We start from the raw sequence: 54,697 nt of genomic DNA on the forward strand, positions 1-54,697 counted from the left end.
ACGGGGTTCCACAGCTATGAGTGAACCGAGAGTCTCGCGCCGGCCGGCGCTTCTCGTGCTGTTGGCGTTGCTGCTGGCGCTCGAATGTGCGGCCCTGGTCGCGGTCGCCTGCTACCTCGTCATCGAGCTGCTCGTGGCCCGGCCGGACTCGATCGCGACGGCGATCGCCCTGCTCCTGTTAGACGTGTTGGCGGCGATCTGGGGGGGCACGATGGCTGTGCACACTCTGCGCGGCCGGTCCTGGATACGCAGTGGGGCGATGACCTGGCAGATCCTCCAGATCGCCGTGGGGATCGGCAGCTTCCAGGCGCCGTTCTCCCGCCCGGACATCGGATGGTTGCTCATCCTTCCGGCAGTCGGCGTGATCATTCTGCTCTTCACCCCGTCCGTTATCGCCGCGACCCGGCGCCAGGACGAGGCGCCGGTCGAGTAGCCCCGGTCGAATAGGGGAGGCCGGTTCTCAGGCGTCGATGCCCAGCTTCTTGCGTAGCGACGCGACGTGCCCGGTGGCCTTCACGTTGTACAGCGGAAGGGTGATGGCGCCGGCCTCGTCCACAGCGAAGGTGGACCGGATGGTGCCGGTGACGGTCTTGCCGTAGAGGGACTTCTCGCCGTATGCGCCATACGCGTTGTGCACGGTGAGGTCGGGGTCACTCAGCAGCGGGAAATTGAGCCCCTGCTCGGTCTGGAATTTCTTGAGGGCCGGTGCGGCATCCTTCGAGATACCGAGCACCGTGTAGCCGGCGGACTTGAGCGAGTTGATGTTGTCTCGGAAGTCGCAGGCCTCGGTGGTGCAGCCGGGGGTGGATGCGGCGGGGTAGAAGTAGACGATGACCTTGTCGCCCGCGTAGTCGCCCAGCGAGACGGGTGATCCATCCTGGTCGGTGAGGGTGAACTCGGGGGCGGGCTGGCCGGCCTCGAGCCTGGTTGATGTGGTCACGCTGTGCTCCTTCGACTGCACCGATTTCTGTGCTCAATCCTACGGAACCGCCGTGCGCCGAGCACGGTTCGCGAGACCTCCCTGGCGATGCTAATGTTGTCCCTTGGTTCTCCCGTTTGTCGCGAGTACCGAACGCACCTCTAGCTCAATTGGCAGAGCAACTGACTCTTAATCAGTGGGTTCCCGGTTCAAGTCCGGGGGGGTGCACCACAACACTCGACTCGCCCATCCCGGATGATGTACTCATGGCCTCCTCGATACGTCGCGCCGAAGCCCTTCGCGTTGCGGCCGACCGGCTGTCGGCGAGCCCGATCCTCATCGATGGCGACGCCCAGGAGTTGCTCGCGAGCATCCGTTCGGGCAGTGAACGGTTGGACATCACCATCACCGATCGAGCCACGCTCACCGCGAGCGGTCAGAGAGCGGCGATCGTGATCCTCGCCGTCGATGGCGATGGCCGCAGATCTTCGTTTGCGCGTGCGGCCACGATGCTGCGGGGGATGGATGCGATGCTCATGCCCGACGCCGTGCAGATCGGCGTGATTCAGAGCGGCCGCTCGCGCATGACTCCACCCCGCCTGCTCCGGCTTCTCGCATCCGAGATCCTCTTTCAGGTGACTCTGGCCGTGCCGGAGCTCGTGCCGCTGCAGTTGCGGCGATCGATTCGACAACGCTTCGGCCTGGCCGCCCTGGATGCGGCCGGTCTGCGGGTGATCCGCTTCGGTTGATCCCCCTCGACGATCGTGTCGGTGGCAAATCCAGGCTCGATGAGCCTCGCATAGACTGACGTCTATGGAAGGCGAGTCGCGGGTCTCCGGAGAGCTGAAGCTGCTCGCGGATCCGACCCGAGCGCGCATTCTCGGGCTCATCATGGAGAGTCCGGAGGGCAGGCGCTCGGTGGGCGAGCTCGCGCTCACGCTGGGGCTGCGCCAGCCGACGGTGAGCCATCACCTGAAGGCGCTGGTGGATGAAGACCTGGTGATCCGCACCCCAGAGGGCCGCGTCGCCTGGTATTCGATGCATCCGGATCGGGTCGATCGTGTCGCGGAGGTGCTCGACCCGCCTCGCTCCACGGAACGGGCCGAGGCCGTGCTCGAGAGGATCTCGACCGATCTCGCCGCACGATTCGCGGGGGTGTTCGGGCCAGAGACCGTCGAACGGTACGTGCGAGAGAGCCACGCTCTCCTCTACGAAGGCGAACGGAACACGAAGTACCTCCCCTCGCTCACCTCTCGCTTCGCCGCGGACCGGCTGTCGGCGTTGGCGCGCACCGAATCACCCTCCGTCGACCGGGTTCCCGAGGTGCTGTTCGTCTGCGTGCAGAACGCGGGCCGATCTCAGATCGCGGCGGCGATCCTGCGCCATCTGGCCGGCGACGCCGTGCGGGTGCGCACGGCCGGATCTGCGCCAGCCGATGCCGTGAGGTCGGTCGTCATCGCGTCCCTCGACGAGATCGGAGTGCCGATCGGCGGTGAGTTCCCCAAGCCGTTGACGGACGAGGTCGTGCGAGCCGCGGACGTCGTCGTCACGATGGGCTGCGGCGACGCCTGCCCCATCTACCCGGGCAGGCGTTACCTCGATTGGGACCTCGACGACCCGGTGGGCCTGCCGATCGGTCGGGTGCGGGGCATCCGGGACGATATCGAATCGCGGGTGCGGGAACTCCTCGTGTCGCTCGCGGTGAATTCCGACTGAATTGTCTAACAACTGCGTCATCAACTGATAGATGACGGTCTATGCTTTCGGTGTCGCCGAAAGTAGGGAATTCCATGGCCGAGAAGCCGACAGTCCTGTTCGTCTGCATCCATAACGCAGGTCGATCGCAAATGGCCGCCGGGTACATGCGCGAGCTCTCCGGGGGTGCCGTCGAGGTGCGCTCCGGCGGGTCGGAACCGGGAGACCAGATCAACCCGATGGCGATCAAGGCGATGGCAGAGGAGGGCATCGACATCTCCCAGGCTGTGCCCCAGCTCATGACCACCGAACAGGTCAAGGAGTCCGACGTGGTCATAACGATGGGTTGCGGCGACGTCTGTCCGATCTTCCCCGGCAAGCGCTACGCGGACTGGGAGCTGACTGACCCGAAGGGCAAGCCCATCGACGAGGTGCGCCCGATCCGCGACGACATCAAAGCCCGCGTTCAGGCGCTGCTCGCCGAGCTGCTGCCCGCCTCGGGCTGACCGAGAAGCTCGCTCTTCGTGCCGGATCGGCCCGGGGCGCTTGGCGGCCGCGGGAGTGCGGGCATAGGATGCCGCCACGTACGCACCTCGCCAGGGAGCTCGCTGTGGACACCATCGTGATCGTCGGCACGGTCGTCGTCGCCGTGGCCTCTGCCAGCGTCGGCGGGGTATTCCTGACTTTCTCGGCCTTCGTGATGGCGGGGCTCGGTCGACTGGCCGTGCCGAACGGCATCCGAGCGATGCAGTCGATCAACATCACCGCAGTGACACCCGTCTTCATGGCCGTGCTGTTCGGCACCGCCGGGCTCGGCATCATCCTCGCCGCCGTCGGCCTGGTGGATCCCTCTTCCGCCACTCCGTGGAGGCTGGGAGCAGCTACCCTCTACCTCGGCGGCGTCGTCGCGCTCACCACAGCGTTCCACGTGCCGCGCAACAACGCCCTTGCGCGCGTGTCAGCGGAGGCGGCCGAGGCTGCCGCCCAGTGGCGCACCTATCGGGTGGCGTGGCTGCGAGGCAACCATGTGCGGATGCTGACTGCCCTGGCCAGCTCAGCACGCTGGGTCGTGAGTCTGCTGCCGGAAGTCACCGGATGAGCGGGGTCAGTCCTCATCGGCGGTCGGGTCGTCGGTGACCGGATCTGCGGCGCGTTCGACCGCGACTACCGACTGAGCGGGTTCGGCCGTTCGTGACGCGGTCGCCGAAGCGCCGGCTGCTGCTCCGGCGGCAGCGCCGCCGGCGAAGCTGCCGAGCAGGCCGCGGAGATCGATTCCGGTGGTGGACTTGAGCACGGCGTCGATCTCGGTGAAGCCGCCGGCGACGTTCTTAGTCAGCTGGCTCGCGCCATCCGTCGACACGACCGTCAGTTGGTCGATGTTGCCCATCGGGGCCGCGAGCTCATGGGCGATCTGCGGCAGCATCTCGACGAGTCGCAGCTGGATGAGCGCCTCGGACTTCTGGGCGACCGCCTCGGCCGCGAGCTTGGTCGCCTCGGCCTCGGCCTGCCCCTTGGCGAGGATCGCATCGGCCGTAGCCTGACCCTCCGCGCGGATCGCCTCGGCATTCGCGACCCGGCTGTCGCGCTCGGCGGTGGCAGCGATGACGCGGGCCTCGGCGGCGGCGTTCGCCGCGACCTTCACGCGGTAGGCATCCGCATCCGCGACCGCGTTCACCTCAGAGGCCAGCTGCGCGGTGCGGAGCTTCGCGGCGGCCTGCGCGGTCACCTCCTGCTCGTGCACGATGTTCTGCTGGGTCTTCGCCTCGGCGAGAGGTTTGGCGCCTGCTGCTTCAGCGGTGGCCTTGTCGGTATCGAGTTGCAGGGCAGCGCGCTTGAGCGCCAGGGTGTTCTGGGCGATGGCCACGGCCTGTTCCGCCGCGATGGAGGCCTCCTGCGAGGCCTGGCCGGCCTGGGCTTCGGCGACCTCTGCCGCTTTTAACACGGATGCCTGCTCGGCGCGCCCCATGTTGCGGATGTAGTCGTTGTCGTCGGAGATGCCCTTGATCTCGAACGAGTCGACGTCGAGTCCCTGGCTGAGCAGCGATTCGCGCGCTGTGGAGAGCACCGCGGCTCCCAGCTCGTCTCGCTTCTGGATGATGGTCTGAACATCAGTGCCGCCGATGGAGGAACGCAGGGAGCCCGACAGCACCTCGAGGGCGAATCCGTCGATGTTCTTGTCGTTGCCGATGAAGCGTTGGCCGGCGGCGAGGATGGCGGAGTGGGTGTCGCCCACCTTTACGATGGCGACAGCCTCGACCGTGAGGGTGATGCCGCGCGCATCCTGCGCCACCGCGGCGAGTTCGATCGCGCGCGAGCGCAGGCTGATCTTGAAGGCCTTCTGGAAGAACGGGGTGATGAAGACTCCGGACCCGACGACGATACGGATCCCCGACTCCTCGGTTGCGACGCCGTCGACGGTCTTCACCCTGGCTCGTTTGCCCGTGATGAGGATCGCCTCGTCGGGGCCGGCATTCTTGTAAATCGACTTGGCGTAGATCAACACGATGAGGAAGACCACGATCACGGCGGCGATGATCGCCGCGAGGGGAGTGAGGTTGAAGGGCACGACGACGTCCTTTGTTCGGTGCCCGAACGCTAACATCCCTCGACAACTTGCACGAGCCGCCCCGGCCCGCGGAACGCTATTTGCGGGGGGAGGGTCCCCGGAGTCCAACCGCAGCGTCGACGACCGCGAACGACGTGCTGGGTCCGACCAGCAGCAGCTCGACACCGTCGCGATGCAGAAGCGGCACGAGTTCGGTATCCAGGCGGGCGATCACATCCTCCGCCCGCGCCACGAAGATCGCGGCCATGGTGGTGGTGGCCAGGAAGCTCCGGCCCCCGTGGCGCACGATCTTGTCGAAGGATCGCCCGTCTGCATCGGAACTGCCGATGCCGCGTGGGGCTGTCGAATGGATGGTCATGGTTTGTCCTGCTCCGATGTTCCCGTGCTCCGTTGCTCCGGGCATGTTTCGAGCCTAAGTTGGAGGCGATTTTCAGGGCAGCCATTGACAGGAGGCGATTTCGAGGAATGCCCAGCCGAGGATCTGCTGCGAGGGGATTGACCATCCGCCCGGATGAGGGCACCGTATGGGCGGTAACCAAGGGAGAGAAACTATGAGAATCAAGTACGTGCTGATCGTGCTCGTCGCCTTCGCCGCCTACGTTCTGGGGGCAAAAGCGGGCGAAGACCGGTACAAAGAGATCACCCATGCCGCAACCAAGTACTGGAATGACCCGAAGGTCAAGAAGGCCCGCGCCAAGGCGAAGAAGGCACGGAACAAGGCCGCGAAGGCCGCTCGCAAGAAATTCAGCTAGCGAGCGTTAACCACCCGTTCTGGGGTATTCCGCACTAGAGACAAGCTCGGCACTGCGGAGGTACAGTTGAGCCAGATGCAGGGGGCAACACAAACTCTGGGTCTCCTGAATATCGTGTGTCGAGCGCGGGGGCGCTTTTGGCACGATGACTCAGGTTTGCCTCGGTTCGGGAATCGAGTCTAAACCCCGATCGCCGCCGCTCTTCGGAGCGGCGGCGATCAGTGTTTAACGGGCCACTGTTTAGCGGGCCACTGTTTGACTGGCAACGAACCGGCAACGCCGGTGATTAGTGACCCGCGGATGCCTCGGCTCAACGACGTCAAGATACTGCCACGGGCATGCAGGAGTCATCGACTTTAGAGCGGGTGACGCTTCCGGCGTCGAACGCGCGTCAACGCTCGCCGAGCGGACCGCTCAGGCGGCCTTGCGCGGCTTGAACATGCGGTGTTCGTCGTGCTGGTCGTCGACGACGACGACGTCAGCCTCGGCCGGCGCGGGAGCGGTGGACCAGTCGACGGATTCGACGGTGATCTCTTCCTCGACTGCCATCTCTTTGAGCACAGGGGTCTGGGCGTCTTCGACGCTCTCGGGGCCGACCTCGGCGAGCTCGACGGCGGCGCGAGGCGCGGCGATCTGGTCGGCGATGTCACGGGCGATGTATTCGGAGATCGTCTCGCCGAAGAGCGAGTCGGTGTCGGTGCTGGCGCGGAACTGCAGTGTCCACATGCCACCCGCCCCGACGGCCTTGAGCAATCGCTCGCGCACCAGGTCGAAGACGAGTTCTTCGAGCTCTGCCGACTCCTCGGGCGAGATCGTACGACTGTGCGTGCGTGATTCCATCACGACTCACCCTTCAAGTTCAGGTTGATAGTTTGCCCAGTATGCGCCCGACCCCTCGAACAGGGCCGATGACACGCCGACACGGAAAAGGCTCCGGATGCAGCATCCGGAGCCTTCTTCGTGTGGTTGCGGGCTACTTGGTGAAGACCTCGTCCTCCATCGCGTCATACCCCTCGGCCTGGGGGTCGCCGTGGAGGCCGCCGCTGAGGGCGTATTCCTCCTCCGGCGAGAGCACGAGCCGATTGCGCCCGACGAGGGCGAAGATGGCGAGCCCGACGACGAAGATGATGACGAAGGTGATCACCGCGAGGTTGAACGTGGGGTTCGCCACGATGCCGACGAACGCCGCGATGGCGATGATGCCGGCGACGACGGCGCCGACGATGCCAGTCGGGCTCTTGTAGGGGCGCTTGGCGGCGGGATACCTGCGGCGCAGCACGATGAAAGAGATCATCTGCATCACGTAGGAGATGACCGCGCCGAAGACCGCGATGAACAGGATGATGCCGGTGGCGGCACCCGCGGCATCCGGGTTGACCGCCGGGATGACCAGCGCGACGACGACGAGGATCACGAAGCCGATCGCTCCTCCGACGAGGAGTGCCACCCAGGGTGTCTGGTGCTTCTTGCCGGTGAGGGAGAGGAACTTCGGGTAGTAGCCGGCGCGGGAGAGCGAGTACATGTTGCGTCCGTAGGCGAACATGATGCCCTGCAGCGACGCGAGCAGCCCGATGAGGGCGAAGAGCGCGAGCAGCGCGGCCACGCTGTCGGGCAGGAATGCGCGGAAGCCGGCGAGCAGAGGTTCGTCACCGTCACCCGGCGAAACCGTGAGGGCCTTCGAGCCCGTCACAGCGGGGTTCAGGAAGAGGATGAGAAGCCCGAAGAAGGCAAGGGTGATGATGCCCCACACTCCCGCGCGCGGGATGTCCTTCGCCGGGTTCTTGGCCTCCTCCGCCGCCAGTGGCAACTCCTCGATGCCGAGGAAGAACCAGATGGCGAACGGCAGCGAGAACAGGATGCCGATGCCTCCGAAGGGCAGGAAGCTGGAGTTGCCGGTCGTCGGGGCGATGTCGAACAGCCGGGAGAAGTCGACTGCGCCATTGGCGATGGACAGCACCGCGAAGAGCAGGATCACTGCCATCGAGATGATCGCGACGATCAGGGCGAATCGGAATCCGACCGATGCCCCCAGCGAGTTGAGGCCGATGAAGACCGCATAGAGGATGATCCACAGCAGCCAGGCCGGCACCTCGGCGCCGGTGAGGTCTGTGATGATCTGCCCGGCGTAGGCGGCCGAGAACAGCACGACCACTGCTGTGGTGACCACGTATTCGATGGACTCGGAGATGCCGGTGACGAATCCTCCCCACGGTCCCATCGCCGCTCTGGCGAAGGAATACGCTCCGCCGGTGTGCGGCATCGCGGCGGACATCTCTCCGATGGAGAAGATCATGGTGAAGTACATGATCACGATGACGATGGTGGCGATGAGCAGGCCGCCCCACCCCGTGGTCGCGAGGCCGACGTTCCATCCGGAGAAGTCGCCGGAGATGACGGCGGCGATCCCGATGCCCCAGAGGCCCCAGAATCCGGCTGTGCGTTTGAGGCTTCGTTTCTCGAAATAGCCGTCTTCGGCTTTCGTATAGGTGACGCCGGAGACCGTGTTCTTTGACATGCATTCCTCCAGGAGGGGATCGTCGGGAGCCGGGCGCGATGAGCCACCGCGTCACGCTTACCGGAGAGCATGGCGTTTATTGGTACTTCGTGTCTACCTTTGGATGTAAACAGTGCATTACACGCCCTAGGATCGGGATCGTGCCGCCGTGATGCAATGGTCGGCAAAAGCTCGAGAAGACGAGGAACCCCCATGGCCGCTCGCACGGGAATGCTCACTACCGACCAGCTCAACGCCCTCATCGACGAGGGCGCGATCGACACCGTGATCGTGGCGTTCACCGATATGCAGGGGCGACTCGTGGGTAAACGGGCATCCGCCCGCCTGTTCAAGGAGGAGATCAGCAGCCACGGCGCGGAGTGCTGCAACTACCTGCTCGCGGTCGACGTCGAGATGAACACCGTCGACGGGTACCGCATCTCCTCGTGGGAGAAGGGCTACGGCGACATGGCGATGATCCCCGACCTGTCGACGCTCCGACTCGTGCCGTGGATCCCGGGCACCGCCCTCGTGATGGCCGACCTCACCTGGCTCGACGAGCGACCGGTCGACCCGGCTCCCCGTGAAATCCTGAAGAAGCAGATCGCGCGCCTCACCGAGAAGGGCCTCGTGCCCTACGTCGGCACGGAACTCGAGTTCATCGTCTTCGACAACAGCTACCGGGATGCCTGGAGCAGGGGCTACGTCGGACTCACCCCGGCGAGCGATTACAACATCGACTACGCGTTGCTCGCCTCGACGCGTATGGAGCCGTTGTTGCGGGACATCCGCGTCTCGATGGAGGGTGCCGGGCTCTACTGCGAGGGCGTGAAGGGAGAGTGCAACCTGGGGCAGCAGGAGATCGCCTTCCGCTATGAGGACGCGCTCACCACCTGCGACAACCATTCGATCTACAAGAACGGCGCGAAAGAGATCGCCGACAAGCACGGCAAGGCGCTCACCTTCATGGCCAAGTTCAACGAGAAGGAGGGCAACTCCTGCCACATCCACATCTCGTTCCGTGGCGCGGACGGATCCGCCGTTTTCGCCGATGACACCGACACTCTCGGCATGTCGAAGATGTTCCGCCACTTTCTCGCGGGGCAGTTGAAGACCATGCGCGAGCTGACTCTGTTCTTCGCGCCGAACATCAACTCCTACAAGCGCTATGTCGATGGCAGCTTCGCCCCGACCGCCGTCGCCTGGGGGCTCGACAACCGCACCTGCTCACTTCGCGTGGTCGGGCACGGCCTCGGGATGCGGGTGGAGAACCGGGTGCCCGGCGGAGACGTCAACCAGTACCTCGCCACAGCGGCGCTGATCGCCGGCGGGTTGTACGGCATCGAGCACGAGCTGGAGCTCGAGCCGATGTTCGAGGGCAATGCCTACGGCAGCGATGCCCCGCGAGTGCCGACGACACTTCGGGAGGCGGCTGAGCTGTTCGGCCAGTCCGAGATCGCCCGTGAGGCCTTCGGGGCGGATGTCGTGGAGCACTACCTCAACAACGCGCGCATCGAGGTTCAGGCCTTCGATGCCGCCATCACGGACTGGGAGCGGGTGCGCGGCTTTGAGCGTTTCTGAAAACACGGCTGATGCAAACCCGACGTCGCAGGCTCCGTCGGCGCTGGCGTCGCGTGATCGCTGGCGCGATCACCAGAGCTCCAGCGCGCCCGTGATCGGGCTCACCACCTACCTCGAGCAGGCACAGACCGGCGTGTGGGACGTGCAGGCCGCCTTCCTGCCGAAGGTCTACTTCGAGGCGATCACCCGTGCGGGCGGCATCGCCGTGCTCCTCCCGCCGCAGCCCGTCTCCGCGGAGATCGCTGAGCGGGTGCTCGACGGGCTCGACGGCCTGCTGATCACCGGCGGTAAAGACGTCGACCCCGCCCGGTACGGCCAGGAACCGCATCCCACCACGGACACGCCGCGCACCGACCGGGACGCGTGGGAGGATGCGCTGCTCACCGCCGCGATCTCGCGCGAACTGCCATTCCTCGGCATCTGCCGCGGCGCCCAGGTGCTCAACATTGCGCGCGGCGGCACCCTGCACCAGCACCTGCCCGAGATCATCGGCACCGACAAGTACCAGCTCGGCGGCGGCACCTTCGGTCAGGTGGACGTGGAGGCGGAGGCCGACAGCGCGGTCGGACGACTCGTGGGCACCGATCCCCTCGAGGTAGCGGTCTACCACCACCAGGCGATCGACCGCGTGGGGGACGGGCTCCGCGTGACCGCGCGCACGGAAGACGGCGTGATCCAGGCGGTGGAACTCGAGGGAGTGCCGTTCGGGGTGGCCGTGCAGTGGCATCCGGAACAGACCGGCGATGATCTCCGGCTCTTCGCCGGCCTCGTGCAGGCTGCCCGGGACTACCATCGCGCGGAGGCCACCCGATGACCGGGATCACCCTGATCAACCCGGCGACCGAGGTAGCGCTGCAGACGGTGGAGCACAGCAGCCTCGAGCAGGTGGATGACGCGGTCGCGGCTGCGATGTCCGCCCAGCGCGCCTGGGCGGCACTACCGCCCGCCGAACGAGCCGCGGCGCTTCGACGATTCGCCCGGGCCGTCGACGGCGACCTGGAGAATCTCGCGGGGCTGGAAGTGGCGAACTCCGGGCATCCGATCTCGCAGGCGCGCTGGGAGGCCGGGCATGTTCGCGACGTGCTCGACTACTACGCCGCCGCCCCCGAGCGGATGATCGGCAAGACCATCCCGGTGGCCGGCGGCATCGACGTGACCTTCCTCGAGCCGCTCGGCGTCGTGGGCGTGATCGTGCCGTGGAATTTCCCCATGACGATCGCGGCCTGGGGCTTCGCTCCCGCGCTCGCCGCCGGCAACGCGGTGCTGCTGAAGCCCGCGGAGTGGACCCCGCTCACCGCGATCCGCCTCGGCGCCCTGGCCCTCGAGGCCGGCCTTCCACCGGGACTCTTCCAGGTGCTGCCGGGCAAGGGCTCCGTGATCGGGGAGCGGTTCGTGACCCATCCGGATGTGCGCAAAGTGGTGTTCACCGGCTCGACCGCAGTCGGCAAGGGTGTAATGGCCGGCTGCGCCGACCAGGTGAAAGCGGTGACCCTCGAGCTCGGCGGCAAGTCGGCGAACGTGGTCTTCGCCGACTCCGACCTGGAGAAGGCCGCCGCCACCGCCCCCTCTGCGGTGTTCGAGAACGCCGGCCAGGACTGCTGCGCGCGCAGCCGCATCCTGGTGCAACGCAGTGTCTACGACCGCTTTCTCGAGTTGCTCGAGCCCGCCGTGAAGGGCGTGCGGGTGGGATCCCCGCTCGCGGAAGACACCGAGATGGGGCCCCTGGTCTCCGCCGCGCACCTGGCCAAGGTCAGGTCGTACGTACCCGACGACTCGCAGGTCGCCTTCCGCGGAAGCGCTCCGGATGGGGCGGGCTACTGGTTCGCTCCGACGGTGCTGTTGCCCAGCTCACGCACCGACCGGGTGGTGGTGGACGAGATTTTCGGTCCGGTCGTCAGCGTGCTGCCATTCGACGATGAGGCTGACGCCATCGCCCTCGCCAACGACAGCATCTACGGCCTGAGCGGCTCGATCTGGACGAGGGACGTCGGCCGCGCCATCCGCGTCTCGCGTGCGATCGACAGCGGCAACCTCTCGGTCAACTCGCACTCCTCCGTGCGGTACTCGACGCCCTTCGGCGGGTTCAAGCAGAGCGGCCTCGGGCGCGAGCTCGGACCGGATGCCGCGGCCGCCTTCACCGAGACCAAGAACGTCTTCATCAGCACCGATTGACCGATCCGCGGGTCTTGATGCGGCCGCGCGCGGCCGACTCGACCGGCACCAGTAAGGAGAACGACCACATGGCAGTAGCGAAGATCGACCTCACGCAGCGGCTCGCGGGAAAGGTCGCGGTCGTCACCGGGGGAGCGAGCGGCATCGGTCTCGCCACGGCTCGGCGGTTCGCGGCGGAAGGCGCGACCGTCGTGATCGCCGACTTCAACCCGGTGGCGGGTGCGGCGGCGGCCGCAGAGGTGGAGGGACTCTTCGTGCAGGTCGACGTGACCGACGAGGCCCAGGTGAATGCCCTGTTCGCGACCGCCAACGAGACCTACGGATCGGTGGACATCGCCTTCAACAACGCCGGCATCTCCCCGCCCGACGACGACTCGATCGAGACCACCGAACTGCCCGCCTGGCAGAACGTGCAGGATGTCAACCTCAAGTCGGTCTACCTGTGCTGCCGCGCAGCGCTCAAGTACATGGTGGCCCAGCAGTCCGGCTCGATCATCAACACGGCCTCGTTCGTGGCGGTGCTCGGATCGGCGACCAGCCAGATCTCCTACACGGCCTCCAAGGGCGGCGTGCTCGCGATGAGCCGCGAACTCGGGGTGCAGTTCGCGCGCCAGGGCATCCGGGTGAACGCCCTGTGCCCGGGACCGGTCAACACGCCTCTGCTTCAGGAGCTGTTCGCCAAGGACGAGGAACGCGCCCAGCGTCGTCTCGTGCACATTCCCAAGGGACGCTTCGCGGAGCCGGAAGAGCTCGCCGCGGCGGTCGCGTTCCTGGCGAGCGACGACTCGTCCTTCATCACCGGTTCGACGTTCCTCGTCGATGGTGGCATCAGCGCCGCCTACGTGACGCCCCTGTAACCATGAGCGACGGGGGAGGGATGTTGCGGGCAGATGTCGCCGGCGATGCCCTCTTTCGACCCGTTCGCGCGGGCAACGCCTTCGAGGAGACGGTGAGTCGCCTCCTGCAGGCCATCCGGCTCGGGATCGTGCCGCCGGGTGAGGCGCTGCCTGCCGAACGCGACCTCGCCACCCGGTTCTCGGTGAGCCGCGACACCGTCCGCGATGCCATCCGCTCACTGTCCGATGCGGGATTCCTCGTCTCGCGTCGCGGTCGTTACGGCGGCACCTTCGTCGTGGACGCTCCGCCGTCACGCGTCGCTGCCTCCGGCATCGACGGGCTCGCGGCATCCGCCCCTCCCACCGTCGAGGAGATCGAGGATGTGCTCGCACTGCGCGAGATCCTCGAGGTCGGAGCCGCGCGCTCCACGGCGACCCGCAGCCTCACGGCCGGTGATCGCGAACTGCTCTGGACCCGCCTGGGAGAGACCGCGGCCGCGACGATCGCCGACTACCGGCGGCTCGACTCGCGGCTTCACCTCACCATCGGGGAGCTCGTGGGAGCGCCATCCCTGGTTCCTCTGCTGGCGGAGAACCGGATGCGGGTGAACGGACTTCTCGACGAAATCCCGCTGCTGCAGCCCAATATCGAACACTCGAACCGTCAGCACGAGGCGATCGTGATCGCCATCCTCACCGGGGATGCCGAGCGGGCGGCATCCGCGATGCAGGAGCACCTCGAGGGCTCCGCCGCACTGCTGCGGGCGTTCCTCGCCTGAAGCCGGGTGCGTGAGCTGCCGCGCCGCTAGAGAGTCGGCGGTGCCTTCGGGGTGCGCGGCTTGGTCGGCGCTTTGGTGACCGGAGTCTTTTCGACTGGCGACTTTTCTGGCGCTGACTTCACGACCGGCGTCTTCGCCGACGCGACCTTCGCTTCCGGAGTGGCCCGTGCGGGGGAAGCAGCGGATGCCGGGGGAGTCGCCGGGGTGATGGTGCGGGTGGGGGTCGGGGCCGCTGCCTTCGGCAGTACGGGCGCGACCTTTGTGGTGGCCGTCGTATCAGGGGATGTCGTCGCCGGGGCCGTCGGTGCCGCGGAGGGGGCAGCAGTGGCCGGGGCAGCAGTGGCCGGGGCACTGGGTGCCGCGGGGGGCGGACCCGGCGCGGCCGGAGGCTTCGGCGGCTCGTTCTTCGCGACATACAACTGCGCTGCACGGGTCGCAACGAGGAGGAACCGCACCAGGAGGAAGACGAGTCCGATGATGATCGCGAGAGCGAGCAGCGAGAAGAATCCCCAGACCACCAGTCCGAGGAACCCGAGGGCCCCCGCGCCCATGTCGTACATTTCCGGAATGAGTGGATTGTGCATGGTTACTCCTCTAGCTCGTCGACCTTGCGCGACTGCTCCAACACCGTGTCCACCGCGACTACGACGGTGATGACCCAGCTGATCCACATGAGGGCGAGCCGCCAGTCGCGCGGACCTTTTCTTGTCGTCTGGAGGGTACCCCACCCGCCGAGGACGGCGCTGATGAGGGTGCCACTGAAGATGTATTTGCGCAACGGATGCCTTTCAAGTCGATATTTCCACGCTACTCCGCTGTGGGAAGGCCGCACAGCCCGGGATAGTGTGGAACGCCGGAACGGCGCCGAGCAGTAAAGGAACGACGTGCGAACTGCGATTCTCGGGGCCGCCCTGCTCCTCGTCGGGTTCATTGCTATCGCCACCGGCATCCTCCCCGCCGCCGATGCGTTGGCCATCGGGGAGCGTGTCTGGCCGATCCTGCTGTTCGTGGTCGCGATCACCGTCGTCACCGAGCTCGCTGCCGAGGCCGGCCTGTTCCGTCTCGTCGCAGAGCAGACCGCGCGTTGGGGGCGCGGCAGGGCGTGGCTGCTCTGGCTCCTGGTGCTTGCGCTCGCGGTGGTCGGCACGATCTTCCTCTCACTCGACACGACCGCCGTGCTCCTGACGCCCGTCGTCGTGATCCTGGCTCGCCACGCCGGGCTGTCACCGCTGCCCTTCGCCCTCACGACGGTGTGGATGGCGAACACGGCCTCGCTGCTGCTCCCGGTCTCGAATCTCACCAACCTGCTCGCCGAACACGAGCTGGCGGGCGTCGGTCCTCTGCAATTCGCCGCTCTCACCGCTGTGCCGGCACTCATCTCCGTGGTGGTGCCCGCGCTCATCCTTTTCCTCGTCTTCCGCCGGGACCTCCTGGTGCGCTATCGCACCGAGCCTGCCGAGAGGCAGGACGATCGCGTGCTGCTCGTCGCGAGCGGAGTGGTCGTTGCGCTGCTCATCCCCTCCCTCGTCTCTGGACTCGAGGTGTGGATCCCCACGGTGATCGCGGCCTCGGTTCTCGGAGCGTTCTTTCTCGTGAGGCGCCGTTCGGTGTTGCGGTTCGGCCTTCTCCCGTGGCAACTCGTGCTGCTGGCCTCCGGGCTGTTTCTTGTCGTTGAAGCCGCTCATTCGCTGGGCCTCGGTATGCTGCTCGCCACCATTTCGGGCACCGGACACGATCCTCTGAGCCTGTTGCGGCTGGCGGGAGTCGCCACCCTCGGCGCCAACGCCATCGACAACCTGCCCGCGTATCTGGCTCTCGAGCCGGTGGCCGGAGACCCGGTCCGGCTCATCGCGCTGCTGATCGGCGTGAACGTCGGTTCGCTGATCACCCCCTGGGCATCGCTTGCGACGCTCCTCTGGCACGAACGCCTGAAGGCACTGGACGTCGAGATCTCGTGGGGTCGATACGCGCTGCTCGGGCTCATCGCGGCGCCGATCACGGTGACCCTCGCGACGCTCGGCCTCGCTCTTTCGCAGGGCTGATTTCCCGGGTGTTACCCCAACCTCAAAGGGTTCGGCACATGCGGCGACTTTGCGTGTGAAAGCTCACACATAGGCCGAAATGTCAGGGAGCGCCTCCTAGCGTCGGAGATGCGTATCTCATCCGTATCGACTTTCCCAGGGGGAACCAATGTCCACCACGCTCGAAGAACCCACAACCGAGACCGTCACCGCCCACCGTCGCGTGGTCGCGTCGAGCCGCCGCGTCGCCGTGGGGCTCGGACTCGCTTCGGTCGCCGCGATCCACATCCTCGACCTGCCCGGCAAATTCGCCGAGACCCCCTACCTCGCCGCGTTCTACATCGCCCTGATCATCGCCGCCTTCGTGCTCACCGAGCGCCTCTTCATCGCGGGCACGCGCGTCGACTTCATGGCCGCCGCCGTCCTGTCGACCGCCGTGATCGCCGGTTACGCCATCAACCGCACGGTCGGCATGCCCGGGGCCACCGGAGACATCGGCAACTGGCTCGAACCGCTCGGACTCCTCTCCCTCGTGGTCGAGGCCTTCGTGCTCTGGCAGTCGATCGCCGCGGTCATCGGACTCTCGGGTGCGTCGCGCAGCGTCAGAGCCAGTCGCGCTTCCTGAACTGCAGGTAGAGCGCGAGGGATGCCGCGACGATTAGCCCGATCGAGAGCCAGACACCCCACGTCGTGCCGAACCCGGCGAACTTGAGGTTCTGACCGAAGAATCCGGTGATCGCCGTCGGTACGGCGATGATGGCCGCCCAGCTCGTGACCTTCTTCATGATCAGGTTCATCCGGTTGCTCTGGATGCTGAGATTCGTCTCGAGAATCGTCGAGACGAGATCGCGAAGCGACTCCGTCCACTCGGTGGCGCGCAGCACATGGTCGTAGACATCCTGGAAGTACGGCGTCATCTCCGTGTCGAAGGCCTCGAGATCGCGACGGAGCACCGTGTTCACGACCTCGCGCATCGGCAGCACCACCCGTCGCAACAGCACGAGGGACTTGCGGAACTCGAAGGATCGCCGCTGCACCTCCTTGTCGCGGGGGCGATCGTCGAACAGGGCGTCCTCGAGTTCGTCGGAGGCGGTGTCGAGCTGCTGCACCGTCTCGAAGTGGCCGTCGACGATCTCGTCGAGAAGCCCCCAGAGCAGGTAGGCGACGCCGTGTTTCGCCAGGTCCTTGTCGCTGTCCCAGCGCGCGACCACCTTCGACATGTCGAAATCCGGGCCATGCACGGTGACGAGCGCGTGGGGTGTGATGAAGGCCTTGATCTCATGGGTCCCGAGCTCCCCGGTCACGGTGTCGAGGGAGACGGCATAGGCGGCCAGAAACAGGTGGGTGTCGTAGCGGTCGAGCTTCGGCCGCTGGGACGAGTGCACGGCATCCTCGACGGCGAGCGGGTGCAGCCCGAGTTCTTCGGCGATGGTCGCGAGGTCCGCCTCGCTCGGAGAGAGGAAGTCCGCCCAGACCGTGCAGCCCTTCTCCACGATGTGGTCGGAGATGTCGTCGACGGGGAAGCCCTCGGTCTTCAGCGAGCCGTGACTGTAGAGCCGGGTAGTTGCCATCGGGCAATGCTAGTTGCGCGCCGTGCAGTAACCTTGACGGCACAGTGACTTCAACGACAAGCGGCACCTACGACTTCATCGTCGTGTCCAATCGCCTCCCTGTCGACCGGGTTGTCGGCGCGGACGGCACCGACAGCTGGAGCCGTTCTCCGGGCGGTCTGGTGACCGCCCTCGAGCCGGTCATGCAGCAGAACGAGGGTGCCTGGATCGGGTGGGGCGGACAGCCGGATCTCGAGCTCGATCCGTTCGATAGCGACGGTATCCACATCATCCCGGTGGCCCTCTCGGCGCTCGAGATCGAGCAGTACTACGAGGGCTTCTCCAACGACACCCTCTGGCCGCTCTATCACGACGTGATCGCGCCGCCCAGCTACCACCGCGAGTGGTGGGACAGCTACGTCGAGGTCAACCAGCGGTTCGCGGATGCCGCGGCAGCCGCCAGCGCGCCCGGCGCGGTGGTCTGGATCCAGGACTACCAGCTCCAGCTCGTGCCGAAGCTGCTGCGCGAGATGCGCCAGGACCTCACCATCGGATTCTTCAACCACATCCCCTTCCCGCCTTACGGCATCTACTCCCAGCTTCCGTGGCGCACCCAGATCATCGAGGGACTCCTCGGCGCCGACGTGATCGGGTTCCAGCGGGTCGCCGACGCGAGCAACTTCCAGCGCGCTGTGCGCCGCCTCAAGGGCTACGCCACCAAGGGCTACCAGGTCGAGGTGCCCATCGTCGACGCGTCGCCGGGGGTTCGCGTGTTCGGCGAGATCAAACGCCAGGGAAGTTTCCGCACCGTTGTCGCCCGCGCGTTCCCCATCTCGATCGACAGCGCCAGTTTCGAAGAACTCGCCCGCACTCCGGAGGTACAGGAGCGCGCGAAGCAGATCCGTGCCGAGCTCGGCAATCCCCGAACGGTGATGCTCGGGGTCGATCGCCTCGACTACACCAAGGGCATCACCCACCGGCTGAAGGCCTACGGTGAGCTGCTCGCCGAGGGCAAGTTGAGCTCAGAGGATGTCACGCTCGTTCAGGTCGCCAACCCCAGTCGCGAGCGGGTGCAGGCCTACATGGCGCTTCGCGACGACATCGAGCTGACGGTCGGCCGCATCAACGGCGATTACGGCACGATCGCGCACGTGCCCATCAGCTATCAGCACCACGGCTTCCCCCGGCACGAGATGGTGGCGTTGTACCTGGCCGCCGATGTGATGCTCGTCACGGCGTTGAGGGACGGCATGAACCTCGTGGCCAAGGAGTATGTGGCGTGCCGCTTCGACGACGGAGGTGTGCTCATCCTCAGCGAATTCGCCGGGGCATCCGACGAGTTGAAACGGGCGCTGCTCGTCAACCCTCACGACATCGACGGCGTGAAAGAGGCCATCATGCAGGCCATCGCGATGCCGAAGAGTGAACGGTCCGCGCGCATGCGATCGCTTCGCAAGCGGGTGCTCGAGCACGACGTCTCCCGCTGGTCGCGCGACTTCCTCGACGTGCTCGAAAGCCGCGCGCACCACGGATCCGAGGGGCACAAGCTCTCCTGATGGTTGACGTCGACACCCCTCCCAACTTCTCCCGACTGCCCGAGCCGTTCATCGGAGCGCTGCGGGAACTCGCCCGCACCCGACGGCTGCTCGTGGCGCTCGACTTCGACGGAACCCTCGCGCCAGAGGTGGATGCCCCGGAGCACGCCCGTGCGCTGCCCGAGGCTCGCGCCGCCGTGCTCCGCCTCAACGACATGCCGAACACGCGGGTGGCGCTGGTCTCCGGCCGCGCCCTCGACAGTCTCATCGAGGTGTCGGACCTGCCGGACAGCGTTCTGCTCGTCGGCTCCCACGGCATCGAGCTGCGACTCGACAACCCCGGTGACAGCGTCACCCTCAACACTACGGAGTTCGAGCGCATCGATGTTCTCGGCGAGGTGCTCAACGAGGTGGCCAACTCCTTCGACGAGGTCTGGCTGGAGGAGAAGCCGGCCGGCTTCGCTCTCCACACCCGGCTCGCGTCCGAGCGAAACAGCCGGATCGCCCACCTGGTCGCTCGCAGCGAGACCGCCGCCGAGCTCGATGACCTCACCATCCGCAGCGGCAAGAATGTGCTCGAGTTCTCGGTGCGATCCACCACCAAGGGCGAGGCCGTCGAGCATCTGCGCACCTACACGAAGGCCACGGCGGTCTTCTATGCGGGCGACGACGTGACCGACGAGGATGCCTTCGCGGCTCTCGGAGCGGACGACGTCGGGCTCAAGAGCGGCCACGGATCCACACTCGCCAACTTCCGGGTCGCCGGACCCATCGATGTCGCCCGGGCGCTCAACCTGCTCGCCGACCTGCGTGAGGGCGACGTGCACGAGCAATAGCTCTGTCGCATCAGCTCTTTTCCTGTTCTGAACCGCCATTTCGGCGCGCGCCAGAGACTCGCGGACGCGGGAATGTCGAGGCGGCGGGGGAAACGTCCCCCTCCCTGAGGCTGCGAGCGGTCCGCGAGCGTCGGCATTCCCGCCAAGACGGAGAGCCTGCCGTCGCTCGCGCGGGAGGAATGTGAACACGGAGGGCGTTCTAGACTCTGTTACATGCCCGAAACAGTCGACTGGAAGCCCCGTTCACGCACCGTCACCGACGGTATCGAAGCCATGACCTCCCGCGGCATGCTGCGCGCGGTGGGCATGGGCGACTCCGACTGGGAGAAGCCCCAGATCGGCATCGCGAGTTCGTGGAACGAGATCACCCCCTGCAACCTCAGCCTCGACCGCCTGGCTCAGGCCGCGAAGGAGGGAGTGCACTCCGGCGGCGGCTACCCACTGCAGTTCGGCACCATCTCCGTCTCCGACGGCATCAGCATGGGCCATGAGGGCATGCACTTCTCTCTGGTGAGCCGCGAGGTCATCGCCGACTCCGTCGAGGTCGTCATGCAGGCCGAGCGGCTCGACGGCTCCGTTCTGCTCGCCGGCTGCGACAAGTCGCTTCCCGGCATGCTCATGGCTGCCGCCCGCCTCGACCTCTCCTCCGTGTTCCTCTACGCAGGCTCGATCGCTCCGGGCTGGGTGCGGCTGAGCGACGGCACCGAGAAGGAGGTCACCATCATCGACTCCTTCGAGGCCGTCGGTGGCGTCAAGGCCGGCACGATGAGCGACGAGGATGCCTACGCCATCGAGTGCGCGATCGCGCCGGGCGAGGGTGCCTGCGGCGGCATGTACACGGCCAACACGATGGCGAGCGTGGCCGAGGCACTCGGCATGGCGCTGCCGGGCTCCACGAGTCCTGCCGCGGCCGACCGGCGACGCGACTACTTCGCCCACAAGAGCGGCGAGGCCGTCGTCAACCTGCTGCGCCTCGGCATCACCACCCGCGACATCCTCACCAAGGACGCCTTCGAGAACGCGATCGCGGTGGCCATGGCCCTCGGCGGATCGACGAACGTCGTGCTCCACCTCCTCGCCATCGCGTGGGAAGCGGATGTCGACCTCTCGCTCGACGACTTCAACCGCATCGGCGACACCATTCCCCACCTCGCCGACATGAAGCCCTTCGGCCAGTTCGTGATGAACGACCTGGATCGTCGCGGAGGCATCCCGGTGCTGATGAAGGCGCTGCTGGATGCCGGGCTGCTGCACGGCGACGCGCTCACCGTCACCGGCAAGACCCTCGCCGAGAACCTCGCCGAGCTGAACATCCCTCCGCTGGACGGGAAGGTGCTTCGCACCCTCGACAACCCGATCCACGCGACCGGGGGCCTCACCATCCTGCGCGGTTCCCTCGCACCGGAGGGTGCCGTCGTCAAGACCGCCGGCTTCGATGCCCAGGTCTTCGAAGGCCCCGCTCGGGTGTTCGAGCGGGAGCGAGCGGCGATGGACGCCCTCACCGAGGGCAAGATCGGAAAGGGCGACATCGTCGTCATCCGCTACGAGGGACCCAAGGGCGGACCGGGGATGCGCGAGATGCTCGCCATCACCGCAGCCATCAAGGGAGCAGGCCTCGGCAAGGATGTACTACTGTTGACGGACGGACGATTCTCAGGCGGCACAACCGGACTGTGTATCGGCCACATAGCACCCGAAGCGGTGGACGCAGGTCCCATCGCCTTCGTGCGCGATGGTGATCTAATACGGGTCGATATCGCCGCTCGTTCTCTCGATCTACTTGTCGACGAGGCCGAGCTAGCCGCTCGCCGCTCTGGCTGGGCTCCGCTTCCCCCGCGCTATACCCGTGGCGTTCTCGCAAAGTACTCGAAGCTCGTGCACTCCGCCGCAGAAGGCGCGATCACGGGCTAACCCGGGGTCGGGACGTCTCGCCCCCCACCATTCGCACTCTATGTCTCGCAAGGAATATGCCATGTCCACGGAAACCGCTCCCGTGCCAGCAGCACCGACCAAGAAAGCCACCGAGCCCGAGATCCTCACCGGGTCGGGCGCGATCCTCCGCTCGCTCGAGAACCTCGGCGTCACCGACGTCTTCGGCCTCCCCGGCGGGGCCATCATGCCCTTCTACGACGAGCTGATGTCCTCGACGGGAATCCGCCACATCCTGGTGCGCCACGAGCAGGGCGCTGGCCACGCTGCCGAGGGCTACGCGTCATCCACCGGCCGCCTCGGGGTCTGCATCGCGACCTCCGGCCCCGGTGCCACCAATCTCGTGACCGCGATAGCGGATGCCTACATGGACTCCGTCCCGCTGCTCGCGATCACCGGCCAGGTGTTCTCCACCCTGATGGGAAGCGACGCGTTCCAGGAGGTCGACATCTCCGGAATCACGATGCCGATCACCAAGCATTCCTTCCTGGTGACCCGGCCGGAAGATGTGCCGGCGACCATCGCGGCCGCGTACCACATCGCCACGACCGGCCGGCCCGGTCCGGTGCTGGTGGATGTCACGAAGGACTGCCAGCAGAACAGCGCGCCGTTCATCTGGCCGCCGAAAGTCGACCTTCCCGGGTATCGCCCGGTGCTGAAGGCCCACGGCAAGCAGATCCTCGCCGCCGCCCAGCTGCTCGCCGAGGCCAAGCGCCCCGTCTTCTACGTCGGTGGCGGTGTGATCCGCGCCAAGGCATCCGCCGAGCTGCTGGAGCTCGCCGAACTGGTAGGCGCGCCGGTCGTGACCACGCTCATGGCCCGCGGTGCCTTCCCGGACTCCAACCGGCTGAACCTCGGCATGCCCGGGATGCACGGAACGGTGCCCGCGGTGCTCGCCATCCAGGAGTCCGACCTGCTCATTTCGCTGGGAGCGCGCTTCGACGACCGGGTCACCGGCAAGCCCAGCGAATTCGCGCCGAACGCCAAGGTCGTCCATGTCGACATCGACCCGGCCGAGATCTCCAAGATCCGCCTCGCCGATGTGCCGATCGTCGGCGACGCCAAGGAGGTCATCGCCGACCTCACCACCGCCTTCCGTGATGCGGTAGCGACCACGCCATCCGACCTCACGGTGTGGTGGGAGCGTCTCGAACTTCTCCGTGCCCGCTTCCCACTCGGCTACGACGAGCCGGAAGACGGATTGCTCTCCCCCCAGTACGTGATCGAGCGCATCGGCCAGATCACCGGGCCGGAGGCCATCTACGCCTCGGGCGTCGGCCAGCACCAGATGTGGGCCGCACAGTTCATCAAGTACGAGCGCCCCAATGCCTGGCTCAACTCCGGCGGTGCGGGCACCATGGGCTACGGCGTTCCCGCGGCCATGGGTGCGAAGGTCGCCGAGCCGGAGCGCACGGTCTGGGCGATCGATGGGGACGGCTGCTTCCAGATGACCAACCAGGAGCTCGCCACCTGCACGATCAACAAGATCCCGATCAAGGTCGCGATCATCAACAACTCCTCTCTCGGCATGGTGCGACAGTGGCAGACCCTGTTCTACGACGGCCGCCACTCGTTCACCGACCTCAACACGGGTCATGACACGGTGATGATCCCGGACTTCGTGAAGATGGCGGATGCCTACGGTGCCCTCGGTATCCGCGTGCGGAACAAGGAAGACGTGGATGCCGCGATCAAGCTGGCGAACGAGACCAACGACCGTCCGGTGGTGATCGACTTCATCGTGAGTCCGCACTCGATGGTCTGGCCGATGGTGCCGCAGGGCGTCGGCAACTCCAATGTGCAATACGCGAAAGACCACGCCCCGTCGTGGGACGAGGAGTAGGCCCGTGACGCACGTACTCTCGCTTCTCGTCGAGGACAAACCCGGACTGCTCACGCGCGTCGCGGGTCTGTTCGCGCGCCGCGGTTTCAACATCGAGAGCCTCGCTGTCGGTGCGAGCGAGATCCCCGGACTCTCCCGCATCACCGTCGTCGTGGATGTCGAGGAGCTGCCGCTCGAGCAGGTGACGAAGCAGCTCAACAAACTCATCAACGTGATCAAGATCGTCGAACTGGATCCGCTTCAGACCGTCGAGCGCGAGCACATGCTGATCAAGGTGCGAGTGGACAACACCACGCGCAGCCAGATCCTCGAGGCGGCGACGCTGTTCCGCGCGCGGATCGTGGATGTCGCGACCGATGCCCTCGTCATCGAGGTCACCGGCGATACCGCCAAGGTGGATGCGCTGCTCAAGGTGCTCGAGCCATACGGGATCAAGGAGATCGCCCAGTCGGGACTTCTCGCGATCGGGCGCGGGTCCAAAAGCATCACCGAACGGGTCTTCAAGAGCTAAGCGGCGGTCGAGTAGCGCGCTCCGTCGCGCGCAGCGAGACCTCGCACAACAGAACACAGAACCACGAAACCGCAGGTCTCGATACGGCCCCGACGGGCTCACTCGACCAGCAGAAATGCCGCCCTCTCGGGCCTACTCAACCAGCACAAACGGAAAAGGAAACCAAGTGACCGAGATCTTCTATGACAAAGACGCCGACCTCAGCCTCATCCAGGGCAAGAAGGTGGCCGTCATCGGCTACGGCTCGCAGGGACACGCGCACGCGCAGAACCTCCGCGATTCCGGCGTCGAGGTAGTCGTCGGCCTCAAGCCCGATTCGAAGTCCGTCGTCAAGGCGCAGGAGGCCGGCTTCACCGTGTTGCCCTCCGCCGAGGCCGCAGAGTGGGCCGACGTGATCGTCATCCTCGCGCCCGACCAGCACCAGCGCGGACTCTACGCCGCCGACATCCAGCCGCACCTCGTGCCCGGCAACGCGATCCTCTTCGGCCACGGTTTCAACATCCGCTTCGGCTACATCACCGCGCCGGAGGGCGTCGACGTGATCATGGTCGCCCCCAAGGGACCGGGCCACACGGTGCGTCGCGAGTTCGAGGCGGGTCGTGGCGTTCCGGTCATCGTCGCCGTCGAGCAGGACGCCTCCGGCCAGGCCTGGCAGCTGGCATGGTCCTACGCCAAGGCCATCGGCGGACTCCGCGCCGGCGGCATCAAGACCACCTTCACCGAAGAGACCGAGACCGACCTGTTCGGTGAGCAGGCGGTGCTCTGCGGTGGTGTCTCGCAGCTCGTGCAGTACGGCTTCGAGACCCTCACCGAAGCCGGCTACCAGCCGCAGATCGCCTACTTCGAGGTGCTTCACGAGCTCAAGCTCATCGTCGATCTCATGTGGGAGGGCGGCATCGCCAAGCAGCGTTGGAGTGTCTCCGACACCGCAGAGTACGGCGACTACGTCTCCGGCCCGCGCGTGATCGACCCGCACGTGAAGGAGAACATGCAGGCCGTTCTCGCCGACATCCAGTCCGGTGCCTTCGCGGAGCGTTTCATCGCGGACCAGGATGCCGGAGCGCCCGAGTTCCTCGAGCTGCGCGCCAAGGGTGCGGCCCACCCGATCGAGGCGACCGGCAAGGAGCTTCGCGCTCTCTTCGCCTGGAAGCAGGTCGACGAGGACTACACCGACGGCTCAGCCGCCCGCTAGTCGTCCCAGTCGAAGGGGCCCCGGTTGTCGTCGAACCGGGGCCCCTTCGCTGTGCCCGTCACCATCACTCCCTTTTGCGCAACTCCTGCAATGTGCGGCGGGGCCGGCGCGGGTGCCCGGATTTGCGGGTGACCATGGCCGGTGCGCAAAAATCTGCAGGAGTTATGCACGAGGCTGGGGGGATGACTCCGCCGCTGGCCACCCGGGTTCGCCGGGCATTCGCCCTCGCGGCGATGGTGCTCGTGCTGCTCTACGTGACGATAGACGTCGTGCTCCAGGTGCTGCCTCCGCACTATTCGCTGCTGAGCGACGCCGAGAGCGACCTCGCCGTCGGACCGTTCGGGTGGGCCATGAACCTCAACTTCCTGGCCCGGGCGGTGATGAGCGGATGCCTCGTCATGGCGGTTTCAGTCACGGCTCCGGCCTCTCGGGTGCGGAGAGCCGGCTCGGCCCTCCTCGCAGTGGCGGGTCTCTGCTCCGCGGCCCTCGTGTTCTTCCCCACAGACGTCAACCGCCCCGGCGAATTCGGCATGACCCCGCGGACGAGCATCGGGTTCGTGCACGTGCTCTTCGCGACATCCGGATTCCTCGCGGTGCTTGCGGCCATGGCGCTGCTCACCTGGTGGATCGGGCGACCCCGCGCGGTGAGGCTGTTCTTCGGGGTCGCTCTCGTCGGGCTCGTGCTGCTCGGCATGAGCCTCGTGGTGCTTCCGCACGTGGTCGGTCTCACCGAGAGGATCTGCCTGCTGGGGATCCTCGGCTGGGCTTTCGTGTTCAGCGTCCGCCTGATTCGCTAGCGCGGCACCTTCAGCCAGGACATCCCGCGCAGCTCGAGGCAGATGCTGTCCGGCTCCTCGACGACAACCATGAGCACGTCGTCGCACTGGGCGCAGCGCACCACATAGCCGGTGGGATCCGGGTAGTCCATCGCGCGAGCCAGCTCCGAGACGTCTCCGCAGCCGAGGCAGCGCGCCGTCGCCAGGGTGAGATCGGCGGAGAACAGCTCGGAGAGCGGCCCCGCCAGGGAGTTGCCGTCCACGGGTTCCGGCATCAGGCGCCTCCGAATCGTTCGGTCTTCACACGCTGCGGGTCGTGCCCGAGCGCGACGAGGTCGTTCGCGACCGTCTCGACGAATCCGGTCGGCCCACAGACGAACACCGCGGGGGCCAGCGACGCGGCGAAGGCGGATGCCTCGATGTCGGCGAGCGCGATGCGGGAGGCCGGCCGTGGCCATCCGTCCGGCGTCCGGCGGGTGTACAGCCAGGTGACGTCGAGGTGGGGATTCGGGGTGTCGAGTTCGGAACGGAAGAACGCGTCATCCGGGGTGCGCACCGAATAGAGCAGCCGGAAGGGGGCAGTGCTGCCCGACGCGGTGTGGGATCGGATCATCGCCATCAGCGGCACGATCCCTGAGCCTCCGCCGATCAGCTGCACCGATTCGGTCTGGCTTGGCCGCCAGACGAACCAGCCGCCGAGCGGGCCGCGCAGTTCCAGCTCATCTCCGGGCTGGAGTTCATCCACTAGGTACGGCGACACCTCTCCGGTGGGGAAGCGGTCGACGGCGAGCTCGACCCGGTCCCCGTCCCCCGCCGAGGCGATGGAGTACGAGCGAACGGCCTGGTACCCGTCCGGCGCGGTGAGCCGCACATCCGCGTGCTGGCCGGCGAGGTTGCCGCCCCAGCCGGGAACGTCGAGCACGATGCTGCGTCCGGTGGGAGTCTCGGTATTGGTCGAGACGACCACACCGACATGCCAGAGTCCGACCCGGTGTGGCGGCGCATCCCGGGTCTCGCGTTCGGTCACCAACGGCCACTCACCAATAGCGCTGTTCGAGCCACGGGTCGCCGTACATGTTGTAGCCGTTCTGCTCCCAGAACCCGGGCTCGTCTGATGGCATCATCTCGAGTGACCGGATCCACTTGGCGCTCTTCCAGAAGTACAGGTGGGGGATGAGCAGCCGCGCCGGACCGCCATGCTCGGGATCGAGCGGCTCACCGTCGAACTCGAAGGCGATCCACGCCTTTCCGCCCAGCAGATCCTCGAGGGGCACATTGGTCGTGTAGCCCCCGTAGGAGTGTGCCATCACGTACTCGTCACTCGGCTCGACCCCGGCGAACAGGGTGTCGAGGGAGACCCCTCGCCAGCTGGTGCCGAACTTCGACCAGCGGGTGACACAGTGGATGTCGGTGTCGATGTCTTCGATCGGCAGGGCATGCAACTCGTCCCAGGTCCAGGTGTGGAGGGTCGCGTCATCCTTGCGGATGCCGAATTGCCAGTCCGCGGTGTCGATGTCGGGGGTGGGACCCGCCGAGAGCACCGGAAAGTCCGCGGTGAGGTACTGGCCGGGGGGAAGCTCCGGATTGTGTTCGCGACTGCGGCCGGTGAAACCGCGAGAGATGACAGCCATGAGAAGCTCCTTCGGTCGATCCCAAAATAGCGACCGTTACTGCTCCCGGTCGAGACCACCCATGCGTTCGAGTACCGCGTGCACCAGCTCGATCTCGGCATCCGGGGTGATGTGATGATTGAGGTAGATGCCCTCCAGCCAGGAGAGCACTTCGTCGCGCTCGAGGCCGACGGCGGGCCAGTCGACGCCTTGTTCGGCGGATGTCACGGGCTCACCAGACACCGGATCGAGCCACGCACGGGCGATCGTGCGGTCGGGAGTGGCGCCATCCACCGGGTTCCAGAGCAGGGCGATCGGATGATTCTCTCCGTCGACGTGGTCCTGGCTGACGCCGCCGGACCCGAGCCACGGCAGCGTGAGGATCTCGCCCTCGATCTCCACCTCGATCAGGTCGAGCTTGGCGGGCTCCGTCTCGCACACGTAGAGGGGATAGCCCTCCTCGTGCCACGCCGCGGCTTCCTCGATGTCTTCCATGAGCTCGGGCATCCGCTCGAAGAAGTTGGCGGCGAGAGCGCTGGACCAGGAAAGCAACACCGCAGTGTCGGGTTCGTTCCACGGGCTGTTCTCGCTCGCGTCGCCATTCGCGCCGTGGAAGTGATGCTCGCCTCCGTTGGCTCCGAGGTCGAGGTGGAGCTGCCCGTCGTCAAAGCCGACATAGAGGGACACGACATTCTCGTCGTCCTGCCATTCGGCGAAGATCTCGGGCTCGCGCAGTCTCGGCGGCAGGGCGATCTTCGCCGCACGCTTGTCGCCGAGGTCGAAGACCGCCTGGAAGATCGTATTCGGCAGTCGCAGCGTTTCGTCGGGCATGGAGTCAACTCTTCCACGTCCGGTGGTCTCCGGCGTCGTGGTGTGCAGCGCTGCGGGCGGCGAGTTGCGGCAACGGCTGCTGCCGGCGTTCGCGTTCTGCAGGACATGGTCCTGAAGAACGTGGGTGCGCCGAGTAAGTGCACCGCACGCGCAGCCTTCGCCCCTACCCCGTCACGTAGGCTGAATCCATGACCTCCCTCGCGCTCGGCATCCCGGGGATCCGGCGTGACCCGGCACGTCTTCCGCCGACGGTCGGCCGCCCGGATGAGGCTGGCCTGCTCGACACCTTCGGCCGCACGGCCCGCGACCTCCGCATCTCTATCACCGAGAAGTGCTCGCTGCGTTGCACCTACTGCATGCCGGAGGAGGGGCTTCCCGCGATCGCCCGCGACGACCTGCTCACGGCGACGGAGATCGCCCGGCTTGTCGAGATCGCGGTGCGCGACCTCGGCGTGCACGACATCCGCTTCACCGGGGGAGAGCCGCTCATGCGAGCGGACCTGGCCGAGATCATCCGTCGCTCCTCCGCAGTCGCGGGGCTGCCCGGGGGTGGCACGGCGTCGATCTCGATGACGACGAACGCCATCGGGCTCGATCACCGCATCCACGAGTTGGTGGAGGCTGGGCTCACCCGTATCAACATCTCCCTCGACACCGTCGACCGCGACCATTTCGCGCGGCTCACCCGGCGCGACCGGCTTCCGTCGGTCTTCGCGGGCATCCAGGCCGCGAAGGATGCCGGACTCACCCCCCTCAAGATCAACGCCGTGCTCATGCGCGACACCCTCGCCGGTGCGGCCGACCTGCTCGAGTGGTCCCTCGCCAATGGCGTGAGACTGCGCTTTATCGAGCAGATGCCCCTCGACGCCGACGAGGCTTGGGCACGCGACAACATGGTGGACGCCGCGGAGCTGCTGGATGTACTCGGCGCACGCTACACGCTGAGCCAGCCGCACCGCGAAGATCCCTCGGCGCCCGCCGAGGAGTGGACCGTCGATGGCGGTCCAGCCACGGTGGGCATCATCGCCTCCGTGACCCGCTCGTTCTGCGAGGCCTGCGACCGCACCCGCGTCACTGCGGAGGGCACCGTGCGATCCTGTCTGTTCGGCGACGACGAAACGGACCTGCGCGCGCTGCTGCGCAACGGCTCCGACGATGCGACGATCGCGCAGTGGTGGCGGGCCGCCCAGTGGGGCAAGCAGGCCGGGCATGGAATGGACCGGAGCGACTTCGTGCGCCCGCAGCGCAGCATGGGCGCCATCGGTGGCTGAAGCCGCCGGTATTCTCGTGCGCTACTTCGCGTCCGCGGCGGAGGCGGCCGGCCGCGAGGAGGAAGTCCTGCCCTCCGTCGCCACGGTGGGCCAGCTGCGAGCCGTGCTCTCGGAGCGCTACGGTGACGCGATGACCCGGGTGCTGGCATCCGGATCGTTCCTCGTCGACGGCGTGGTCAGTCGAGACGATGACAGATCTGTCGGCGCGCGCGTCGACGTTCTTCCGCCGTTCGCCGGGGGCTGAGTTCGGTCCTGGGCCCCGCTATTCGTCGACAGGGCTATCCGTCGGCGGGGCTACTCGTTGACGAGAACGGGCACCCCGAGCGACGCCGAGACCGCACGACCGGCGAACTCCGTCGGCACGGCCACCCGGAAGGGAATGGATTCGACCGGGGTGCCCGTGACCGGGTCGACCGGGCCGTCATCGGGCGAGTGATAGACGAAGCGGGCGCTGCCGATCAACGATCCGCCGGCATCGTAGAACCCGGCGATGATCTCCAGGTCGAGCACCGCGCTCACATCGCTCGTCACCCGCAGGGCGCCGCTCGCGCTCGCGCCGTCGAACGTGAGGCCGTCGAGTGCGAACCTGTCGTCGAACGGCCCGGCCGCGCGCAGCAGCTCCCCGGGTTTCGGATGCAGCAGGCGGATGCTGTCGAGCTCCGGTGCGCCGCTGGCCGCAACAAGTCCCGGGAGAGTGCTCTTCACGGCATCCGTCGGCAGCGGGGCCGCGCCATCGGTGCGCGCCATCGCGGTCAGACCGATCGCGATCGATCCGGCGATCACGACGACTGTTGCCGTGACGGCGATGGCGATGATCGGAGGTCTCTTCATGGGGTGTCCCTGCTGCTGTTCTGTGCGGTCCGGGCCGGGGATGCTCTCCCCGGCCCGGACTGTGGTGGGTGCTTCCTACTTGATGACGCGGAGCGCCTTGCCGACGATCCCGAACAGCGCGGTGTTGTCGATGGTGCCGTCCAGTTGTTCGGAGCCGGGCCCGTAGGCGTACACCGGCACATCCGCGCCCGTGTGGTTGCCCGAGAGGTAGGTCAGCCAGAGGCCGGCCTCCGGGGATCCGTCGACGACGCTGGCCGGGTCGCTCGGAATGCGGAACGTCGCCGGGGCGAAGTTCTTCGGGTCGGCGGAACCGGCGCCGTTGATGATCCCGGTCGAGCGGGTCGCATCCTTCGCGTTGTTCGGGCGGGTCGGCGTGGAGTTGTTCGCGACGTTGCCCGAGTCGACGTTCGTCGGAGGGGCGGTGGCTTCGGCGTTCGTGAAGGTGCCCTTCTCGATGATGTTGAAGCCGGCGCATTCGTGGTCGGCCGTCACGATGACGAGGGTGTTGCCGTCCTTGGCGGCGAAGTCCTTCGCGATCTTCACCGAGTCGTCGAAGGCCTTCATCTCACCGAGGGTCTGGGCCGCATCGTTGGCGTGTGACCGCTTGTCGATGAGTGCGCCCTCGATCTGCAGGTAGAAGCCCTTGTTGGCGCTCTTGTCCTTGGAGTTCGACTTGCTCGTGAGGAGCGCGATCGCCTTCTTCGTCATCTCGGGAAGCGTCGGCTCCTGGGCCTGCACCGAGGTGGGGTTGTCCTGCTTGGACTTCTCGATGGTGAGGTTGCCCCGGTTGAAGAGGCCGAAGACCTTCTGGCCGGATGCTGCGGCGAGATCGGACTTGGTCGCGACGGTCTGGTTGGTGGGAGACCCGAGCACGGAGTATCCCTGGTCCTTCAGCGCCTTCTCGTCGGCGGCGTCGAAGCGGCTGAGCCCTCCGCCGAGGATGACGTCCGCGGTTCCGTTGCGGGCGATCTGGTCGGCGATCGGGGTCACCCGGATGTCACTGGTCGGAAGCGCGGTGCCGGTGATGGAGAGATCCTGGCACGCGGCGTCCGAGTAGACCGGCCCCTGGCATCCGCGCGCGAGAGCGTGGCTCATCTGGCCGGCGGGAGTGGCATCCGTGATCTCCGCGGTGGAGACGTTGCCGGTGCGCAGGCCCGCCTTCTTCGCGAGCTCCATGACCGTGGGCTTGACCGTGCCGGTGGCGTCGATGCCTAGGGCCGCGTTGTAGGTCTTGACTCCGGACGACCAGGCGGTCGCAGCGGATGCCGAGTCGGTGACCGGGTTGGGGTGGAAGTTCTTGGTGCCGGGCTGGCCCGACAGCTTCTCGACCGCGTAGGTGCTGACGTAGCCCTGCGCGGGGAGGGTCTCCATGGCGAGCTTGCCATCCGAGCCGTAGAAGCGCTCCCTGGCCGCGGTGACATGGGTGCGTCCCATGCCATCCCCGAGCAGGTAGATCACGTTCTTGGCGCGCCCCCGGTCGTCGTCGGATTCGCCGTGTGCCGAGGCCGCGCCGGCGGTGCCGGCCACAACGGCGGTGGCCACGAGCGCGGTGATGAGTGTTGCGGAGGTGAGAACAGGGATTCGTCGTCGCATGAGTATTCTCCTGAGGTCTGCTGGTGCGCGACAGCGCAGGTGTGCGCAGCCACGCCTGCACAGTAGAAGGCCCGGATGACCCCCGAATGGCCGGAAGGTTAACGACGGTCGACGCCGGCTGCCGCCCGATCCACGCGGCATATCTCCTGCAACCCGAGCCCGGCCGCGGGGTCGCGCCCGGGAATCCGGGGTGCGCCGCACTGCCACGAGCAATCTGCAGGAGTTATGCGCGCAGGGGGAGAGCCGGGGTCAGAGGGCGACCCACTCGGTGGCGCCGTCGGCGAGGTGCTGGCGCTTCCAGATCGGCACCGTCAGTTTGATGAGGTCGACCAGACGCTCGCACGCCGCGAAGGCCTCTCCGCGGTGGGCGGCGGCCACGGCGGCGACGAGCGCGATATCACCGACGACGAGCGCACCGACACGGTGGGCGGCGGCCACGCGGAGGCCGGTCTCGGCGGCGATCTTCTCGCAGCACTCCGTCAAGAACCGGGCGGCATCCGGATGCGCGGAATACTCGAGCGACGTGACCGCGAGCCCGTGATCGTGGTTGCGAACGACCCCGCGGAAGGTCACGAGAGCGCCCTGCTGGGCGTCCATCACGAAGTCTTCGATGGCGGCGGCGTCGATGGGCTCGGCCGAGATCAGGGCACGCACAACGTCACTCATGGGCGCCTCCGCCAGCGACCTGCGCCACGAGGTGTTCGAGCAGCCCGTCGAGAACGGCGAGCCCGTCTCGCACACCGCCGCTGCTGCCCGGCAGGTTGACGACGACGGTGCCGCCTGCCGTGCCGGCGACCGCGCGGCTGAGGGCCGCGGTCGGTGTCGCGGCGAGTCCACGGGCGCGAATCGCCTCCGCCACGCCGGGCAGTTCGCGATCGAGCAGGGCGATGGTGGCCTCCGGGGTGCGGTCGGTGGGGCTGAGGCCTGTGCCGCCCGTCGTGATGATCACAGCGGGGGCGGATGCCGCCACTCGCGCCAACTCGGAGGCGATGTCGGCGTCGGCGACGACCGTGACCGCATCGACCGCGAAGCCGTGCTCGGCGAGCCAGGCGGCGATCACCGGCCCGGTGGTGTCCTCCCGCGTTCCCGCCGCACCGGCGGTGGATGCGACGACGACGGCCGCAGTGCCGGATCGAACGGCGGCGGGCGCTATGACGCCATGCCGGGTCCAGTGGCCGCGCTTGCCGCCGGTCTTCGACTCGAGCCGGATCTCCCCGAGTACCGCCGCCGGGTCCACCGCCTTGACCATGTCGTGCAGGGTGAGCCCGGCGATCGCCACCGCGGTGAGCGCTTCCATCTCGACCCCGGTCCGGCCGACGGTCTTGGCCGTCGCCGACACCAGGATCGCGTCATCCGTGAACTGGAAGTCGATGCTGACCGACGAGAGCGGCACCTGGTGGCAGAGCGGGATGAGCTCGCTCGTCTTCTTGGCGCCCGAGATGCCGGCGATGCGAGCGGTGGCGAGCACATCGGCCTTCGGCAGGTCGTCGGCGCGCACGAGGGCCACCACATCCGGGGTGGTGACCAGTCGCCCGGTGGCGGTGGCGGTGCGGGCCGTGATCGCCTTGTCGCCGACATCCACCATGCGGGCGCGCCCGTCTTCGTCGAGATGGCTCAGATTGCTCACAGGTCGATCGTTTCCACGGGGTCGCCCTCTTTCAGCTGGATGGTGTCTTGGGGGATGTCGATGAGCAGGTCGGCTGCCGCGAGCCCGGCCACCAGATGAGAGCTCGGGCCGCCCACCACCTCGACTCGTCCATCGGGCAGTGCCCGGCCGCGCAGGAACTGTCGTCTGCCGGGCGCCGAGCGCACATCGGCGGAGAGGTCACGCTGCTGGCGCTGAGCCGCGGGCAGGCCCGCCGCCTCCCGCAGGATCGGCGCGACGAAGACCTCGAAGGAGAGCTGCGTGCTCACCGGGTTGCCCGGAAAGCTGATCACCGGCACACCGTTGAACACCCCGGTCGCCTGCGGCCCGCCGGGCTGCATGGCGATGTGTCCGACCTCGCCGCCGATGGTCTGCAGGAAATCGCGAACCACCTCGTGCTCACCCATCGAGATGCCACCGGAGGTGAGGATGATGTCGGCGTTGGCGACGCCCATCAGCATGGCACCGCGCAATTGGGAGAGCTCGTCGTTGGAGGACACGATCGCGAGGGTGACCTCGGCACCGCAGGCCGTGACCGCCGCAGTGAGCGCAGTGCCGTTGGAGTCGTAGATCTCGCCCGGACCAGCACGCCTCCCCGTTTCGGTCAGTTCCGCGCCCGTGCTGATCACGGCGAGACGCGCCCGGCGCCGCACCACTACCTCATCGATGCCGGCGGCGGCCAGGGCTGCGAGGTGACGCGAGGCGAGCCGGAGGCCGGCCGGCAGAAGAGGATCCCCGGTGCGGAGGTCGCTGCCGCGCTCGCGCACGAACTCGCCGGTGGTGCGTGCGCGCGTGATCGTCACCGAGTCGCCGGTCGCGGTCGTGTCCTCGACCGGCACCACGGCATCCGCTCCCTCCGGCACCACAGCGCCGGTCATTATTCGCACTGCGGTGCCCGCGGCAAGCGGCCGCGGAGTTCCGGGTTGCGCGGCGACCTCGCCGACCACGGGAAGGGTCACCGGCAGCTTCGCGAGGTCTGCCGCGACGACCGCGAAGCCGTCCATCTGCGAATTGCGGAAGAGGGGCAGATCCACCGGCGAGAGGATGGCCGCGGCGGTCATGCGCCCGAGGGCGGCGCCGAGCTCCACGGTCTCGGAACCGGTGGGGATGGCCGGCGCGATGAGGGCACGCACATGAGCGACGTACTCCTCGACCGAGCGGTGAGTCATCAGTACCTCGCGACGCTGGGGTCGATGCGGCGGGACCAGGCGTCGATTCCTCCGACGAGGCTGCGGGCCGGGATGTCGCGCTCGCCGAGCATCGCGACGGCGCTCGCAGAGCGGATGCCCGAGTGGCAGTAGACGACCACCGGTTTCGAGCGGTCTATCTCCCCGAGCCTCGATTCGATCGATCCGAGGGGCAGCAGGGTCGACCCGGGGAGGCTGGCGATCTCCGCCTCCCAGAGCTCGCGCACGTCGATGAGTGTCACTCCGTCGAGAGAACTCGCGAGCTCGTCGACGTCGATGGTGTCGCGGATGCCGCAGAACAGCTCGTAGTCCACGAGGGCGGTGATGGGGGCGGCATCCGGATCCGGGGCGTAGGCGAGCTCGCGGAATCCGCCGGTGAGGGCGTCGAAAGTGGTGACGCGCCCGATGAGGGGCCGCCCGACGCCGGTGAGGAGCTTCAGCGCCTCGCCGGCCATGATGGATCCGATCACGGCGACGACAGTGGGGAGCACCCCGCCGGCCTCGCAGGAGAGCACGGATCCGGGCGGCGGGGGAGCGGGGAACAGGTCGCGGTATTGCGGACCCTTCGATGCCCACGCGACCCCGGCCTGTCCGGCGAACTGGGAGACCGCGCCCCACACCACAGGGATACCGGTGAGCGCCGCGGCGTCGTTGGCGAGGTACCGGGTGGGGAAGTTGTCGCTGCCGTCGACCACGAGGTCGTAGTCGACGAAGAGCTCGAGGGCATTGCCCGCGGTCAGGCGGGCCTCGACCGCGTTCACCGTGACCGCCGGATCGATGGCGGCCACCGTTTCGGCTGCGGAGAGCGCCTTCGCGCGACCGACATCCGCGAGGCCGTGAGCGAGTTGGCGATGCAGGTTGCTGAGCTCCACGGTGTCGTCGTCGATGATGCCGATCGTGCCGACACCCGCCGCGGCAAGAGCCGGAATCACGCTGCTGCCGAGCCCGCCGGCGCCGATCACGAGCACGCGGGCATCCGCCAGTCGCTGCTGAGCCTCCGGCCCGAAGCCGGGGAGGGCGAGCTGGCGGGAATATCTCGCGCCCGGGGATGCCTGCATCCTTCGATTCTCGCAGGTGTGATCGGGCGCGGGCGCAGGTCGACGAGCGGTTCGCCCCACCCGTCCGTCGCACTGTGTCGGCAGGCAGGGCTCCCGGGGCGAATTGTGACGGTGGGAGCGGTCGCGGCCTAGCGCGCCGACCGCCACATCGTGGTGACGACGTGCCCCGTCGCCGTGGTGAATGCGCCCCTCGGTTCGAATCCGACCCGCCGGTAACGGGCGTTGTTCGCCGGGTTCGTCGATTCGAGGTAGGCGGCGGCTCCGAGGGCGTCGACGCGGTCGAGGTTCTGTCGCAGGAGGGCCATGCCGAGGCCGTGCCCGCGGTGATCGTCGTGGGTGGCGAGGAAGTTGAGGTAGTAGTGGGGCTCCGTCGGGCGCAGCTCCTCGAACTGGGCGGAGACGACCCCGATCCGGTGGGCGGCCTCGGCGCCGACCAGGTCGACGAGAAAGGCGTCGTACCCGCGCGCCTCGTCCTCCGTGAGGTCTTCGCCGCCCGGTGGCAGCCAGATCGAGAGCGAGGCGCACTCCTCGGTGACGAAGCTCCAGGGGTATCGCAGCGCCGAGGTGGCGAAGAGCCGCCAGAAGGCCGACATCTGCTCCACCCGGTGCGCGTCATCCGGAAAGGAGGGTCCCCAGAGCGGATCGCGGAGAAAGGCGGAGGTGAGCGTGCGCACCATGCCGTCGAGGTCTGCCGCCGTGGCGATCCGGACTGTCGGGGGTTCGCCGCTCTGCTCCATAGGGCAAGCGTAGACGCGACCTCGAATCCGCGAAAACGGAAGTAATATGTCATCCATGCCGCAGATACGGATCAAAGACGCCGCCCTCTACCTGGGTGTGAGCGACGACACGGTGCGCCGCTGGGTCGACAACGGCACCCTCGTCGCGGAGAAGGACGAGTCGGGGCGAGCTGTCGTCGACGGCCTCGCCCTCGCGACGTTGGCGCGCGACCATGCGGTGCTGCCGGATGACCCCTCCGGCGTCTCCCGGTCCGCCCGCAACAGCTTCGTCGGCCTGGTCACGAACATCGTGATGGATACCGTCATGGCCCAGGTCGAGCTGCAGTGTGGACCGCACCGCGTGGTCTCGCTCATGAGCAGCGAGGCCGTTCGGGACCTCGGGCTCGAGCCGGGATCCGTCGCCATCGCGGTCGTGAAAGCCACGACGGTGATCATCGAGACACCCGGGGGGAAACAGTGAGGAAACGGCTGCTCACGCTCCTCGCTCTCGGCATCCTTCTGACCACGGCCGGATGCGCCGCCGCCGCGGCGCCCGCGCCCTCGGCGACGCCGAAGAAAGACAGTCTCAGCGGGTCGATCACGGTCTTCGCCGCCGCATCCCTCACCAAGACCTTCGGCGAACTCGCTGCCAAGTTCGAGGCCGCACACCCCGGCGTGACCGTCGCGACGAGCTTCGCAGGCTCTGCCGACCTCGTCTCGCAGATCACCGCCGGAGCGCCCGCCGACGTGTTCGCCTCGGCCGACACGAGGAACATGGCCAAGGTGTCGACCCTGGTGGGCACCCCGGTGAACTTCGCCACCAACGTGCTGGAGATCGCGGTGCCACCGGGCAACCCGGCGAAGATCGCGACTCTCGCCGACCTCGCGGGCCCCGGCGTCAAGACCGTTGTCTGCGCGCCGGCCGTGCCCTGCGGAGCCGCGACGGTGACAGTCGAGACGGCGAGTGGCGTGAAACTCAACCCGGTGAGCGAGGAGAACGCGGTCACGGACGTGCTCGGCAAGGTCTCATCCGGTGAGGCGGATGCCGGCCTGGTCTACGTGACCGACGTGAAGGGTGCCGGCTCGAGCGTGGAGGGCATCCCGTTCCCCGAATCGGGCGCGGCCGTCAACACCTACCCGATCGCCACTGTGAAGGCCGGAACGCACCAGGCGCTCGCCACGGCCTTCGTGACCTTCGTGACCGGTGCAGTCGGCCGGTCCGTGCTCGCGGCGGCGGGCTTCGGCGCCCCCTGAGCATGCACCGCACAGCCTTTTCCGGAGTGCCGCGCTGGGTCGTCGCGATCGCGATCGTCGGCGCGGCGTTCGTGCTGCTGCCGCTTGTCGCGATGGGGACCCGGGTGAACTGGGGTGGATTCGTCGCTCTGGTGACGAGTGCGTCATCCGTCGATGCCCTGCTGCTGAGTCTGCGCACCTCGCTCGCCGCGACCGCTCTCTGCGTACTGTTCGGCGTGCCGATGGCGCTCCTGCTGGCGCGCACCACCTTTCCCGGCCAGCGGGTGGTGCGCACGATCGTGCTGCTGCCCCTGGTGCTGCCCCCGGTGATCGGCGGGATCGCGCTGCTCGCTGCCTTCGGAAGGCAGGGTCTGCTCGGGCGCCCGCTCGAGGCGCTCGGGGTGAGCATCGCATTCTCCACGGTGGCGGTCGTGATCGCCCAGACCTTCGTGGCGCTGCCGTTCCTCGTCCTGAGTCTGGAGGGCGCCATCCGCCTCGCCGGCACGCGCTATGAAGCGGTGGCGGCCACGCTGGGGGCGCGGCCGAGCACCGTGCTGAGGCGCATCACGCTGCCTCTCGTGCTGCCCGCACTGCTCTCCGGCGCCGTGCTGTCATTCGCGCGCGCCCTCGGCGAATTCGGCGCCACCCTCACCTTCGCCGGCAGCCTGCAGGGGGTCACGCGCACGCTGCCGCTGGAGATCTACCTGCAGCGGGAGACGGATCCGGATGCCGCGGTGGCCCTCTCGCTCGTGCTGGTCGTCGTCTCCCTCGTGGTGGTCGGCCTCACCCTGCGCACCGCCCCTGCCACCCGGGCGCGGTTCACCGCATGACGCTGCACCTGCAGGCGACGGTCGCCGAACGCGGCTTCGACCTATCCCTCGACGTGGCAGAGGGGCAGACCCTCGCCGTGCTCGGGCCGAACGGGGCGGGCAAATCGACCCTGCTGTCGATCCTCGCCGGACTCCTGCGGCCCGACTCCGGCCGGGCGGATCTCCACGGCGAGTCGCTGTTCGACCTGTCCCGCGGCCACTGGTTGCCTCCCCATCGAAGGGGGATCTCGCTGCTCGCCCAGGAAGCACTGCTCTTCCCGCACCTCACCGCTCTGGAGAACGTGGCCTTCGGGCCGCGAAGCGCCGGCCGGCCGCGTGCGGAAGCACGGGCATCCGCCCACCGGTGGCTCGCCGCGGTCGAGGCCGCGGAACTCGGCGAAAGCCGCCCGGCTCAGCTGTCTGGCGGACAAGCCCAGCGGGTGGCGATCGCGCGCGCCCTGGCACCGGAGCCGAGGCTGCTGCTGCTCGATGAGCCGCTCGCCGCCCTCGACGTGGCCGTCGCTCCCACCCTGCGGCATATGTTCCGCACGGTGCTCGCCGGCCGCACCGCAATCGTTGTCACGCACGAGGTGCTCGATGCCCTCACCCTCGCCGACCGCGTCGTGGTGCTCGGTGAGGGCAAGATCGTGGAGCAGGGGGTGACGGCAGAGGTGCTGCAGCGGCCGCGTCATCCCTTCACCGCCGGTCTCGCCGGACTCAATCTGCTCACCGGGATACGCACCGCCACCGGGCTGCGGATGGCGGACGGCACCGTGGTCACCGGTGCGGGCACCGGCACGCTCGGGGCGCCCGCCGCGGCAGCGGTGCGACCTTCCGCGATCTCCGTGCAACTCGACCGCCCCGCCGGCGCCAATGCGCTCAACGTGACGGTGCAGGATCTCGAACCCCGCGGCGACAGCGTGCGGGTGCGGTCGGCGACGATGGTCGCCGACATCTCGCCGGGTCGGGCGGCGGCGCTCGGGCTCAGCCCGGGACTGCCGGTCTGGTTCCGGCTGCCGGAGGACGAAGTGGCCCTCTACGCACGCTGAGTGCCCCCGGCCGATCTGCGCCCCCACCGCATGGCGTCGCCGCCCCCGTTGGGCCTCTCTGTAGGGTTCAGAAAGCACGGATCGCCCGTGCCGCCCACCGAGCCGAAAGCGAGCGCGCGATGTCCGATGCCGTACTCCAGCCCGGCGTCGGTGCGATCCGCGCGGCGCACTACCTGCCGGCCGATCCCTCTGCCGTGCTCTGGGGGCGCCTTCCCTGCGCCGCCGACAGCCCCGTGCTCACGATCGATGCGGGCGACGAGGTCACGATCGACACGATCAGTCACGAGGGCATCCACGAAGACCAGGGGCGCGATCCGCTCGCCTTCTTCGTCGGCTTCGGGGTCGATGCCGACAGCGTGCTGACGGATTCTGTGGCGCTCGCCGCCTCCGACTATCCGCGTGACCCGGCGGTCGACGGTCCTCACGTGGTCAGCGGTCCGGTGCGTATCCGTGGCGCCCGACCCGGCGATCTGCTCAAGATCACCGTTCTCGAGACCCTGCAGCGGGTGCCCTACGGCATCGTGTCGAACCGGCACGGTCGCGGGGCTCTTCCCGTCGAGTACCCCGTCGACGGCGAGCGCGTCAGTGTCTTCGCGGGCGTCTCGGAGGGCTTCGGGACCATGCCGCGCGTGCTCGGCGGCGAGCACAGCATCCGCTTTCCCCTCGCGCCGTTTCTCGGGATCATGGGGATCGCCGTCGCGGGAGACGCCCGCCCGCACTCGGTGCCGCCCGGGCCGCACGGCGGCAACATCGATATCAACCTGCTGACAGTCGGGAGCAGTCTCTACCTGCCGATCCAGGCAGAGGGCGCGCTCGCCTACGTCGGAGACCCGCACTTCGCACAGGGCGACGGCGAAGTCGCCCTCACCGCGATGGAGGCCTCGCTGCGGGCGACACTGCGCTTCGACGTGCTCACCCAGAACGACGCACTCGACGCTTTCGGCGCCCTGGTCGGGCCGCTGGTGGAGACCACCGACTACCTCGTGCCGACCGGCATGGACGAAGACCTGGATGAGGCGGTCAAGGCGTGCGTCCGCGCCGCGATCGCCCTGTTGCAGGCCCGATTCTCACTCGACGCCGCGCACGCCTACGCGTATCTCAGCGCGGCGACGGACTTCAACATCTCGCAGGTCGTGGATATCGTGAAAGGCGTTCACGCAAAGATTAGGGTGGCAGATTTTGACTGACAGCAGAGTAGAAGGAGCCGCTCCAGACGGCCTCCTCGACGCATTCTGGGAGTACGAGCGGGCCCTCATGGCCAACGATCTCGCCGCTCTCGACCGGCTCTTCGCCCCCGGCGACGGGACGCTGCGCGGCGATGCCGGCGGCGTGCTGGTGGGCCACGACGCGATCAGCGCCTTCCGGCAGGGTCGCGGCGGAGCTCCCGCCCGCAGCATCGGCGACATCCACGTGCGCGACCTCGGCAACGATCGTGCGCTCGTCGTGGCAGTGACCCTCCCCGCCACCGGCGGCCGGGGGCAGCAGACCCAGCTCTGGCACCGCAGCTCCACGAACGATGGCGATGCCGACTGGCTCGTCGAGGCCGCCCACGTGAGCGTTCCGACGCCCGCGATCGCGGCATCCGTCTGGCGGGTCGTCGGCAGCCCGCTGGTCACCGGTGCCGCGGAGGGGCCGCTCGTCGGGGAGACTGTCGCGGTCAAGGACCTCTTCGACGTCGCGGGATTCGCCGTGGGCGCCGGGGTGCCCGCCTACCTGGCCGAAGCGCCTCGCACCGTCGCCCACGCCTCCGCGGTCACCGCGCTACTCGCGGCAGGCGCGACGGTGCAGGGAATCGCCCAGACCGACGAATTCGCCTACAGTGTCGCCGGACAGAACTCTCACTACGGCACTCCGCCGAACGCCGCCGTCGCCGGCGCGATCCCCGGTGGCTCCTCGAGTGGTCCGGCCACGGCGGTCGCCTCCGGGCAGGTCTCGATCGGGCTCGGCACCGACACCGGCGGATCGATCCGGGTGCCCGCGTCGTATCAGGGCCTCTGGGGGCTCCGCACGACCCACGACGCGGTGGCGCGCGATGGCCTGCTCGGGCTCGCGCCCTCGTTCGACACCGTGGGCTGGATGACGCGCGATGCGGCCACCCTTCGCGCCGCGGCATCCGCCTCTCTCGGCGGTGCCGGCCGTGCCGATATCTCCGCGGGCTTCGCCGTCGCCCCTGCGCTCGTCGCGCTCGCGACCCCGGAGGTGCAGGATGCTTTCGCCGCGACCCTCGCCCGGCTCGCGGAGGCTGGCCTCACCGACGATCTGGTCGAGGTGACCCTTCCCGATGTCGACGACCTGCACGAGATCTTCCGAACGGTGCAGTCCGCCGAAGCGTGGGCGACCCATGGGGAGTGGATCATCGCGCATCCCGACGCCCTCGGCGAGGAGATCGCCGCCCGGTTCGCATTCGGCGCGACGATCGACGCCGAAACCGAGTCTTTCGCCCGGCAGGCTCTCGAGCTCGCCCGCGAGCGCATCGAATCGATCGTCAGTGACTGGGTGCTGCTGTTGCCGTCGGCGCCATCCGTCGCGCCGTCGACGACCGCGGATGCCGGGACGATCGAGCAGGTGCGCCAGAGCACTCTGCGCCTCACCTGTGTCGCCGGGATCGCCGGCCGCCCGGCCTTGAGCGTGCCGCTGCTGGCTGTGGAAGGTGCGCCGGTCGGACTCAGCCTCGTCGGGCCGACGAACACCGACTTGGCACTCATCGCGCTGGGGGAATCGCTGGCGTAGCGGAGTGGGGGCTCTGACTCCTTTGGGCTCTCGCGCCGCTGCGTTCTCCCGCTGCTGCTCGCCCGCTGAAGCGCCCGCCCGCTGCTGCGCCCGCCCGCTGAAGCGCCCGCCCGCTGCTGCGCTCGCCCGCTGCTGCGCTCGCCCGCCAGAAACTGCTCTCTCGGCGGCCCGAGGCGACCGTTTGTGCCGGTTCGCGCGGGATTGCCGGCGGCCGGCGGGGGCTGTCTGTCAGAAACTGTCTTCTCGGCGGGCCGGGGCGACCGTTTGTGACGGTTGACGGGGGTGGTCCTCGGCGGGGTCTTGTCGCGCGCGGGGACGGTCGGCGTGGGCTTGGTCGAGCGCTGGGGGATTTTCCCTGCGGGCCGCAACCTGGTCTGGGCCCGCCCGTCAGAAACTGTCCCCTCGGCGGGCCAGGGCGACCGTTTGTGACGGTCGACGTGGGGTGGCCGGCGCGTGACGGCTGGCGCGGGCGGCCGGTGGGCCGGCGAGCGGACGGCCGTAGCGGCGGCCCCGGGCGACCGCCCGTGACGGGGAGCACCCGGGATAGCCACGAGAAAGCCGATCAGTCGCGGGTCGGCAGCTCGACCGGCTGCAGACTCGCGATCTTCGGCTCACGGTTGTCGCCGGAGGAGCGGCCGGTGAGGCGACGTCCGATCCAGGGCAGCACGTAGCGGCGCCAATACGCGGAGGTGCGCTCATGCGTTTCGGCGGGGGCACCGGGGTCCGAGGCATCCGCGATCGGAACACCGAGTGCCGCGAGCACGTTCCCGGCGACCCGGGCGTGCCCCACCGGATTGAGGTGCAGCTTGTCGCGAGACCAGTACGGCAGCTGCCCGAGCTCGGCGTCGGCCCAGTTGTCGACGAAGGTCACGTTCTCCTTGGGCAGCCGACCGCGAACGGATGCTGCGAGCAGCTCTCCCCGCGCACGCACGAAGGATCCGAGGGGGATGTGCCGGGTGGGGTCCGCGCCGCTGACCAGGATCACGTGCACCCCGCTGGCGACCGCTTTGTCGACAGCGGCCTCCAGCTGGTCGGCGATCGATCCGATCGAGACCCGCGGACGCAGGATGTCGTTGCCGCCCCCGTTGATGCTCATCAGCGCGGGGGAGAGCGCGATCGCGGCGTCGAGCTGGTCGGTCACGATCGGGGCGAGCAGCCGGCCCCGGATGGCGAGGTTCGCGTAGCTGACCGGCTCCGGGGATGCCGCGGCGAGGCCGAGGGCGACCAGGTCGGCCCACCCTCGCACCCGTCCATCGGGCAGGTCGTCCCCGACGCCCTCGGTGAAGCTGTCGCCGATGGCCACATAGCTGGAGAAATTCATCGTCACGCCTCCGAGTCCATCACACTTCGCGAAACCCGTCTGAAACGCCCATTCCGTAGGCTTGACCTCTCGAACAGCAGTTTCATCCACCCCGCGAGGACACCATGCAGAGCTACCCGATCGATCCCCCGCAGCGGCTGCTGATGGGCCCCGGCCCCATCAATGCCGATCCGCGCGTGCTCCGGGCGATGTCCGCCCAGCTGGTTGGCCAGTACGACCCCGCGATGACGGCCTACATGACCGAGACCATGGAGCTCTATCGGGGCGTATTCCGCACCGAGAATGAAGCCACCCTGCTGGTCGATGGAACCTCTCGCGCCGGTATCGAGGCCGCGCTCGTCTCTCTCATCGAGCCGGGCGATCGCGTGCTCGTGCCGATCTTCGGACGCTTCGGCCACCTCCTTCGCGAGATCGCCCAGCGTTGCGGAGCCGAGGTGCACGCGATCGAACGCGAGTGGGGCACGGTCTTCACCCCGGCAGAGATCGAAGCCGCGATCCTTTCCACGAAGCCGAAGATCCTCGCCATCGTGCACGGTGACACCTCCACGACCCTCGCCCAGCCCCTCGACGAGGTCGGCGCGATCTGTGCCAAGCACGGGGTGCTCCTCTACACCGACACGACGGCATCCCTCGGCGGCAACGAGTTCGAGACCGATGCCTGGGGAGTGGATGTCGCGACCGCCGGCCTGCAGAAGTGCCTCGCCGGCCCCTCCGGCAGTGCACCGATCACGCTCTCGGCGGCGGCGGTGGACGTGATCGACCGCCGCAAGAGCATCGAGGCGGGCATCCGATCCGAGGGGGATGCGGTGCTGGCGAGCCCGATCCGCTCCAACTATTTCGACCTCGCGATGATCATGGACTACTGGGGCCCCAAGAGGCTCAACCACCACACCGAGGCCACGACGATGCTCTACGGCGCCCGGGAGTGCGCGCGGATCCTCATCGAGGAGGGCATTCCCGAGGCGATCGAGCGTCACCGTCTGCACGGCTCGGCGATGGTCGCCGGTCTCGTGGGGCTCGGATTCGACCTGTTCGGTGACCAATCGGTGCGCATGAACAACGTGGTCGGTGTCGAGATCCCCTCCGGGATCGACGGAGACGGCGCGCGCGCGACCATGCTCAGTGACTACGGTATCGAGATCGGCACCTCCTTCGGTCCGTTGCTCGGCCGGGTCTGGCGCATCGGCACAATGGGCTACAACGCCCGGCGCGACACCGTGCTCACCACCCTCGCGGCTCTCGAGCAGGTGCTCCGCCGCGGTGGTGTCGCGGTCACGGCGGGCAGCGGAGTCGGCTCCGCCCTCGACTTCTACGGTTCATGAGCGCCCCGGAGGCCGCCCTCATCCTCGAGCGATGCAACGACCTCGCGGGGCTGTCGAGCCAGCCGGACAGGCTCGAGCGGGTGCACCTCTCGCCCGAGCATCGTGCCGCCAACGACCTCGTCGCCCGCTGGATGACCGAGGCCGGCCTGTCGACCTGGCAGGATGCCGCCGGCAACCAGTGCGGCCGCCTGGAGGGCTCGACGCCAGGACTGCCCGCGCTGCTGCTCGGTTCGCACATCGACACGGTTCCGGATGCCGGCCGCTACGACGGCATGCTCGGCGTGCTTCTGGCGATCGCCGTCGTCGACCGGTTGCGCGGATCCGGCATCGTGCTGCCCTTCGCGCTCGAGGTGGTGGCCTTCAGTGACGAGGAAGGAACCCGCTTCGGCACCGCGCTGCTCGGCAGCCGCGCCCTGGCCGGCACCTGGAACGAGGAGTGGTGGCAACTCACTGACAAGGACGGCATCACTCTCGCCGAGGCCTTCCAGGACTTCGGGCTCGACCCCGCGCGCCTGCCGGGAGCTTTCCGCCGCTCGGAGTCGGTCATCGGCTACCTCGAAGCGCATATCGAGCAGGGTATGCAACTCGAGGACGCCGATCGGCGGCTCGCCGTCGTCACCTCGATCGCCGGCGCTCGGCGCTTCGCACTCACGGTCACCGGCACGGCGGGGCATGCCGGCGGCACGCCGTTCGACCGTCGCCGGGACGCCCTGGTCGGCGCGAGCGAACTGGTCGTGGCCATCGAGCGGCTCTCGAAGGAGACGGGAACTATCGGCACTGTCGGGCGCCTGCAGGCGTTCCCGGGTGGGGTGAACGTGATCCCCGGCAGGGTGGAGCTGAGCCTCGACCTCCGGGCAGAATTCGACGCCGACCGCGACGACTGTCTCGAACGCATCCGCACCGCTGCCGAAGAGATCTGCACCCGGCGCCGGCTCAGTTTCGCCGCGACCGAGACGTACCGGGCCGATGCCGTCACCTGCGATCCCGGCCTGCAGGCGGCAATCGGCGCGGGCATCCGCTCCACCGGCGATGCCGACCCGCTGGCCTTCTGGAGTCGTGCGGGCCACGACGGTGTCGCCGTTTCGGCGCTCACCCGATTCGCCATGCTGTTCCTGCGCTGTCGTGGGGGTGTGAGTCATCATCCGGATGAGCACGTGACGGCGGCCGATGTCGCGGCGGCGCTCGACGCCTACGAGGCCGCGGTGCGACAGCTTGTGTCAGAGTACTGACATCCCGAGACTGCGGGCCGGTAGCGGGCTACAGCCGGTCGACATCGTGCCCATCGAAGAGGTCCCCGCACTCCACTTGCTGCACGTCATGGGCCACGAGGTAGTCGCGCGCTCCCCGGTCACCGACGAGGGTCGAGGCCACAGCCGCCCAGTGCGCGTTGCCGATCAGCACTGGATGCCCCGGACGACCGTCGAAGGCCGCCTGCCTCAGGGTGTGGCGGGTCACCGGCCGCTCGAGCGTCCGATTCACGACGGCGACGGGCAGCTCCGGAAGGTCGACGAGAGTGATGAGGGCCGCGTCCCCGCTGGCCGCGCCGAGCCCCACCCGCAGAGACTCGCCCATGCCCTCGGCCCAGTTCTGCGCGATCAGGATCTCGCATCCCGCCGGCACGAGGCCCTCGGCCTCCTCGGCGGCCGCTCCGAGCACCACGACCACGCGGTCGCAACCGGCGGCATGAAGCAGGCCAGCGGCCCGGGCGACCCAGGGCTCGCCATCCGCGGTGCGCAGCAGTGCCTTCGGCCGACCGAGCCGGGTGCCTCCGCCCGCCGCGAGCACGATTCCGGTGAGCGTGGTCATGGGTAATGTTAGGCAGATGATCGAGCTGCCCCTCACCGAACTCCGCGCCGGATTGATGGCGAGTCTCGCGGTGCCCCGCTGGGTCGACGACGTGGTGCGGGTTGCTCCCTTCGAGTCGGTCTCGCAGCTGCTGGACGTGGCGAGCGCGGCAGCGACCCCGCTCAGTGCGAGCGAGATCGACGAAGCGATCGCGCACCATCCGCGCATCGGTGAGAAGCCGGTAGGGGATGGCGCGGCGCAGGCCTTCAGCCGCAACGAGCAGGCCGGACTCGGTTCGGACGAGGAAGATCTCGCCGCCGAGATCGCCGCCGGCAACGTCGCCTACGAGCAGCGCTTCGGCCGCGTGTTCATCATCCGTGCCGCCGGACGGTCCCGGGCGGAGATCCTCACCGAACTGGAGAGGCGTCTCGAGTTGCCGAACAGCTCGGAGCTCGAGATCGTCGGAGAGCAATTGCGCGACATCGCCCTGTTGCGCATCGAGAGACTGTGGGCCACTCCCGCCGAGGACGACCTGTCGTGAGCCACGTCACCACCCATGTGCTCGACACCGCGACGGGGCGACCCGCCGTCGATGTGTCGGTCACGCTGTCCACCGCTGAGGGATCTGCCATCGCGACGGGATCGACCGACACCGACGGTCGTATCTCCGCCCTCGGACCGGATGCCCTCCCGCCCGGCCACTATCGATTGGCCTTCGATACCGGCGCCTGGTTCGGCGAGGCTCCGCATTTCTTCCCGGTCGTGACTATCGACTTCATCCTCGGAAGCGCCGCCCACCTCCACGTGCCGCTGCTGCTGAGCCCCTTCGCGTATTCGACCTATCGCGGCAGCTGAGCGCCGGGTTGGTGCCGGCCGCCTCAGCGCTGCACCACGACGTCGTGCATAACTCCTGCAATCCGGGGCCTTCACGGCGACGTTCCCCGTAATCTCGGGGTCGTGCCGAGAACCGGCGCCGCATTGCAGGAGTTATGCACGCGGGAGGTCGGGGAGGTCGATGCCGCACTGCAGAGCAGCTCCGCCCGCCGACGCCTCAGTAGTCGGTGCGCGCCTCATTCGCCAGCCAGGCGTCGAACGGCGCCGGGGACTGCGGGATGCGCACGGAGTCCACTGGGATGTGCCAGGTGCTGCGGTCGCGCGCGAACAACTCGTAGAACTCGAGGTCGTCGAACCCCCCGCGGGCGGCGTCGTGCCGGTCGGCGGCGAAGACCACCCGGTCGACCCGCGCCCAGAGGGCCGCGGAGAGGCAGAGCGGGCACGGCTCGCAGGACGTGTACAGGGTCGCCCCGGCCAGAGAGAACGACTGCTCCACTGTGCAGGCGGCCCGGATCGCCATCACCTCGGCGTGGGCGGTGGGATCGAGATCGGCGGTCACCCGATTCTGTCCCTCGGCGACCAGCGCGCCGTCGCGCACGATGACCGCGCCGAAAGGTCCGCCGCCGTTGGCGATATTCCGCGTGGCGAGCTCGACGGTGCGTTCGAGCCAGCGGGTATCATCCGCAGCCGAGGCGTTCACGCGAGGCCCGCCGATGCACGCCAGGCCTCGCCGGCATCCGGGGCGTCGTCTCGCAGGATGGTGGCCTCGATCAGCCCGTAGGGCCGGTCGGCGGCGATGAATACCTCGTTGCTGTTGTCGAGGCCGAACTGGCCGATGTCGTAGCTGAAGTGGTGTCGGTTGGGTGCCTTGAGCCGCACCTCGGCGATGCACGGGTAGGCCTCGAGCAGCGCCTTGCCCATGTGCCAGAGCGTCTGCTGCAGGGCGAGCGACTGCAGCGTCGCGAACTCCCGCACGAGGATGCTCTTGATGCCGCGGTAGACATCGTCCCACGCGACATCCGTCGTGGTGAACCGCCACTTGGCATCGAGGGCCGTCGCCATGACCCGGTCGTGGGTCTCGCTGAGGGTCGTGTAGTCGTCGGTGAGGAATCCGGCGAACTCCGAGCCCGTGGACTTGAGGATGACGAGGTCCTTGAAGCCGCCGATGACGTGTTCGCCCGAGGCATCCACGGTCACCGCGGCGGTGCGGATCTCCTGGCCTTTGCGCAACCAGGTGTGGTCGTGCTCTGCGCCGTCGACGACGGCACGTTCCCAGGCGTATTCCTCGATCTCGATGCGGGCGCCCTCCACCGGGTCGACGTCGCGCACGAAATGGCGGGCGAGCTCGAGGCCGAAGCTCTCGATCGAGTCGATGCCCTTCGACTTGGCGAAGGCGAAAGCAGTGTTCTTCTGGGTGTCGGTGGGGAGCACGTTCGACTGGTCACCCACCAGATAGGCCGGCTCGAACGGACCGCGGAGCGCGGTGGACACATTGAGGTCGCGGATCTCGTGCCGCTTCGAATCGCGATAGATGCGCACGAGCCGACACTCGGCTTTGCCGTACTGGTTGTCGCCAAGGATGATTGCCATTGTGGGATCCTCGCAAACTCGTGTGACCGCGATGTTTCCGTGGTCAACATTCTTTGTAACGGCGTTCACGGCCGACTGAGTAGGGTGCCGCCGCTCGCTGCGTCCGCGGAGACGGAGAGCGGATGCCCCGCCAGCCAGGTCTGCCGCACGATCCCGCGCAGTTCGCGCCCGTCGTACGCGCTCACGGGGTTCTTGTGCAGGAGCTCGGAGGCGTGCACCGTGAAGGTCGCCTGGGGCGCGAAGGAGATCAGATCCGCGGTCGCCCCGACCGCGATGCGGCCCTTTGTGCCGAGTCCCGCGAAGTCTGCCGGCCCCGTCGCCATCCATCCGATCACCCGTTCGAGAGGGATGCCGCGGCGCGCAGCCTCCGTCCACACGGCGGCGAGTCCCGTCTGCAACCCGGCGATGCCTCCCCAGGCGAGCGCGAAGTCGCCGTTGTGCGCGAACTTGAGGGCGGCGGTGCTCGGGCTGTGGTCGGTGACCACGATGTCGATGTCGCCGTCGAGCATGGCCTGCCAGAGGGCGTCCCGGTTCGCGTCCCCACGGATGGGCGGGCAGCACTTGAACTGGGTGCCGCCGTTGGGCACCTGCTCCTCGCTGATGGAGAGGTAGTGCGGACAGGTCTCCACCGTGATCGGCAGTCCCTCCGCCCGCGCCTCTCGCAACGCGGGGAGGGCCGCCGCGGACGACAGGTGCAGGATGTGCGCTCTCGCCCCCGTGCGCCGCACTCCCGCGATGACCCGCTCGATCGCCGTCACCTCCGCCTCGTCCGGCCGGGACTCGACGAAGCGGTTGTAGTCGGTGCCCCCTGCGTTGACATGCGCGTCGAGCACGCCCGGGTCCTCGGCGTGCACGATGAGCAGTCCACCGAACCCGGCGATCTCCTCGAGGGCCCGTTCCAGTTGGGCCGCATCGAGGTGATCGAATTCGTCCACTCCGGATGGCGCGAGAAAGGCCTTGAACCCGAAGACGCCGGCGTCGTGCAGCTCACGAAGCCGACCGAGGTTCTGCGGAACGGCACCGCCCCAGAATCCGACGTCGACGATCGACGTGTCCGCCGCGCTGCGTCTCTTGATCTCGAGTGCCTCGACGGTCGTGGTGGCGGGGATGCTGTTGAGGGGCATGTCGATCAGCGTGGTCACGCCCCCGGCGGCCGCCGCGCGGGTGGCGCTGGCGAAGCCCTCCCACTCGGTGCGGCCGGGCTCGTTGATGTGTACGTGGGTGTCGACCAGTCCGGGAAGCAGCACCTCATCCTCTGCGAGAGTGACCTCGGTCGCGCCCTCGAGCGGCCGGTCAGAGATTGCGGCGACCACGCCCCCGCTGATGCCGACCCACGCCGGGCGGAAGACCCCCTCGATGAGCGCGGATGCTGCCCCCACGACCAACTCGAACCGTGCGGTCATCCGCGTCCCCCTCGTCTGGTCCTTTCATTATTCAGGAACCTGTGGGGCGGGAGGGACGACTGTTCACCGGAGGAACTCCGGTAGGCGACATCCGCCCTCTTTGGCCCCACAGGTTCCTGAATAATGAGGGGATGACGATCGCAGCGCTCGACGCGTGCCCCAAGCACATGGAGTACGGCCCGTGCGGCGGGGTCGAGTTCGACGGCAGTTGTGAGGTGTCCCCGGCCCCGTGCGTGTTCCTCGCGCTGCCGACGGTGCGCTGGCACGGCATCGAACGCGAGGCGGAGCCCGGTGCGGCCGACCCGCTTCCCCAGCCCGTGGCATCCGCCGGAGCGGAGCGGATGCGAGCGCTGCTGCAGACTCGGGCGATCGTCGTGGCCGACTTCCCGGCACGCGCCCTCGACGCCGCCTCGATCGCCGAGTGCGCTGACCTCCTCTCCGGTCGGGTGGATGCCGTGCTCGCGGGGGACGCGGGGGCGGCGCGCGTGCAGTTCCCGCCCTCCTACCGTGCGCACCTGATCCAGTCCGCCGGCCTTGCGGTGTGGACCGGATTCAACTGCCGCGATCGCAACCGCGTCGCGCTCGAGGGCGAGCTCGCGGGCCTGGCGCATGTCGGCGTCGCGGGTGTGCACTGCGTCACCGGCGACCACACTCTCACCGGCAGCAGACCGGATGCCGCGCCAGTCTTCGACCTCGACTCGACCGAGACCGCCGCACTCGCCCGTGCCGCCGGGCACCTGGTGTCGGTGGGAGAGTCCCCGGCCACGCCTCCCGTCGACCGGCGCCCGGCCCGACTGCGGGAGAAGATGCACGCGGGCGCGGAGGTCTGTTTCGTCAATCACGCGGGCGGCGCGGCGCCCGTCGCCGAGTTCGTGGATTCCGCGCAGCAGCTCGGCGCCACGATGATGTTCATCCCGTGCGTTCCCGTCGTGGTCGATCATGAGAGCGCTGCGCTTCTGCGCAGCTTCACGACCCTCGTGCTGCCCGAGGGCTATCTCGACCGCATCCTCGCGGCGCGCGATCCCTTCGCCGAGGGAATCGCCGCCGCTGTCGAGCTCGGGCGAGAGCTGCTGCAGATCGACGGGGTCCGTGGCATCAACCTGTCGGGCGGCACCGGTCCGGGGCGTGAAGCCTCATTCGCCGAAGCCCTCGCCCGCATCTCCGACGAAGTGGATGGCTCATGAGCGACGTGTTCTGGAATGACCGCTATGCCGCCGCCGCGGCAGCCGGCGAACCGGTGTGGTCGATAGAACCGAACGCCTGGATCGAGCAGGTCACCGGCACTCTCCCCGCCGGGTCGGCGATCGACCTCGCCGCCGGAGAGGGGCGAAACGCCCTGTGGCTGGCCTCGCGCGGCTGGAGTGTCACGGCCGTCGACTTCGCTTCGGCGGGTCTCGCGATCGGGCGCCAGCGCGCCGCCTCCGCCGGTCTCGAATTGCACTGGGTGACGGCGGATGCCACCACCTGGGTGTCACCGACCCCCGCCGACCTCGTGGTGTTCGCCTACCTCCAGCTGCCCACGGCAGAGCTCACCGCGGCGATCTCGAACGCGATAGCCTCCCTCGCTGCCGGAGGCACCCTTGCCATGATCGGCCACGACAGCGAGAACCTCGAGCACGGGGCGGGCGGCCCGAAGGATCCCGCGATGCTCTGGGGCCTCGAGGCTGTGCGTTCCGCCGCAGCCGGTCTCGACATCGCGGAGTGCCGCCGCTACGACCGTATGACGGCAGATGGCTCGGTGGCCATCGACACGATCCTGCTGGCGACGAAGCCCGCCTGACCCGGCAGTACACCTAGCGTTCGACGAACCCGGAGGATCCGAGAATCCGCTCCACGCGCACGGCAATGGCGACCCGCTCGGGATTCACCCGCGGCTGCCGGTAGCGCTCGGCATAGCGGCTCACGGCGAGGGCGATGCTCTCGGCATCTTCCAGCACCTCCGCCTGGCCGACGAGGGTGACCCAGCCCGCACCCTCCACCTGGCAGAGGGTGGCATGGCCAGAGCGACGCGCGTTCAGCACCTTCTGCGAGGAGCGCGAGGTGATGATGAACGCGGTGCCGTCATGAAGCGTGAAGCCGACCGGCACCGTGTGGATGGATCCGTTGCGGGAGAGAGTCGAGAGCGTGGCGAGGTGCCGCTCGGTCACGAATCGGATTCCCTCATCGGTGAGCTGTGGTGCGGGCATTGCTCGATCATCTCACCCCGGCGGTCCCCGACTCTCCGGTTGCATAACTCCTGCAGTGTGCCCCGGGCCGCGAGAAGTGCCCCGTGTCTGCGGGCACCCCTGCTGGCTGCCCCCAGATTGCAGGAGTTATGCAGAAGGAGTTATGCGGAGAAGGGCGCAGCTCAGCCCGGGAGGTAGGCGACGGTCCAGCCGCCGGAGGTCGCGCGGTATTCGACCCGGCGACTCGGGGCATCCGATCCACTCGACCAGAAGGTCATACGGGTGGGTCGCACCAGGAAGCCGATCCAGGTCTCGGGCTGGGAGAAGATGGGCTCGGATGCCCCGTCGGTGTGCGCCTCGGTGAAAGTCGCCCAGCGGTCGCGACGCTCGTCATCCGGCAACTGTGCGAACTCGAAGGTGTTCTGCCAGGCCAACTGCTGGAGGAAGGGCGAGCGTGCCTGATAGGCGGCGGCGATCTCGGGCGCCGGGGCGACCTCAGCGCGCCCCTGCACCACGAGTTGCTTGGTGAACCCCGGCCAGAGGAAGGTGAGGGCGACGGCGGGGTTCGCGACGATCGCGGCCGCTTTGCGCGAGAGCGCGTCGGTGTGGAAGTAGAAGCCCTGGGAGTCCCACTCGCTCAACAGCACCGTGCGGGCATCCGGTTCCCCGGTGATGCTCACGGTCGAGAGGTTCATCTGCGGGCGTTCGGGCTCGTCGTTGCCGGGCAGCCACTCTTCGACCACCTGCCAGGGGCTCTGCGGCTCACTCATGGTCGGTGCCGGAATCGGGCGATCTCATCGAGCGCCGAGACGCCGTTCGCTACGGCACGGTCGAAGATCACCCGACCGTGCTCCGCGGTGGCACCGGTCGCGTCGCCGATGACGCCTACGGGCCCGAAGTCGTTCGACAGCCAGCCGAAGCTCACGGGGCCGCCGTTGAACTTGATGTGCTTCAGGTCAGCCATGTGGTCGGGAACCCACCGGTCGGCCTGCGTCATGTCCACGAGGTCGGGCCGCAGGTGCAGGATCATCGACGTCTCCTCGTGGCCCCCATGGATGCCGAAGCCGCGTTCGTCCGGACCCACGTCGCCGTCTCCCGCGATGATTCCGGTGCCCATGAGGAAGGTGCGCAGGCCGAAGCGTCGCCGCAGCTCGCGGAGGGCCACCTGAAGGAGGGCGATGTTTCCGCCGTGCCCGTTGTAGAACACGAGGGTCTTCGCGGGGGTCGCGGCCACCGAGCGTCCGATGTCGACTACCGTCTGCATGAGGGTGTCCCAGGTGAGCCACACGGTGCCGGGCGCCCAGTGGTGTTCGTCCGACTTCGTGTAGGCGAGTGGCGGAAGCAACCAGACATCCTGGCCGGCGGATGCCGCGGACTCGACGACCGCCCGCCCGATCAGGTCGGCCATCAGGAAGTCGGTCGAGAGCGGCAGGTGTGGACCGTGGTGTTCGATCGCTCCGGTCGGCAGCACGAGGATGGAGTCCTCGGTGAGCGCGGCACTGGCGGCCGGCCCGGACAGGTTGACCAGGTCACGGGACGAGACGCTCATGAGACCTTGGCTCCGGTGGACACCGACGGGGCGACGAGCTTGCCCGGGTTCAGCAGCCGCTGCGGGTCGGTCGTCGCCGCGAGGGCCGCGGTGCGCTCCGGCTCGAAGTCCACGAACCACTGGTGCGGATTGTGGTATCCGACGCCCAGTTCGGTGAGCTTCTCGAAGCCCGCGAAGA

The 54,697-nt window shown here is 68.0% G+C and carries 62 protein-coding genes and 1 tRNA gene (1 of these 63 running past the window's edge); 35 read left to right on the top strand and 28 right to left on the bottom strand.

The window, feature by feature from the left end; genetic code table 11:
- The first annotated feature begins 16 nt into the window (after nt 1–16).
- Nucleotides 17–433 (top strand): hypothetical protein, encoded by a 417-nt coding sequence (locus F1C58_RS03290; protein WP_185202593.1) that lies wholly within the window; start codon nt 17–19, stop codon nt 431–433.
- Between the two features lie 27 nt (nt 434–460).
- Here the strand turns inward: F1C58_RS03290 and bcp are convergent, their stop codons facing one another.
- Entirely contained in the window at nt 461–940 is a 480-nt protein-coding gene (gene bcp / locus F1C58_RS03295; protein WP_185202594.1) for a thioredoxin-dependent thiol peroxidase, read from the bottom strand.
- 134 nt (nt 941–1,074) lie between these two features.
- On the opposite strand from bcp, the gene F1C58_RS03300 reads away from it, so the two are divergent.
- From F1C58_RS03300 to F1C58_RS03320, 5 genes are all read left to right on the top strand, one after another.
- Nucleotides 1,075–1,150 (top strand) — tRNA-Lys (locus F1C58_RS03300).
- Between the two features lie 35 nt (nt 1,151–1,185).
- Nucleotides 1,186–1,668 (top strand): hypothetical protein, encoded by a 483-nt coding sequence (locus F1C58_RS03305; RefSeq protein WP_185202595.1) that lies wholly within the window; start codon nt 1,186–1,188, stop codon nt 1,666–1,668.
- A gap of 64 nt (nt 1,669–1,732) precedes the next feature.
- Complete coding sequence (locus tag F1C58_RS03310; protein WP_185202596.1) at nt 1,733–2,635, top strand: metalloregulator ArsR/SmtB family transcription factor; 903 nt, start codon at nt 1,733–1,735, stop codon at nt 2,633–2,635.
- A gap of 74 nt (nt 2,636–2,709) precedes the next feature.
- Entirely contained in the window at nt 2,710–3,120 is a 411-nt protein-coding gene (locus F1C58_RS03315; protein WP_185202597.1) for an arsenate reductase ArsC, read from the top strand.
- A 104-nt stretch (nt 3,121–3,224) separates the two neighbouring features.
- A complete protein-coding gene (locus F1C58_RS03320; RefSeq protein ID WP_185202598.1) occupies nt 3,225–3,713 on the top strand; it encodes a DUF1772 domain-containing protein in 489 nt (162 codons plus the stop codon).
- 6 nt (nt 3,714–3,719) lie between these two features.
- Here F1C58_RS03320 and F1C58_RS03325 read toward each other — a convergent pair whose 3' ends face one another.
- Both F1C58_RS03325 and F1C58_RS03330 read right to left on the bottom strand, forming a co-directional pair.
- Complete coding sequence (locus F1C58_RS03325) at nt 3,720–5,180, bottom strand: SPFH domain-containing protein (RefSeq protein ID WP_185202599.1); 1,461 nt, start codon at nt 5,178–5,180, stop codon at nt 3,720–3,722.
- A gap of 76 nt (nt 5,181–5,256) precedes the next feature.
- Entirely contained in the window at nt 5,257–5,583 is a 327-nt protein-coding gene (locus F1C58_RS03330) for a hypothetical protein (protein ID WP_185202600.1), read from the bottom strand.
- A gap of 148 nt (nt 5,584–5,731) precedes the next feature.
- Between F1C58_RS03330 and F1C58_RS03335 the strand changes: the two genes are divergently transcribed.
- Nucleotides 5,732–5,932 carry a hypothetical protein gene (locus F1C58_RS03335; RefSeq protein WP_185202601.1) on the top strand — a complete coding sequence of 67 codons (201 nt, stop codon included), beginning with the start codon at nt 5,732–5,734 and terminating at the stop codon, nt 5,930–5,932.
- 414 nt (nt 5,933–6,346) lie between these two features.
- Here the strand turns inward: F1C58_RS03335 and F1C58_RS03340 are convergent, their stop codons facing one another.
- Complete coding sequence (locus F1C58_RS03340) at nt 6,347–6,775, bottom strand: hypothetical protein (protein WP_219732024.1); 429 nt, start codon at nt 6,773–6,775, stop codon at nt 6,347–6,349.
- Nucleotides 6,776–6,905: 130 nt separating this feature from the next.
- Entirely contained in the window at nt 6,906–8,447 is a 1,542-nt protein-coding gene (locus F1C58_RS03345; protein WP_185202603.1) for an amino acid permease, read from the bottom strand.
- 192 nt (nt 8,448–8,639) lie between these two features.
- Between F1C58_RS03345 and F1C58_RS03350 the strand changes: the two genes are divergently transcribed.
- The 5 genes from F1C58_RS03350 to F1C58_RS03370 all read left to right on the top strand — a co-directional run bounded on the left by F1C58_RS03350 (nt 8,640) and on the right by F1C58_RS03370 (nt 13,794).
- Nucleotides 8,640–10,007, top strand: a complete 1,368-nt coding sequence (locus tag F1C58_RS03350; protein ID WP_185202604.1) for a glutamine synthetase family protein — start codon at nt 8,640–8,642, stop codon at nt 10,005–10,007.
- Between the two features lie 91 nt (nt 10,008–10,098).
- Entirely contained in the window at nt 10,099–10,821 is a 723-nt protein-coding gene (locus tag F1C58_RS03355; protein WP_255461237.1) for a gamma-glutamyl-gamma-aminobutyrate hydrolase family protein, read from the top strand.
- Entirely contained in the window at nt 10,818–12,179 is a 1,362-nt protein-coding gene (locus tag F1C58_RS03360) for an aldehyde dehydrogenase (protein ID WP_185202606.1), read from the top strand. Before F1C58_RS03355 ends, F1C58_RS03360 begins: the two co-directional genes overlap by 4 nt.
- A gap of 68 nt (nt 12,180–12,247) precedes the next feature.
- On the top strand, nt 12,248–13,036 hold the full coding sequence (locus F1C58_RS03365; RefSeq protein WP_185202607.1) for a 3-oxoacyl-ACP reductase: 789 nt from the start codon (nt 12,248–12,250) through the stop codon (nt 13,034–13,036).
- 2 nt (nt 13,037–13,038) lie between these two features.
- Nucleotides 13,039–13,794 (top strand): FadR/GntR family transcriptional regulator, encoded by a 756-nt coding sequence (locus F1C58_RS03370; RefSeq protein WP_255461238.1) that lies wholly within the window; start codon nt 13,039–13,041, stop codon nt 13,792–13,794.
- 26 nt (nt 13,795–13,820) lie between these two features.
- On the opposite strand, the gene F1C58_RS03375 is transcribed toward F1C58_RS03370, so the two are convergent.
- Together F1C58_RS03375 and F1C58_RS03380 are read right to left on the bottom strand one after the other, a co-directional pair.
- Nucleotides 13,821–14,378: a hypothetical protein gene (locus F1C58_RS03375; RefSeq protein ID WP_185202608.1), complete on the bottom strand. Its 558-nt coding sequence runs from the start codon at nt 14,376–14,378 to the stop codon at nt 13,821–13,823.
- A 2-nt stretch (nt 14,379–14,380) separates the two neighbouring features.
- Nucleotides 14,381–14,572, bottom strand: coding sequence for a hypothetical protein (locus F1C58_RS03380; RefSeq protein WP_185202609.1), 192 nt, complete (start codon nt 14,570–14,572; stop codon nt 14,381–14,383).
- Between the two features lie 106 nt (nt 14,573–14,678).
- Between F1C58_RS03380 and F1C58_RS03385 the strand changes: the two genes are divergently transcribed.
- Nucleotides 14,679–15,836: an SLC13 family permease gene (locus F1C58_RS03385; RefSeq protein WP_185202610.1), complete on the top strand. Its 1,158-nt coding sequence runs from the start codon at nt 14,679–14,681 to the stop codon at nt 15,834–15,836.
- Nucleotides 15,837–15,984: 148 nt separating this feature from the next.
- The gene (locus tag F1C58_RS03390; protein ID WP_185202611.1) at nt 15,985–16,440 is read left to right on the top strand and encodes a hypothetical protein; all 456 of its coding nucleotides are present in this window, start codon (nt 15,985–15,987) and stop codon (nt 16,438–16,440) included.
- On the opposite strand, the gene F1C58_RS03395 is transcribed toward F1C58_RS03390, so the two are convergent.
- Entirely contained in the window at nt 16,418–17,386 is a 969-nt protein-coding gene (locus F1C58_RS03395; RefSeq protein WP_185202612.1) for a magnesium transporter CorA family protein, read from the bottom strand. The two genes, F1C58_RS03390 and F1C58_RS03395, sit on opposite strands and share 23 nt — an antisense overlap.
- Before the next feature lie 44 nt (nt 17,387–17,430).
- Between F1C58_RS03395 and otsA the strand changes: the two genes are divergently transcribed.
- The 7 genes from otsA (at nt 17,431) to F1C58_RS03430 (ending at nt 26,008) form a co-directional block, all read left to right on the top strand.
- Entirely contained in the window at nt 17,431–18,921 is a 1,491-nt protein-coding gene (gene otsA / locus F1C58_RS03400; RefSeq protein WP_255461239.1) for an alpha,alpha-trehalose-phosphate synthase (UDP-forming), read from the top strand.
- A complete protein-coding gene (otsB, locus tag F1C58_RS03405; RefSeq protein ID WP_185202613.1) occupies nt 18,921–19,736 on the top strand; it encodes a trehalose-phosphatase in 816 nt (271 codons plus the stop codon). Before otsA ends, otsB begins: the two co-directional genes overlap by 1 nt.
- Before the next feature lie 213 nt (nt 19,737–19,949).
- Entirely contained in the window at nt 19,950–21,647 is a 1,698-nt protein-coding gene (gene ilvD / locus F1C58_RS03410) for a dihydroxy-acid dehydratase (protein ID WP_185202614.1), read from the top strand.
- Nucleotides 21,648–21,708: 61 nt separating this feature from the next.
- Entirely contained in the window at nt 21,709–23,508 is a 1,800-nt protein-coding gene (locus F1C58_RS03415) for an acetolactate synthase large subunit (protein ID WP_255461240.1), read from the top strand.
- Nucleotides 23,509–23,512: 4 nt separating this feature from the next.
- Complete coding sequence (ilvN, locus tag F1C58_RS03420) at nt 23,513–24,019, top strand: acetolactate synthase small subunit (protein WP_255461241.1); 507 nt, start codon at nt 23,513–23,515, stop codon at nt 24,017–24,019.
- A 166-nt stretch (nt 24,020–24,185) separates the two neighbouring features.
- Nucleotides 24,186–25,211, top strand: coding sequence for a ketol-acid reductoisomerase (gene ilvC, locus F1C58_RS03425; protein ID WP_185202617.1), 1,026 nt, complete (start codon nt 24,186–24,188; stop codon nt 25,209–25,211).
- 182 nt (nt 25,212–25,393) lie between these two features.
- Nucleotides 25,394–26,008 carry a DUF998 domain-containing protein gene (locus tag F1C58_RS03430; protein WP_185202618.1) on the top strand — a complete coding sequence of 205 codons (615 nt, stop codon included), beginning with the start codon at nt 25,394–25,396 and terminating at the stop codon, nt 26,006–26,008.
- On the opposite strand, the gene F1C58_RS03435 is transcribed toward F1C58_RS03430, so the two are convergent.
- Genes F1C58_RS03435 through F1C58_RS03450 form a run of 4 tightly spaced genes read right to left on the bottom strand, consistent with a single transcriptional unit; the run spans nt 26,005 to nt 28,428 of the window.
- Nucleotides 26,005–26,262, bottom strand: coding sequence for a DUF6510 family protein (locus F1C58_RS03435; protein WP_185202619.1), 258 nt, complete (start codon nt 26,260–26,262; stop codon nt 26,005–26,007). The two genes, F1C58_RS03430 and F1C58_RS03435, sit on opposite strands and share 4 nt — an antisense overlap.
- Nucleotides 26,262–27,014 (bottom strand): ferredoxin reductase, encoded by a 753-nt coding sequence (locus tag F1C58_RS03440; RefSeq protein ID WP_219732025.1) that lies wholly within the window; start codon nt 27,012–27,014, stop codon nt 26,262–26,264. Before F1C58_RS03440 ends, F1C58_RS03435 begins: the two co-directional genes overlap by 1 nt.
- 10 nt (nt 27,015–27,024) lie before the next feature.
- Nucleotides 27,025–27,618 carry a sulfite oxidase-like oxidoreductase gene (locus F1C58_RS03445; protein WP_185202620.1) on the bottom strand — a complete coding sequence of 198 codons (594 nt, stop codon included), beginning with the start codon at nt 27,616–27,618 and terminating at the stop codon, nt 27,025–27,027.
- A gap of 36 nt (nt 27,619–27,654) precedes the next feature.
- Nucleotides 27,655–28,428 carry a hypothetical protein gene (locus F1C58_RS03450; protein ID WP_185202621.1) on the bottom strand — a complete coding sequence of 258 codons (774 nt, stop codon included), beginning with the start codon at nt 28,426–28,428 and terminating at the stop codon, nt 27,655–27,657.
- Nucleotides 28,429–28,616: 188 nt separating this feature from the next.
- Here F1C58_RS03450 and moaA point away from each other — a divergent pair, with 188 nt between their 5' ends.
- Both moaA and F1C58_RS03460 read left to right on the top strand, forming a co-directional pair.
- Nucleotides 28,617–29,699, top strand: coding sequence for a GTP 3',8-cyclase MoaA (moaA, locus tag F1C58_RS03455; RefSeq protein ID WP_185202622.1), 1,083 nt, complete (start codon nt 28,617–28,619; stop codon nt 29,697–29,699).
- A complete protein-coding gene (locus F1C58_RS03460) occupies nt 29,692–29,943 on the top strand; it encodes a MoaD/ThiS family protein (protein WP_255461242.1) in 252 nt (83 codons plus the stop codon). The genes moaA and F1C58_RS03460 overlap by 8 nt, the downstream gene beginning before the upstream one ends.
- Nucleotides 29,944–29,993: 50 nt before the next feature.
- On the opposite strand, the gene F1C58_RS03465 is transcribed toward F1C58_RS03460, so the two are convergent.
- The 7 genes from F1C58_RS03465 to F1C58_RS03495 form a co-directional block, all read right to left on the bottom strand.
- Nucleotides 29,994–30,530: a hypothetical protein gene (locus F1C58_RS03465; RefSeq protein WP_185202624.1), complete on the bottom strand. Its 537-nt coding sequence runs from the start codon at nt 30,528–30,530 to the stop codon at nt 29,994–29,996.
- 75 nt (nt 30,531–30,605) lie between these two features.
- Nucleotides 30,606–32,123 (bottom strand): alkaline phosphatase, encoded by a 1,518-nt coding sequence (locus F1C58_RS03470; protein ID WP_185202625.1) that lies wholly within the window; start codon nt 32,121–32,123, stop codon nt 30,606–30,608.
- 249 nt (nt 32,124–32,372) lie between these two features.
- Nucleotides 32,373–32,789 (bottom strand): molybdenum cofactor biosynthesis protein MoaE, encoded by a 417-nt coding sequence (locus F1C58_RS03475; protein ID WP_185202626.1) that lies wholly within the window; start codon nt 32,787–32,789, stop codon nt 32,373–32,375.
- Entirely contained in the window at nt 32,782–33,750 is a 969-nt protein-coding gene (gene moaCB / locus F1C58_RS03480; RefSeq protein WP_185202627.1) for a bifunctional molybdenum cofactor biosynthesis protein MoaC/MoaB, read from the bottom strand. The genes F1C58_RS03475 and moaCB overlap by 8 nt, the downstream gene beginning before the upstream one ends.
- On the bottom strand, nt 33,747–34,937 hold the full coding sequence (glp, locus tag F1C58_RS03485) for a gephyrin-like molybdotransferase Glp (RefSeq protein ID WP_185202629.1): 1,191 nt from the start codon (nt 34,935–34,937) through the stop codon (nt 33,747–33,749). Before glp ends, moaCB begins: the two co-directional genes overlap by 4 nt.
- Nucleotides 34,937–36,013 carry a ThiF family adenylyltransferase gene (locus F1C58_RS03490; protein ID WP_185202631.1) on the bottom strand — a complete coding sequence of 359 codons (1,077 nt, stop codon included), beginning with the start codon at nt 36,011–36,013 and terminating at the stop codon, nt 34,937–34,939. The genes glp and F1C58_RS03490 overlap by 1 nt, the downstream gene beginning before the upstream one ends.
- A 128-nt stretch (nt 36,014–36,141) precedes the next feature.
- Nucleotides 36,142–36,750 (bottom strand): GNAT family N-acetyltransferase, encoded by a 609-nt coding sequence (locus tag F1C58_RS03495; protein WP_185202633.1) that lies wholly within the window; start codon nt 36,748–36,750, stop codon nt 36,142–36,144.
- 55 nt (nt 36,751–36,805) lie between these two features.
- Between F1C58_RS03495 and F1C58_RS03500 the strand changes: the two genes are divergently transcribed.
- The 6 genes from F1C58_RS03500 to F1C58_RS03525 all read left to right on the top strand — a co-directional run bounded on the left by F1C58_RS03500 (nt 36,806) and on the right by F1C58_RS03525 (nt 42,550).
- The gene (locus tag F1C58_RS03500) at nt 36,806–37,210 is read left to right on the top strand and encodes a molybdopterin-binding protein (RefSeq protein ID WP_185202635.1); all 405 of its coding nucleotides are present in this window, start codon (nt 36,806–36,808) and stop codon (nt 37,208–37,210) included.
- Nucleotides 37,207–37,983, top strand: a complete 777-nt coding sequence (gene modA / locus F1C58_RS03505) for a molybdate ABC transporter substrate-binding protein (protein WP_185202637.1) — start codon at nt 37,207–37,209, stop codon at nt 37,981–37,983. The genes F1C58_RS03500 and modA overlap by 4 nt, the downstream gene beginning before the upstream one ends.
- A gap of 2 nt (nt 37,984–37,985) precedes the next feature.
- On the top strand, nt 37,986–38,792 hold the full coding sequence (locus tag F1C58_RS03510; RefSeq protein WP_185202638.1) for an ABC transporter permease: 807 nt from the start codon (nt 37,986–37,988) through the stop codon (nt 38,790–38,792).
- Nucleotides 38,789–39,820, top strand: coding sequence for a sulfate/molybdate ABC transporter ATP-binding protein (locus F1C58_RS03515; RefSeq protein WP_185202640.1), 1,032 nt, complete (start codon nt 38,789–38,791; stop codon nt 39,818–39,820). Before F1C58_RS03510 ends, F1C58_RS03515 begins: the two co-directional genes overlap by 4 nt.
- 119 nt (nt 39,821–39,939) lie before the next feature.
- Nucleotides 39,940–41,007 (top strand): acetamidase/formamidase family protein, encoded by a 1,068-nt coding sequence (locus F1C58_RS03520; RefSeq protein WP_185202642.1) that lies wholly within the window; start codon nt 39,940–39,942, stop codon nt 41,005–41,007.
- Entirely contained in the window at nt 41,000–42,550 is a 1,551-nt protein-coding gene (locus F1C58_RS03525; protein WP_255461243.1) for an AtzH-like domain-containing protein, read from the top strand. Before F1C58_RS03520 ends, F1C58_RS03525 begins: the two co-directional genes overlap by 8 nt.
- 562 nt (nt 42,551–43,112) lie before the next feature.
- Here the strand turns inward: F1C58_RS03525 and F1C58_RS03530 are convergent.
- Nucleotides 43,113–43,871, bottom strand: a complete 759-nt coding sequence (locus tag F1C58_RS03530) for an SGNH/GDSL hydrolase family protein (RefSeq protein WP_185203972.1) — start codon at nt 43,869–43,871, stop codon at nt 43,113–43,115.
- Nucleotides 43,872–43,975: 104 nt separating this feature from the next.
- On the opposite strand from F1C58_RS03530, the gene F1C58_RS03535 reads away from it, so the two are divergent.
- Together F1C58_RS03535 and F1C58_RS03540 are read left to right on the top strand one after the other, a co-directional pair.
- Nucleotides 43,976–45,193, top strand: a complete 1,218-nt coding sequence (locus F1C58_RS03535) for an alanine--glyoxylate aminotransferase family protein (protein WP_185202644.1) — start codon at nt 43,976–43,978, stop codon at nt 45,191–45,193.
- Nucleotides 45,190–46,422, top strand: coding sequence for an allantoate amidohydrolase (locus F1C58_RS03540; RefSeq protein WP_185202645.1), 1,233 nt, complete (start codon nt 45,190–45,192; stop codon nt 46,420–46,422). The genes F1C58_RS03535 and F1C58_RS03540 overlap by 4 nt, the downstream gene beginning before the upstream one ends.
- A 28-nt stretch (nt 46,423–46,450) precedes the next feature.
- Here F1C58_RS03540 and F1C58_RS03545 read toward each other — a convergent pair whose 3' ends face one another.
- A complete protein-coding gene (locus F1C58_RS03545) occupies nt 46,451–46,999 on the bottom strand; it encodes an NTP transferase domain-containing protein (protein WP_185202647.1) in 549 nt (182 codons plus the stop codon).
- Between the two features lie 16 nt (nt 47,000–47,015).
- Between F1C58_RS03545 and uraD the strand changes: the two genes are divergently transcribed.
- A complete protein-coding gene (uraD, locus tag F1C58_RS03550) occupies nt 47,016–47,519 on the top strand; it encodes a 2-oxo-4-hydroxy-4-carboxy-5-ureidoimidazoline decarboxylase (protein ID WP_185202649.1) in 504 nt (167 codons plus the stop codon).
- On the top strand, nt 47,516–47,833 hold the full coding sequence (gene uraH, locus F1C58_RS03555) for a hydroxyisourate hydrolase (RefSeq protein WP_185202651.1): 318 nt from the start codon (nt 47,516–47,518) through the stop codon (nt 47,831–47,833). Before uraD ends, uraH begins: the two co-directional genes overlap by 4 nt.
- Before the next feature lie 196 nt (nt 47,834–48,029).
- On the opposite strand, the gene F1C58_RS03560 is transcribed toward uraH, so the two are convergent.
- The 3 genes from F1C58_RS03560 to allB all read right to left on the bottom strand — a co-directional run bounded on the left by F1C58_RS03560 (nt 48,030) and on the right by allB (nt 50,805).
- Nucleotides 48,030–48,512 (bottom strand): nucleoside deaminase, encoded by a 483-nt coding sequence (locus tag F1C58_RS03560; protein WP_185202653.1) that lies wholly within the window; start codon nt 48,510–48,512, stop codon nt 48,030–48,032.
- A complete protein-coding gene (gene pucL, locus F1C58_RS03565) occupies nt 48,509–49,402 on the bottom strand; it encodes a factor-independent urate hydroxylase (protein ID WP_185202655.1) in 894 nt (297 codons plus the stop codon). Before pucL ends, F1C58_RS03560 begins: the two co-directional genes overlap by 4 nt.
- Nucleotides 49,403–49,467: 65 nt before the next feature.
- On the bottom strand, nt 49,468–50,805 hold the full coding sequence (allB, locus tag F1C58_RS03570) for an allantoinase AllB (RefSeq protein ID WP_185202657.1): 1,338 nt from the start codon (nt 50,803–50,805) through the stop codon (nt 49,468–49,470).
- 131 nt (nt 50,806–50,936) lie between these two features.
- Here allB and F1C58_RS03575 point away from each other — a divergent pair, with 131 nt between their 5' ends.
- Nucleotides 50,937–51,989 (top strand): methylenetetrahydrofolate reductase C-terminal domain-containing protein, encoded by a 1,053-nt coding sequence (locus tag F1C58_RS03575; protein ID WP_185202659.1) that lies wholly within the window; start codon nt 50,937–50,939, stop codon nt 51,987–51,989.
- Nucleotides 51,986–52,585, top strand: a complete 600-nt coding sequence (locus F1C58_RS03580; protein WP_185202661.1) for a bifunctional 2-polyprenyl-6-hydroxyphenol methylase/3-demethylubiquinol 3-O-methyltransferase UbiG — start codon at nt 51,986–51,988, stop codon at nt 52,583–52,585. The genes F1C58_RS03575 and F1C58_RS03580 overlap by 4 nt, the downstream gene beginning before the upstream one ends.
- 13 nt (nt 52,586–52,598) lie before the next feature.
- Here F1C58_RS03580 and F1C58_RS03585 read toward each other — a convergent pair whose 3' ends face one another.
- The 4 genes from F1C58_RS03585 to F1C58_RS03600 all read right to left on the bottom strand — a co-directional run.
- Nucleotides 52,599–52,991, bottom strand: a complete 393-nt coding sequence (locus F1C58_RS03585; RefSeq protein WP_185202663.1) for a PPOX class F420-dependent oxidoreductase — start codon at nt 52,989–52,991, stop codon at nt 52,599–52,601.
- 161 nt (nt 52,992–53,152) lie between these two features.
- Nucleotides 53,153–53,740, bottom strand: a complete 588-nt coding sequence (locus tag F1C58_RS03590; RefSeq protein WP_185202665.1) for a pyridoxal 5'-phosphate synthase — start codon at nt 53,738–53,740, stop codon at nt 53,153–53,155.
- On the bottom strand, nt 53,737–54,519 hold the full coding sequence (locus F1C58_RS03595) for a creatininase family protein (protein WP_185202667.1): 783 nt from the start codon (nt 54,517–54,519) through the stop codon (nt 53,737–53,739). Before F1C58_RS03595 ends, F1C58_RS03590 begins: the two co-directional genes overlap by 4 nt.
- On the bottom strand, nt 54,516–54,697 hold the 3' end of the coding sequence (locus tag F1C58_RS03600; protein ID WP_185202669.1) for an FAD-binding oxidoreductase. The gene runs 1,138 nt beyond the window's last position; 182 of the gene's 1,320 nt are visible here — the last part of the coding sequence; the start codon falls outside the window, past its right edge; its stop codon occupies nt 54,516–54,518. Before F1C58_RS03600 ends, F1C58_RS03595 begins: the two co-directional genes overlap by 4 nt.

Source organism: Glaciihabitans sp. INWT7, assembly GCF_014217685.1.
Lineage (GTDB): Bacteria > Actinomycetota > Actinomycetes > Actinomycetales > Microbacteriaceae > Lacisediminihabitans.

Excerpts from the sequence above, each read along its gene's own strand:
- F1C58_RS03290 (WP_185202593.1), top strand. The coding sequence starts at position 17 with ATGAGTGAACCGAGAGTCTCGCGCCGGCCGGCGCTTCTCGTGCTGTTG.
- F1C58_RS03305 (WP_185202595.1), top strand. The coding sequence starts at position 1,186 with ATGGCCTCCTCGATACGTCGCGCCGAAGCCCTTCGCGTTGCGGCCGAC.
- F1C58_RS03310 (WP_185202596.1), top strand. The coding sequence starts at position 1,733 with ATGGAAGGCGAGTCGCGGGTCTCCGGAGAGCTGAAGCTGCTCGCGGAT.
- F1C58_RS03315 (WP_185202597.1), top strand. The coding sequence starts at position 2,710 with ATGGCCGAGAAGCCGACAGTCCTGTTCGTCTGCATCCATAACGCAGGT.
- F1C58_RS03330 (WP_185202600.1), bottom strand. The coding sequence starts at position 5,583 with ATGCCCGGAGCAACGGAGCACGGGAACATCGGAGCAGGACAAACCATG.
- F1C58_RS03335 (WP_185202601.1), top strand. The coding sequence starts at position 5,732 with ATGAGAATCAAGTACGTGCTGATCGTGCTCGTCGCCTTCGCCGCCTAC.
- F1C58_RS03345 (WP_185202603.1), bottom strand. The coding sequence starts at position 8,447 with ATGTCAAAGAACACGGTCTCCGGCGTCACCTATACGAAAGCCGAAGAC.
- F1C58_RS03350 (WP_185202604.1), top strand. The coding sequence starts at position 8,640 with ATGGCCGCTCGCACGGGAATGCTCACTACCGACCAGCTCAACGCCCTC.
- F1C58_RS03360 (WP_185202606.1), top strand. The coding sequence starts at position 10,818 with ATGACCGGGATCACCCTGATCAACCCGGCGACCGAGGTAGCGCTGCAG.
- F1C58_RS03365 (WP_185202607.1), top strand. The coding sequence starts at position 12,248 with ATGGCAGTAGCGAAGATCGACCTCACGCAGCGGCTCGCGGGAAAGGTC.
- F1C58_RS03370 (WP_255461238.1), top strand. The coding sequence starts at position 13,039 with ATGAGCGACGGGGGAGGGATGTTGCGGGCAGATGTCGCCGGCGATGCC.
- F1C58_RS03375 (WP_185202608.1), bottom strand. The coding sequence starts at position 14,378 with ATGCACAATCCACTCATTCCGGAAATGTACGACATGGGCGCGGGGGCC.
- F1C58_RS03390 (WP_185202611.1), top strand. The coding sequence starts at position 15,985 with ATGTCCACCACGCTCGAAGAACCCACAACCGAGACCGTCACCGCCCAC.
- F1C58_RS03395 (WP_185202612.1), bottom strand. The coding sequence starts at position 17,386 with ATGGCAACTACCCGGCTCTACAGTCACGGCTCGCTGAAGACCGAGGGC.
- otsB (WP_185202613.1), top strand. The coding sequence starts at position 18,921 with ATGGTTGACGTCGACACCCCTCCCAACTTCTCCCGACTGCCCGAGCCG.
- ilvD (WP_185202614.1), top strand. The coding sequence starts at position 19,950 with ATGCCCGAAACAGTCGACTGGAAGCCCCGTTCACGCACCGTCACCGAC.
- F1C58_RS03415 (WP_255461240.1), top strand. The coding sequence starts at position 21,709 with ATGTCCACGGAAACCGCTCCCGTGCCAGCAGCACCGACCAAGAAAGCC.
- F1C58_RS03430 (WP_185202618.1), top strand. The coding sequence starts at position 25,394 with ATGACTCCGCCGCTGGCCACCCGGGTTCGCCGGGCATTCGCCCTCGCG.
- F1C58_RS03435 (WP_185202619.1), bottom strand. The coding sequence starts at position 26,262 with ATGCCGGAACCCGTGGACGGCAACTCCCTGGCGGGGCCGCTCTCCGAG.
- F1C58_RS03445 (WP_185202620.1), bottom strand. The coding sequence starts at position 27,618 with ATGGCTGTCATCTCTCGCGGTTTCACCGGCCGCAGTCGCGAACACAAT.
- F1C58_RS03450 (WP_185202621.1), bottom strand. The coding sequence starts at position 28,428 with ATGCCCGACGAAACGCTGCGACTGCCGAATACGATCTTCCAGGCGGTC.
- moaA (WP_185202622.1), top strand. The coding sequence starts at position 28,617 with ATGACCTCCCTCGCGCTCGGCATCCCGGGGATCCGGCGTGACCCGGCA.
- F1C58_RS03465 (WP_185202624.1), bottom strand. The coding sequence starts at position 30,530 with ATGAAGAGACCTCCGATCATCGCCATCGCCGTCACGGCAACAGTCGTC.
- F1C58_RS03470 (WP_185202625.1), bottom strand. The coding sequence starts at position 32,123 with ATGCGACGACGAATCCCTGTTCTCACCTCCGCAACACTCATCACCGCG.
- F1C58_RS03475 (WP_185202626.1), bottom strand. The coding sequence starts at position 32,789 with ATGAGTGACGTTGTGCGTGCCCTGATCTCGGCCGAGCCCATCGACGCC.
- glp (WP_185202629.1), bottom strand. The coding sequence starts at position 34,937 with ATGACTCACCGCTCGGTCGAGGAGTACGTCGCTCATGTGCGTGCCCTC.
- F1C58_RS03490 (WP_185202631.1), bottom strand. The coding sequence starts at position 36,013 with ATGCAGGCATCCCCGGGCGCGAGATATTCCCGCCAGCTCGCCCTCCCC.
- F1C58_RS03495 (WP_185202633.1), bottom strand. The coding sequence starts at position 36,750 with ATGGAGCAGAGCGGCGAACCCCCGACAGTCCGGATCGCCACGGCGGCA.
- F1C58_RS03500 (WP_185202635.1), top strand. The coding sequence starts at position 36,806 with ATGCCGCAGATACGGATCAAAGACGCCGCCCTCTACCTGGGTGTGAGC.
- F1C58_RS03510 (WP_185202638.1), top strand. The coding sequence starts at position 37,986 with ATGCACCGCACAGCCTTTTCCGGAGTGCCGCGCTGGGTCGTCGCGATC.
- F1C58_RS03515 (WP_185202640.1), top strand. The coding sequence starts at position 38,789 with ATGACGCTGCACCTGCAGGCGACGGTCGCCGAACGCGGCTTCGACCTA.
- F1C58_RS03520 (WP_185202642.1), top strand. The coding sequence starts at position 39,940 with ATGTCCGATGCCGTACTCCAGCCCGGCGTCGGTGCGATCCGCGCGGCG.
- F1C58_RS03530 (WP_185203972.1), bottom strand. The coding sequence starts at position 43,871 with ATGAATTTCTCCAGCTATGTGGCCATCGGCGACAGCTTCACCGAGGGC.
- F1C58_RS03535 (WP_185202644.1), top strand. The coding sequence starts at position 43,976 with ATGCAGAGCTACCCGATCGATCCCCCGCAGCGGCTGCTGATGGGCCCC.
- F1C58_RS03540 (WP_185202645.1), top strand. The coding sequence starts at position 45,190 with ATGAGCGCCCCGGAGGCCGCCCTCATCCTCGAGCGATGCAACGACCTC.
- F1C58_RS03545 (WP_185202647.1), bottom strand. The coding sequence starts at position 46,999 with ATGACCACGCTCACCGGAATCGTGCTCGCGGCGGGCGGAGGCACCCGG.
- uraD (WP_185202649.1), top strand. The coding sequence starts at position 47,016 with ATGATCGAGCTGCCCCTCACCGAACTCCGCGCCGGATTGATGGCGAGT.
- pucL (WP_185202655.1), bottom strand. The coding sequence starts at position 49,402 with ATGGCAATCATCCTTGGCGACAACCAGTACGGCAAAGCCGAGTGTCGG.
- allB (WP_185202657.1), bottom strand. The coding sequence starts at position 50,805 with ATGACCGCACGGTTCGAGTTGGTCGTGGGGGCAGCATCCGCGCTCATC.
- F1C58_RS03575 (WP_185202659.1), top strand. The coding sequence starts at position 50,937 with ATGACGATCGCAGCGCTCGACGCGTGCCCCAAGCACATGGAGTACGGC.
- F1C58_RS03580 (WP_185202661.1), top strand. The coding sequence starts at position 51,986 with ATGAGCGACGTGTTCTGGAATGACCGCTATGCCGCCGCCGCGGCAGCC.
- F1C58_RS03585 (WP_185202663.1), bottom strand. The coding sequence starts at position 52,991 with ATGCCCGCACCACAGCTCACCGATGAGGGAATCCGATTCGTGACCGAG.
- F1C58_RS03590 (WP_185202665.1), bottom strand. The coding sequence starts at position 53,740 with ATGAGTGAGCCGCAGAGCCCCTGGCAGGTGGTCGAAGAGTGGCTGCCC.
- F1C58_RS03595 (WP_185202667.1), bottom strand. The coding sequence starts at position 54,519 with ATGAGCGTCTCGTCCCGTGACCTGGTCAACCTGTCCGGGCCGGCCGCC.